Origin of the sequence: Pseudomonas sp. 2835 (genome assembly GCF_050435905.1) — a bacterium.
In the GTDB taxonomy this organism is placed as follows: domain Bacteria; phylum Pseudomonadota; class Gammaproteobacteria; order Pseudomonadales; family Pseudomonadaceae; genus Aquipseudomonas.
In genome coordinates this window covers 225964-281781 of record NZ_JBNDLE010000005.1, presented here as the reverse complement: position 1 = coordinate 281781, position 55818 = coordinate 225964, and the positions used below count along the sequence as shown (strand labels likewise).

The 55818-nt window shown below is 62.2% G+C and carries 52 protein-coding genes and 2 tRNA genes (2 of these 54 cut by a window edge); 19 read left to right on the top strand and 35 right to left on the bottom strand.

Annotated elements, in window-relative coordinates:
* The 3 genes from rnd to ABIE20_RS09625 form a co-directional block, all read right to left on the bottom strand.
* Positions 1 to 633, bottom strand: partial view of a ribonuclease D gene (gene rnd / locus ABIE20_RS09635; protein ID WP_429504673.1) — the 5' portion only. The gene continues 501 nt to the left of window position 1, outside the view; the window shows 633 of its 1134 coding nt (coding positions 1-633); it begins with the start codon at positions 631 to 633; its stop codon lies beyond the left edge, outside the window.
* 99 nt (positions 634 to 732) lie between these two features.
* Positions 733 to 2367, bottom strand: a complete 1635-nt coding sequence (locus tag ABIE20_RS09630) for a phosphoethanolamine transferase (protein ID WP_429504671.1) — start codon at positions 2365 to 2367, stop codon at positions 733 to 735.
* A 169-nt stretch (positions 2368 to 2536) separates the two neighbouring features.
* A complete protein-coding gene (locus ABIE20_RS09625) occupies positions 2537 to 2902 on the bottom strand; it encodes a 5-carboxymethyl-2-hydroxymuconate Delta-isomerase (protein ID WP_429504669.1) in 366 nt (121 codons plus the stop codon).
* Positions 2903 to 3022: 120 nt separating this feature from the next.
* On the opposite strand from ABIE20_RS09625, the gene ABIE20_RS09620 reads away from it, so the two are divergent.
* Positions 3023 to 3247 (top strand): YdcH family protein, encoded by a 225-nt coding sequence (locus tag ABIE20_RS09620; RefSeq protein ID WP_429504667.1) that lies wholly within the window; start codon positions 3023 to 3025, stop codon positions 3245 to 3247.
* A 90-nt stretch (positions 3248 to 3337) separates the two neighbouring features.
* Here ABIE20_RS09620 and ABIE20_RS09615 read toward each other — a convergent pair whose 3' ends face one another.
* Positions 3338 to 4141, bottom strand: coding sequence for a phytanoyl-CoA dioxygenase family protein (locus ABIE20_RS09615; RefSeq protein WP_093386256.1), 804 nt, complete (start codon positions 4139 to 4141; stop codon positions 3338 to 3340).
* A gap of 203 nt (positions 4142 to 4344) precedes the next feature.
* Here ABIE20_RS09615 and ABIE20_RS09610 point away from each other — a divergent pair, with 203 nt between their 5' ends.
* Positions 4345 to 5742, top strand: coding sequence for an amino acid permease (locus ABIE20_RS09610; protein WP_429504665.1), 1398 nt, complete (start codon positions 4345 to 4347; stop codon positions 5740 to 5742).
* Here ABIE20_RS09610 and ABIE20_RS09605 read toward each other — a convergent pair whose 3' ends face one another.
* From ABIE20_RS09605 to ABIE20_RS09580, 6 genes are all read right to left on the bottom strand, one after another.
* Positions 5743 to 6639 (bottom strand): LysR substrate-binding domain-containing protein, encoded by an 897-nt coding sequence (locus ABIE20_RS09605; protein WP_093386266.1) that lies wholly within the window; start codon positions 6637 to 6639, stop codon positions 5743 to 5745.
* Between the two features lie 40 nt (positions 6640 to 6679).
* Complete coding sequence (locus ABIE20_RS09600) at positions 6680 to 7333, bottom strand: DUF1266 domain-containing protein (protein ID WP_429504664.1); 654 nt, start codon at positions 7331 to 7333, stop codon at positions 6680 to 6682.
* Positions 7334 to 7343: 10 nt separating this feature from the next.
* Positions 7344 to 8564 (bottom strand): hypothetical protein, encoded by a 1221-nt coding sequence (locus ABIE20_RS09595; protein ID WP_429504662.1) that lies wholly within the window; start codon positions 8562 to 8564, stop codon positions 7344 to 7346.
* On the bottom strand, positions 8555 to 10882 hold the full coding sequence (locus ABIE20_RS09590; protein WP_429504660.1) for a hypothetical protein: 2328 nt from the start codon (positions 10880 to 10882) through the stop codon (positions 8555 to 8557). Before ABIE20_RS09590 ends, ABIE20_RS09595 begins: the two co-directional genes overlap by 10 nt.
* A gap of 198 nt (positions 10883 to 11080) precedes the next feature.
* Entirely contained in the window at positions 11081 to 11404 is a 324-nt protein-coding gene (locus tag ABIE20_RS09585; RefSeq protein ID WP_429504658.1) for a chemotaxis protein CheY, read from the bottom strand.
* Positions 11405 to 11602: 198 nt separating this feature from the next.
* The gene (locus tag ABIE20_RS09580; RefSeq protein ID WP_429504656.1) at positions 11603 to 11980 is read right to left on the bottom strand and encodes a type 1 fimbrial protein; all 378 of its coding nucleotides are present in this window, start codon (positions 11978 to 11980) and stop codon (positions 11603 to 11605) included.
* Between the two features lie 210 nt (positions 11981 to 12190).
* Here ABIE20_RS09580 and ABIE20_RS09575 point away from each other — a divergent pair, with 210 nt between their 5' ends.
* From ABIE20_RS09575 to ABIE20_RS09545, 7 genes are all read left to right on the top strand, one after another.
* On the top strand, positions 12191 to 15019 hold the full coding sequence (locus ABIE20_RS09575) for an ATP-binding protein (protein ID WP_429504654.1): 2829 nt from the start codon (positions 12191 to 12193) through the stop codon (positions 15017 to 15019).
* Positions 15006 to 16199 carry an EAL domain-containing response regulator gene (locus ABIE20_RS09570; RefSeq protein ID WP_429504652.1) on the top strand — a complete coding sequence of 398 codons (1194 nt, stop codon included), beginning with the start codon at positions 15006 to 15008 and terminating at the stop codon, positions 16197 to 16199. The genes ABIE20_RS09575 and ABIE20_RS09570 overlap by 14 nt, the downstream gene beginning before the upstream one ends.
* An 80-nt stretch (positions 16200 to 16279) precedes the next feature.
* Positions 16280 to 19510 (top strand): response regulator, encoded by a 3231-nt coding sequence (locus ABIE20_RS09565; protein WP_429504650.1) that lies wholly within the window; start codon positions 16280 to 16282, stop codon positions 19508 to 19510.
* A 71-nt stretch (positions 19511 to 19581) separates the two neighbouring features.
* A complete protein-coding gene (locus ABIE20_RS09560) occupies positions 19582 to 20229 on the top strand; it encodes a response regulator (RefSeq protein ID WP_045193500.1) in 648 nt (215 codons plus the stop codon).
* A gap of 170 nt (positions 20230 to 20399) precedes the next feature.
* Positions 20400 to 20996 carry a fimbrial protein gene (locus tag ABIE20_RS09555; protein WP_429504647.1) on the top strand — a complete coding sequence of 199 codons (597 nt, stop codon included), beginning with the start codon at positions 20400 to 20402 and terminating at the stop codon, positions 20994 to 20996.
* 86 nt (positions 20997 to 21082) lie between these two features.
* Positions 21083 to 21826 carry a fimbrial biogenesis chaperone gene (locus ABIE20_RS09550; protein ID WP_429504645.1) on the top strand — a complete coding sequence of 248 codons (744 nt, stop codon included), beginning with the start codon at positions 21083 to 21085 and terminating at the stop codon, positions 21824 to 21826.
* Between the two features lie 84 nt (positions 21827 to 21910).
* Positions 21911 to 24475: a fimbria/pilus outer membrane usher protein gene (locus ABIE20_RS09545; RefSeq protein WP_429504643.1), complete on the top strand. Its 2565-nt coding sequence runs from the start codon at positions 21911 to 21913 to the stop codon at positions 24473 to 24475.
* Between the two features lie 125 nt (positions 24476 to 24600).
* Here the strand turns inward: ABIE20_RS09545 and ABIE20_RS09540 are convergent.
* From ABIE20_RS09540 to dapA, 5 genes are all read right to left on the bottom strand, one after another.
* A tRNA-Ser gene (locus ABIE20_RS09540) sits at positions 24601 to 24690 on the bottom strand.
* Positions 24691 to 24783: 93 nt separating this feature from the next.
* A complete protein-coding gene (gene purC / locus ABIE20_RS09535; RefSeq protein WP_045193505.1) occupies positions 24784 to 25494 on the bottom strand; it encodes a phosphoribosylaminoimidazolesuccinocarboxamide synthase in 711 nt (236 codons plus the stop codon).
* A gap of 27 nt (positions 25495 to 25521) precedes the next feature.
* Positions 25522 to 26280, bottom strand: a complete 759-nt coding sequence (locus ABIE20_RS09530; protein WP_429504641.1) for an MBL fold metallo-hydrolase — start codon at positions 26278 to 26280, stop codon at positions 25522 to 25524.
* Complete coding sequence (bamC, locus tag ABIE20_RS09525) at positions 26281 to 27393, bottom strand: outer membrane protein assembly factor BamC (RefSeq protein WP_429504639.1); 1113 nt, start codon at positions 27391 to 27393, stop codon at positions 26281 to 26283.
* Positions 27394 to 27410: 17 nt separating this feature from the next.
* The gene (dapA, locus tag ABIE20_RS09520) at positions 27411 to 28289 is read right to left on the bottom strand and encodes a 4-hydroxy-tetrahydrodipicolinate synthase (protein ID WP_429504637.1); all 879 of its coding nucleotides are present in this window, start codon (positions 28287 to 28289) and stop codon (positions 27411 to 27413) included.
* Between the two features lie 260 nt (positions 28290 to 28549).
* Here dapA and ABIE20_RS09515 point away from each other — a divergent pair, with 260 nt between their 5' ends.
* Together ABIE20_RS09515 and ABIE20_RS09510 are read left to right on the top strand one after the other, a co-directional pair.
* Entirely contained in the window at positions 28550 to 29110 is a 561-nt protein-coding gene (locus ABIE20_RS09515; protein ID WP_429504635.1) for a glycine cleavage system protein R, read from the top strand.
* An 11-nt stretch (positions 29111 to 29121) separates the two neighbouring features.
* Positions 29122 to 29595 (top strand): peroxiredoxin, encoded by a 474-nt coding sequence (locus tag ABIE20_RS09510; RefSeq protein WP_429504633.1) that lies wholly within the window; start codon positions 29122 to 29124, stop codon positions 29593 to 29595.
* Between the two features lie 73 nt (positions 29596 to 29668).
* Here the strand turns inward: ABIE20_RS09510 and ABIE20_RS09505 are convergent, their stop codons facing one another.
* Both ABIE20_RS09505 and ABIE20_RS09500 read right to left on the bottom strand, forming a co-directional pair.
* Positions 29669 to 30739, bottom strand: a complete 1071-nt coding sequence (locus ABIE20_RS09505; protein ID WP_045193511.1) for an AI-2E family transporter — start codon at positions 30737 to 30739, stop codon at positions 29669 to 29671.
* A 24-nt stretch (positions 30740 to 30763) separates the two neighbouring features.
* Complete coding sequence (locus tag ABIE20_RS09500; protein WP_429504631.1) at positions 30764 to 31003, bottom strand: sulfurtransferase TusA family protein; 240 nt, start codon at positions 31001 to 31003, stop codon at positions 30764 to 30766.
* Positions 31004 to 31127: 124 nt separating this feature from the next.
* Between ABIE20_RS09500 and ABIE20_RS09495 the strand changes: the two genes are divergently transcribed.
* Entirely contained in the window at positions 31128 to 32561 is a 1434-nt protein-coding gene (locus ABIE20_RS09495; protein WP_429504629.1) for a M48 family metalloprotease, read from the top strand.
* Between the two features lie 73 nt (positions 32562 to 32634).
* On the opposite strand, the gene nadA is transcribed toward ABIE20_RS09495, so the two are convergent.
* From nadA to ABIE20_RS09475, 4 genes are all read right to left on the bottom strand, one after another.
* Positions 32635 to 33693 (bottom strand): quinolinate synthase NadA, encoded by a 1059-nt coding sequence (gene nadA, locus ABIE20_RS09490; RefSeq protein ID WP_429504627.1) that lies wholly within the window; start codon positions 33691 to 33693, stop codon positions 32635 to 32637.
* A 226-nt stretch (positions 33694 to 33919) separates the two neighbouring features.
* Positions 33920 to 35416, bottom strand: a complete 1497-nt coding sequence (locus tag ABIE20_RS09485; RefSeq protein ID WP_429504625.1) for a YdgA family protein — start codon at positions 35414 to 35416, stop codon at positions 33920 to 33922.
* 54 nt (positions 35417 to 35470) lie between these two features.
* The gene (locus ABIE20_RS09480) at positions 35471 to 36340 is read right to left on the bottom strand and encodes an isocitrate lyase/PEP mutase family protein (RefSeq protein ID WP_093386357.1); all 870 of its coding nucleotides are present in this window, start codon (positions 36338 to 36340) and stop codon (positions 35471 to 35473) included.
* Between the two features lie 53 nt (positions 36341 to 36393).
* A complete protein-coding gene (locus ABIE20_RS09475) occupies positions 36394 to 37308 on the bottom strand; it encodes a helix-turn-helix domain-containing protein (RefSeq protein ID WP_429504623.1) in 915 nt (304 codons plus the stop codon).
* 174 nt (positions 37309 to 37482) lie between these two features.
* Between ABIE20_RS09475 and ABIE20_RS09470 the strand changes: the two genes are divergently transcribed.
* The 5 genes from ABIE20_RS09470 to ABIE20_RS09450 all read left to right on the top strand — a co-directional run bounded on the left by ABIE20_RS09470 (position 37483) and on the right by ABIE20_RS09450 (position 42196).
* On the top strand, positions 37483 to 38841 hold the full coding sequence (locus ABIE20_RS09470) for a glutamine synthetase family protein (protein ID WP_045193707.1): 1359 nt from the start codon (positions 37483 to 37485) through the stop codon (positions 38839 to 38841).
* 59 nt (positions 38842 to 38900) lie between these two features.
* A complete protein-coding gene (locus ABIE20_RS09465) occupies positions 38901 to 39980 on the top strand; it encodes a polyamine ABC transporter substrate-binding protein (RefSeq protein ID WP_429504620.1) in 1080 nt (359 codons plus the stop codon).
* Positions 39977 to 41275 carry an NAD(P)/FAD-dependent oxidoreductase gene (locus tag ABIE20_RS09460; RefSeq protein ID WP_429504618.1) on the top strand — a complete coding sequence of 433 codons (1299 nt, stop codon included), beginning with the start codon at positions 39977 to 39979 and terminating at the stop codon, positions 41273 to 41275. The genes ABIE20_RS09465 and ABIE20_RS09460 overlap by 4 nt, the downstream gene beginning before the upstream one ends.
* A 114-nt stretch (positions 41276 to 41389) precedes the next feature.
* Positions 41390 to 41800 (top strand): hypothetical protein, encoded by a 411-nt coding sequence (locus ABIE20_RS09455; protein ID WP_429504616.1) that lies wholly within the window; start codon positions 41390 to 41392, stop codon positions 41798 to 41800.
* Between the two features lie 57 nt (positions 41801 to 41857).
* Entirely contained in the window at positions 41858 to 42196 is a 339-nt protein-coding gene (locus ABIE20_RS09450) for a tetratricopeptide repeat protein (RefSeq protein ID WP_429504614.1), read from the top strand.
* Positions 42197 to 42200: 4 nt separating this feature from the next.
* Here ABIE20_RS09450 and ABIE20_RS09445 read toward each other — a convergent pair whose 3' ends face one another.
* Positions 42201 to 42884 carry a peptidoglycan DD-metalloendopeptidase family protein gene (locus ABIE20_RS09445; protein WP_429504613.1) on the bottom strand — a complete coding sequence of 228 codons (684 nt, stop codon included), beginning with the start codon at positions 42882 to 42884 and terminating at the stop codon, positions 42201 to 42203.
* Between the two features lie 147 nt (positions 42885 to 43031).
* Positions 43032 to 43490 (bottom strand): carboxypeptidase regulatory-like domain-containing protein, encoded by a 459-nt coding sequence (locus ABIE20_RS09440; protein ID WP_429504611.1) that lies wholly within the window; start codon positions 43488 to 43490, stop codon positions 43032 to 43034.
* Positions 43491 to 43639: 149 nt separating this feature from the next.
* Between ABIE20_RS09440 and ABIE20_RS09435 the strand changes: the two genes are divergently transcribed.
* The gene (locus tag ABIE20_RS09435) at positions 43640 to 44893 is read left to right on the top strand and encodes an SMI1/KNR4 family protein (RefSeq protein WP_429504609.1); all 1254 of its coding nucleotides are present in this window, start codon (positions 43640 to 43642) and stop codon (positions 44891 to 44893) included.
* Positions 44894 to 44896: 3 nt separating this feature from the next.
* Here the strand turns inward: ABIE20_RS09435 and ABIE20_RS09430 are convergent, their stop codons facing one another.
* Positions 44897 to 45517 carry a CatB-related O-acetyltransferase gene (locus ABIE20_RS09430; protein WP_429504607.1) on the bottom strand — a complete coding sequence of 207 codons (621 nt, stop codon included), beginning with the start codon at positions 45515 to 45517 and terminating at the stop codon, positions 44897 to 44899.
* Between the two features lie 16 nt (positions 45518 to 45533).
* Positions 45534 to 46418, bottom strand: a complete 885-nt coding sequence (locus ABIE20_RS09425) for a glycosyltransferase family 2 protein (RefSeq protein ID WP_429504605.1) — start codon at positions 46416 to 46418, stop codon at positions 45534 to 45536.
* A 226-nt stretch (positions 46419 to 46644) separates the two neighbouring features.
* Here ABIE20_RS09425 and ABIE20_RS09420 point away from each other — a divergent pair, with 226 nt between their 5' ends.
* Positions 46645 to 48858 carry a TonB-dependent receptor gene (locus ABIE20_RS09420; protein ID WP_429504603.1) on the top strand — a complete coding sequence of 738 codons (2214 nt, stop codon included), beginning with the start codon at positions 46645 to 46647 and terminating at the stop codon, positions 48856 to 48858.
* A gap of 60 nt (positions 48859 to 48918) precedes the next feature.
* Here the strand turns inward: ABIE20_RS09420 and ABIE20_RS09415 are convergent.
* The 10 genes from ABIE20_RS09415 to ybgC all read right to left on the bottom strand — a co-directional run.
* A tRNA-Lys gene (locus ABIE20_RS09415) sits at positions 48919 to 48994 on the bottom strand.
* A gap of 61 nt (positions 48995 to 49055) precedes the next feature.
* Positions 49056 to 49730, bottom strand: a complete 675-nt coding sequence (gene queC / locus ABIE20_RS09410; protein ID WP_429504601.1) for a 7-cyano-7-deazaguanine synthase QueC — start codon at positions 49728 to 49730, stop codon at positions 49056 to 49058.
* A 13-nt stretch (positions 49731 to 49743) separates the two neighbouring features.
* Positions 49744 to 50391 carry a 7-carboxy-7-deazaguanine synthase QueE gene (gene queE, locus ABIE20_RS09405; protein WP_429504599.1) on the bottom strand — a complete coding sequence of 216 codons (648 nt, stop codon included), beginning with the start codon at positions 50389 to 50391 and terminating at the stop codon, positions 49744 to 49746.
* A gap of 158 nt (positions 50392 to 50549) precedes the next feature.
* The gene (ybgF, locus tag ABIE20_RS09400; protein ID WP_123565823.1) at positions 50550 to 51377 is read right to left on the bottom strand and encodes a tol-pal system protein YbgF; all 828 of its coding nucleotides are present in this window, start codon (positions 51375 to 51377) and stop codon (positions 50550 to 50552) included.
* Between the two features lie 6 nt (positions 51378 to 51383).
* Positions 51384 to 51881 carry a peptidoglycan-associated lipoprotein Pal gene (pal, locus tag ABIE20_RS09395; RefSeq protein ID WP_010223188.1) on the bottom strand — a complete coding sequence of 166 codons (498 nt, stop codon included), beginning with the start codon at positions 51879 to 51881 and terminating at the stop codon, positions 51384 to 51386.
* 52 nt (positions 51882 to 51933) lie between these two features.
* Complete coding sequence (tolB, locus tag ABIE20_RS09390; RefSeq protein ID WP_045193535.1) at positions 51934 to 53235, bottom strand: Tol-Pal system beta propeller repeat protein TolB; 1302 nt, start codon at positions 53233 to 53235, stop codon at positions 51934 to 51936.
* The gene (tolA, locus tag ABIE20_RS09385) at positions 53232 to 54308 is read right to left on the bottom strand and encodes a cell envelope integrity protein TolA (protein WP_093386479.1); all 1077 of its coding nucleotides are present in this window, start codon (positions 54306 to 54308) and stop codon (positions 53232 to 53234) included. Before tolA ends, tolB begins: the two co-directional genes overlap by 4 nt.
* The gene (gene tolR / locus ABIE20_RS09380) at positions 54308 to 54760 is read right to left on the bottom strand and encodes a protein TolR (RefSeq protein WP_045193537.1); all 453 of its coding nucleotides are present in this window, start codon (positions 54758 to 54760) and stop codon (positions 54308 to 54310) included. The genes tolA and tolR overlap by 1 nt, the downstream gene beginning before the upstream one ends.
* A 14-nt stretch (positions 54761 to 54774) precedes the next feature.
* Positions 54775 to 55470 (bottom strand): protein TolQ, encoded by a 696-nt coding sequence (tolQ, locus tag ABIE20_RS09375; RefSeq protein WP_010223192.1) that lies wholly within the window; start codon positions 55468 to 55470, stop codon positions 54775 to 54777.
* 2 nt (positions 55471 to 55472) lie between these two features.
* Positions 55473 to 55818: the 3' portion of a tol-pal system-associated acyl-CoA thioesterase gene (gene ybgC, locus ABIE20_RS09370; RefSeq protein ID WP_045193538.1), read on the bottom strand. 110 nt of this gene lie beyond the right edge of the window; only the last 346 of its 456 coding nucleotides appear in the window; the start codon falls outside the window, past its right edge; its stop codon occupies positions 55473 to 55475.

Here is a 55818-nt window from a genome sequence, read left to right as displayed (position 1 = left end):
CGACAGCTTCCAGGCCAGCTTGGCCTCGCGGTACAGCTCGTAGGGGTCGGTTTCGCGGCGCAGCTGGGCAACCAGTTCGGCGCCGTCTTCAAGCACCCAGGCGTTCTTGTCATCCGACAATTGCGGGCGCAGGCGCTCGTACAGTTCGGCCAGGTGCACGGCGTCTTCGGCGGCGTAGCTGACCTGGGTTTCCGACAGCGGGCGTTGCAGCCAGTCGGAGCGGGTTTCACCCTTGGGCAAGTCGATGCCGAGCACCTCCTGAACCAGGCGCGAATAGCCCATGGAGAAACCCAGGTTGAGGTAACCGGCGGCCAGCTGGGTGTCGAACAGCGGCGCCGGCAGGCTGCCGGTCAGGCGCGACAGCACTTCGAGGTCTTCGCTGCAGGCATGCAGGACCTTGATCACCTGCGCATCTTCGAGCAGGCCGGCCAGCGGCTGCCAGTCGCCGATGCGCAGCGGATCGATCAGGTAGGCCCGTGCCCCGTCGCCGACCTGGATCAAACCGGCTTTCGGATAAAAGGTATCGACCCGCATGAACTCGGTGTCGAGTGCCACGAAGGGCAGCGTGCGCCACTGCTGGCAATGCTCTGCCAGGCTGCGGTCATCGCAAATCCAGTGAATATCAATGGCCACAAGGCTCTCCCACAAACAATGGCGCGCAGTATATACGGCGCAGGCCATCGTCGGGAAACCACTCGACCGCTACCCCTGCCGCCGCTACCGCGCCTGTGATCAGTGCCGGGCCAACATCGGCCGGCAACTGGCGAACAGGTCCAGCTGCGGCTTGTACAGGGTGGTGTGCACCTGCAGCAGGCCAAGCATGGAATGGAACAGGTTGTCCTGGCTCAGCGGGCGGTTGCGGGCCTTCTGCAGGCAGTCGCCATCGACACCGAAGCTGGCCTTGTAGCTGTCGGAGAACCACGCCAGCAGCGGCACGTGTTTCTGCTGCTCCGGCGCCAGCATGTACGGCGTGCCGTGCAGGTACAGGTTGTACTCACCGAGCGATTCGCCATGATCGGACAGGTACAGCATGGCAGTGTCGACCTTGTCCTGCTTGCTGCGCAGCAGGTCGATCAGCGAGGCCAGGACATGATCGGTGTAGACCAGGGTGTTGTCATAGGCATTGACGATGCTGTCCTGGCTGCACTGGTTCAGGGCGTTGCTGCGGCACACCGGGGTGAAGCGCTCGTAGGCTCTGGGGTAACGCTTGTAGTAGTCCGGCCCGTGGCTGCCCATCTGGTGCAGGACCAGCACGGTGTCTTGTTGCAGGTTGTCGATGAAGCTGTCCAGGCCCTTGAGCAGGATCTCGTCGCGGCATTCGTTGTCGGCGCACAACGCCGGGTCCTTGAGGTTGCTGACATCCTCGAAGGTCACGCGGTCGCACGTGCCCTTGCAGCCAGACTGGTTGTCGCGCCAGCGCACCGCCAGCCCGGCCCGCTGCAGCACATCGAGCAGGCCTTCCTGGTTTTTCGCGGTGCTGGCGTCGTAATCCTTGCGGGTGAAACCGGAGAACATGCAGGGCACCGACACGGCGGTTTCGGTGCCACAGGAGTGCACGTCGGTGAAGGCGATCAGGCCCTGTTCCTGGCTCAGTTGCGGCGTGGTATCACGGCCATAGCCGAGCACCCCGAAGTTCGGCGCCCGGGCGCTCTCGCCGACCACCAGCACGGTCAGCGACTTGCGCGTATGTTGCTGCCAGGCGACATCGAGCCTGGCGTCCTCGCCGATGGCGCGAAACGGTTTGGCGGCGCTGCCGACCCGCTCGCCGACATAGCCCAGGGAGGCACCGACAACATTGCTCGGCACCAGCATCAGGCGGATTTCATGGTGATTGCGAAACAGCGAAGCCAGGCCCTGGTAATTGATCAACGCAACGGCGCCCAGCACCACAACACAGGCGACACTGGCAAGCAACTTGCCGAACAACTCGCGGGCCCAGTTGCGGTATAAAACCGGTGTCTTGCACAATAATAAAGACGGCAAAACACCTAACCCAACGATATATAAAAAAAGTTTAATCGAGAGCAGGTCACGTACTTCCGTGGCATTGGTCTCCATGGCATTGCGCAGCATGCCGACATCAATCATTACGCCATACTGGCTCATGAAGTAAGCCACCCCGGCGCTGAGCATGAACAACGTGATCAGCAGCGGCTTGAGCAGCGGCCTGAAGGCCAGCAGGGTCAGTACCAGGTTGAACGCACAGAGGATCATCACGCCAAAGGCCGCGCGCAACAGCAGGCCATGGCCATCGGTGGAGAGCACCGAGGCCAGGTGTTGCCACAACAACGAGTTGAAGCCGATCAACAGGTACAGGCTGGCAATCAACGTGACCCATTCGGCCCGCAGGGGTTTGACCTTGAACATGACGGTTCGCTTATTTAAACGACGGGAACAGTGCCGTTGCGGCACTACCTGGAAACTGCCCGAACTTTAAGTAGCGAGTCATCAATTTTTTGTGAAAAAGACGCCAACAAATAGTTGCCTGGCGTCTATTCAAGCACGTTGTTCAGCCTTTATTCAGCACAGTGCTAATTCACGCCGGCACGTGCACTTTTGAATAGGAATCACGATCAATATCGATCACTTCGACGCACAACTGGATGTCCAGCCCCGGCGTGCCCGGCACGGCTTCCTTGAGTACCTCCAGCAGGCTGGCTGACAGTTGGCGTTTGATCTCGGCCGAACGCCCGCTGAGGATCGCCAGCTTGATGTGGGCGAACGCGCGCTCCACCGGCGCCACGCCAACGCGAAAGCTTGCCAGGGCCACGGCACGGCTCTTGATGTCCAGCTCTTCGGCGAACTGGCCGCTGCCGACCAGGGCATGGTTCAGACGCAGCAGCAGGCGGTCGACCTCGAGGTTTTTCAGGTTGTCGCTGTATTCCACATGAAGATGAGGCATTGCACGGAGTCCTGGGCGGGGCAAATGTTGCAACAGACTACCCCAGCCCCGAAACCCGGCAAAGACGACTATCCTCTAAGTTCATGACTTCCACCCCACAAACCCCGGAGAGGTGAAGAAATGCCGGTCAAGCACGATTTGCTCGCAGACTTGAATCTGACCAAGGAGCAGTTCATCGAGAAGAAACAACACGACCCGCGGCTGAGTCAGCTGCATGAAGACTACAACCGCAAAGACGCCGAAGTCGTCGATGCCGAGAACGATAGCGCCGCCGATGACACCGTCACCCGGCTGCGCAAGGAACGCCTGAAGATCAAGGACGAGATCGTCGCCCATCTGAAGTAGCCCGCAATACCTGTGGGAGCGGGCTTGACCCGCGATAGCGATCTACCTGCCACATCGCATCGCCAGGCAAGCTCGCTCCTGCCAGCCCCCTTAAGACCGCGCCCACACCACCGGAAACCAGTCCTCGCGCATGCGATCGCCGCTCTTCAGGTCAATCCCCGGAAACGGCGGCGAAGTCCGCCCGGGCCGCTGGATATAGCGCACATCGTCGCCCATGAAGCGGGTCGAGAAGGCCCGGCGGCGGTTGCTGCCGTTGTTGCCGGCAGCACCATGCACGGTGCGAAAATCGAACACCACCGCATCACCTGGCTCAAGCTCCGGCGAGAGGATCTGGTACTCGCCGTTCTCCACGTCCGGCATGTCCATGAACAGGCTTTCACCGGAGCCTGCATCGGTGGCGCCATAGAAATCCTTGTTGCTGGCCCAGCTCTTGGGCCGTACCGGCTTGGGCCAGCGATGGGAGCCGAGCACTACGCTCAGGGTGTTGTGGCGGGTGACCGGGTCCAGCGGTATCCAGTAGCTGGCGGTTTGCAGGCCGTCGACGCAGTAGTACGGCAGGTCCTGGTGCCAGGGCGTGGGCTTGGAGGTGCCCGGCTCCTTGACCAGAATGTGTTCATGGAACACCTGCACTTGCCGCGACTGCATCAGCGCCCCGGCAAGCGCCGCAGCGGGCGAGTTGAGCACGAAGTCCTTGAATGCCGGGATGCGTTGCCAGTTGCAGTAATCCTCGAAGAAGCGCCCGCCTTCGCCACTGCCGACGTTCTCGATGGCAAAGGCGCTGGGCGCGGCCAGGTTCTGTTCAAAACCTTCGCGCAGCGGTTCGATCCAGTCGCGGAACACGCCACGCAAGACCACTGCACCGTCACGCTGGAACTGTTCGATATCGGCATTCATCGCAGACCACCTCTCTTGTTGTAATGACAAAAGTATTGGGCGCCCGCGCGCAGCCGGTAAACCACAGATTACCTATGCGCCACTATAGGCAATCTGTATGGCACGGCGGTTGTCAGCCCCCTGCCTTTGGCCGGTTAATGGCCCTGCCTGTGTCCTACGGCGCCTTGCTATCCAAGAATAAGAACAACGAGGAGTTACCTGGGATGAACGAAAACAGCACCGCCTTGCGGCGCGGTCTGAGTACCCGCCACATTCGCTTCATGGCGCTCGGTTCTGCCATCGGCACCGGGCTTTTCTATGGCTCTGCAGCGGCCATCAAACTGGCTGGTCCTTCGGTGTTGCTCGCCTACCTGATCGGTGGCGCGGCGATCTACATGATGATGCGCGCCCTCGGCGAGATGGCCGTGCGCAACCCGGTGTCCGGCTCTTTCGGGCAATACGCCAGCCAGTACCTGGGGCGCTTTGCCGGTTTTCTCACCGGCTGGAGCTACGCCTTCTCGATGCTGGTGGTGTGCCTGGCGGATGTCACCGCCTTCGGTGTTTACATGAGCTTCTGGTTCCCCGACACGCCGCGCTGGATCTGGGTGCTGGGCATCGTCTTCTTCATCGGTGCGCTGAACCTGTGCAGCGTGCGGGTGTTTGGCGAGCTGGAGTTCTGGCTGTCGCTGCTGAAAGTCACCGCCATCGTCTCGATGATCCTTGCCGGTGCCGCTGTGCTGATGTTCGGCATCCAGCTGGGCGGCGCCGGTGAGCCCCTGGCGGCGGTGAGCAACCTGTGGAGCCATGGCGGCTTCTTCCCCAATGGTGTAGGCGGCATGATCGCCTCGTTCACCGTGGTGATGTTCGCCTTCGGCGGCGTCGAGATGATCGGCATCACCGCCGGCGAAGCCAAGGACCCGCAGCGGGTGATCCCCCGGGCGATCAACTCGGTGCCACTGCGCATCCTGCTGTTCTACGTGTTCACCCTGTTTGTGCTGATGTCGATCTACCCCTGGTCGAAGATCGGCAGCGAAGGCAGCCCCTTCGTGCAGATCTTCAGCGGCCTGGGCATCGGCTCGGCAGCAACGCTGCTGAACATCGTGGTGATCTCGGCGGCGGTGTCGGCGATCAACAGCGACATCTTCAGTGCCGGGCGGATGATGTACGGCATGGCCCACAACGGCCAGGCGCCGGCCAGCTTCGCGCAGCTGTCGCGCTTCGGCGTGCCGTGGATGACCGTGGTAGTGATGGCCGTGGCCCTGCTGCTGGGGGTGGTGCTCAACTACCTGGCGCCGGACAACCTGTTCCTGATCCTCGCGGCGGTGGTGACCTTTTCGATTGTCTGGGTGTGGCTGATGATCCTGCTGTCGCAGATCGTCATGCGCCGCGGCATGAGCGCCGACGAGGTGGCCCGGCTGCACTTCCCGGTACCGCTCTGGCCGGTCGGCCCGGCCTGCGCGGTGGTGTTCATGCTGTTCATCTTCGGCGTGCTGGCCTGGTTCCCGGACACGCGCATGGCCCTGTACGTGGGTATCGGCTGGCTGGCCCTGCTGTCGCTGGGCTACTGGCTGTTCGTCGCCCGCCAAGCGCAGGTCAGGCTGGCCGGGTCGCCGGGTAACTGATCAGGTCGCCAACTGCTCGCTGGCCCAGTCGAGGAAGGCCTGCGCCGCCGGTGACGGGCGCATGGCGCTGGACTGGGCCAGCACCACCGGCTGCGGGCTGACCGTTTCGAGTAAGGGCCTGCACGCCAATGGCTGGCCGTCGTAACTGCAATCGGCCACCGGGCGGGTGCAAGACAGCGCCACGCCGTAGCCATGGGCAACCAGCCCGCGCTGCATCTCGAACGTCTGGGTCAGTTGCAGGCTGGCCGGTTGCAGGTCATGGGCCCAGAACAGTGAAAGAAAGTACTCGCGGGTCCGGGCGATGTCTTCAAGGATCAGGCATTCAGTGGCCAGGTCCACCAGCGATACCCGCTCCTGCAAAGCCAGCGGGTGATCGGCCGGCAGCAGGGCGTAAGGTGTCAATTGCGCCAGCACGCGCTTTTCGATCGGCGCATCGAGCCCCACGTCATAGGTCAGCGCCAGCTCTGCCTTGCCATCGGCCAGGCGCCTGTTGACCTCGGCAAGATCGGCCTCGAACAAGGTGATGGTGACTTCCGGATGGCGCCGGCGAAAGCCGCTCAGCAAGCGCGGGGCGTAATACGGCCCCAGGTCCTGGAAGCAGATCAGGCTCAGGCTCCCGCGCACTACCTGTTGCTGCTCACCCTTGCCACTGATGGCCGAGGCCAGGTTGAGCATGTCGCGCGCTTGCTCAAGCAACTTGCGCCCCGCCGGGGTCAGTTCCAGGCCGCGGCTGACCTGGCGATGAAAGAGCTTTTCGCCCAGGCTCGCCTCCAGTTGCGACAGCGCCAGCGACACCGACGGCTGGGAAATGTGCTTGGTGCGCGCCGCCGCACTGACGCTGCCCTGCTCGGCGGCGGCGACGAAGTACTCCAGCTGGCGGAAGGTGAAGCCGATCATCGCAATGCCCTCTCGGATGCTTGAACCAGCAGTTGCGCCGTTACCTCGCAAGCTCCGGGCTCAACGCCGCGGGCGTATGCCAGGGGATATCGGCCCAGGCGCCGCTGCCGGGCGCCAGCAACTGACGCAAATGCTGCTCGTGAAACGCTTCGCCCAGCGAGTCGACGCGAAACGCCGCAACCCACTGCTCGCGCCCCAGCTTATAGGCTTTGCCGAAGTCTTCCCAACTGTCGAAACAGTCCTGGGCCCGCTGCGCATTGAGCAGCAGCACACGCCAGGCAAGATCAGGCTCGAGCCAGCGCATCAGCAGCGCGCAACGGGCCACAAACGCCACCCGCGCACAGGCAAAGGCCATGGCCGCACGCGGCTCATCGCTGGCCGTCAGCGCCTGCAGGTCGAGGCTGTACCATTGCTGTTCGAGGGTTGCACTGAAGTGCGCCCGCACCGCCTCGTCATCGCAGTTGCTGCGAACCCCGGCCTGGTGCAGCAACGCTGCCCGCACGATCTTCTGCGCTTGCTCGTTGAAGTGATCGCAGGCCGGCGAGTAGAAGCCCTCGACGCCCATTGCATCGGCCATGGGCCTGGCCAGCAACAACGACCAGTGCTTGCGCTGGCTGAACAACGACGCGGCGCGCGGTCGCAATGCCCGCCACAACAACCAGGCTGAAACAACCGCCGCGATCAGTAAAAACATGCGCTTCTCCTTACCTTGCCCGAGCCTGCCAGGCCTGGATTTCCTCGGCCTGGGCCGGCGTCATGTCCGGCCACGGCTCGCCTTCGGTCTGGTACAGCGGATCATTGAGCTGACGCTCAGCGCGCTTGCTGAAGATATGCCGGGTGGCGTACTTGACCGACACCGCCTGCGGGGCAGCCTGCAGGAACTGCTGCGGCTGACGCCCGGCCACCAGCCACTCGACCATGGCCGACGGCGCATCGAGGCGCTCGTACAGCTGCGGGTAGCGCGCCACCAGGCGCGTCTGCGCGGTCGGGTCGCTGACCTCTTCGATACGCAGCCAGCCAGCTTCAGTGCGTACGATGCCGATGGCGATGCAGTCGGCGGGTGTTTGCTGGTCGGTGCCCAGGGCATTCAGGCACTGCAGCAGGTCCTGGTAATAGCGCTCGACCGGTGGCCGGTTCTGCTTGCCCTTGACCTGCTCGACGGTCAAGGTGCCGTCAGCCTGAACGATCAGGCTGATGGTGATGTGTGGCTGACCCTGGCCGTCGCGAAAACTCAATACGCGCATGCGCCGCTGCTCGACCGCTTCGGCATAGCGCTCGCCGTAGCCGCCAGTCAGGGCGCGGCGATCGGCGAACTGGCCCAGGCAGTGGCGCATCACGTAGCTTTCAAAGGCCATTTCGGCGCGCAACAAAGGGCTCTCGGGGCGCAGTTCCTGCAACACGTGCTCCGCAGTGGTGACCCGCGTGAGCAACGCCTCCGGCTGGCTCTGGCGCCAGCCCTGCTCGACCCGCGCGGCCATCTGCGCGTGTTCCTTGTGCCACAGCGCCAGCGCCTGCGGGCAATTGATGCGGTCGAGCTTGCCGGCCAGCGCGGTGCCCTGGCGCGAGGTCAGAAACTCCACCAGCAAGGCCTCCTCGGCCAGCAGTGGTGCCTGCTGCGGATCGACCCAGACCAGCGGCGCCGGCGCCTGCTGCGACTCTTTGCCGGCGTCGGCCAAATGCCTGGCCACCCACGACGGCGGTTCGGCACCCAGCACCTCGACAGCCTGCTCCAGGGTCAGAATCCGCCGTGCAGGCTCGAAGTTGCCGACCAGGTGCCGGTAGAAATGGTTGAGCAACCATTTACCCACCTCTGGCGCATCACCGCGGGCCTTGCTGCGCTCGGCAATGCCGCGCTTGAGTTGATCGGCATTGAGTGCGTTGCGCGGGGCGTAACCGGACTGCCGCAGCTGCGGTGTCACTTCCATATCTGCCACCAGGCCTTGCCTGCCGGTTTTTCAACGGCCTGCAGCTCGGCGATGCTCTGGCTGAAGATTTCATTGTTGCTCTGGTCGATAGCGTTGTCCGGATCACTGCGCAGGATCGAGCGCTGGTAGTAGGCGATGGCCTCTTCCTTGCGCCCCAGGCCCTTGAGCACATCGCCGGAACAGCCCAGCAGGCTGGCAATGTCACCTTCGTTGATATACGGCGCGTAGCGCAGCCACAGGCTGGTGGCGGCCTCCGGCAGGTTGTACGACAGGTACGTGGCCACTTTTATCCGCGCGAACAGTTGCGAGATTTCCAGGTCCTTGTCGGCGACTCCGCGCTCTTCCTGCCATTTGAGCACGCGCTCCAGCCAGATCAGGATTTCGCGTTCGCGGTCCAGGCGGTACAGGGCCCGGCTGACTTCGAACAGGTACTCTTCGGGGTCGTGGCGGCTGTAGCCGTAATCGGCTGCGAAGTGCCAGAGCTGTTCGGCGGCTTCGGCAATACCCGGGTCATCCCCCAGCTCAATGCGGTTTTGCAGGGTGCCATGATAGTGCTCTGCGAACGGGCTGGCGGCAATGCCACGGGCATGCAGCTCCAGGGCCTGCTCATACATGCGCTGGTCGTTGTAGCAGCGGTAGTTGATCGCCAGGTTGTTGCAGAGCATCGAGTACGTGTGCGCACAGGCATCGTAACGATGCCCGCGACCGGTGGCGAAGCATTGCTCCATGCGAGCCTGGCCGTGTTCGTAGGCCACCTTCTGTACTTCGCGCAACAACGACCAGGCCTGATCTGCCTCCTCGCTCGAGAGCTTCTCGACTTCCACCTCGACCAGGTCGTCGATGGTGCAAGCGAAACTGTAATAGTTCATGCCAGCGGCCATTGTCGGCAGCGGTTGACGCAAGGCATCGACAATGCCGAACACACTGGCATGGGCGCTGAACAGGCTGTAGGCGCTGCGGTGGTCTTGCATATTGCCGGCCGTAACGGCCTCGCGCAGCATCGTAAGTTCAGTGTTGGCGTCAATGCGCCCGGCCTGACGTTCACGCACTGCCAGCAGGCGGTTGATCCAAGGGTGATTCGGCGCGCGGCGTCGGGCCTCTTCCAAAGCCTGGGCGAAAACGTTGTCGATCTGCTCAAGGTCATCGCGGGCAGCATGCAGCGCATCGAGCAGCGGGCCCATGGACGGCGTCGATTCATCGCGCCATGGCAGCCCGGAGGTAAAGCGCTCCAGCACCTGTTGATCATCACAGGCGCGCATCACGCACAGCGGCCACCATGGCGATTGGTCCTCGGCATCGAGCAGGCGATCGTGGACCCAGTAGGCAATACCCGGCCACATCTGCGTGCGAACGCCATAGATTTCCATGAATGCACGCTGCCCGGCGTCGTCGATCTGACCGTTTTCAAGCAACCAGGGCAAGTGGAATTCGACAAAGTTGTCACTGCCGCTGGAGTCCAGTTCCAGGGTCGCCACTTCACAGATTTTCAAGGCACCGGGCAGGTCGCCCTGAGCCTTCAATGAGCGCGCAGCCAGGCGCGCCAGGCGCACTTCCCACTCGCGGCGCTGGGGCAACGACAGCTCGGCGATCAACTGCACCACAGGTTGCTCGAACATCGCCAGGCGCAGCGGCACGATTTCGATCAGCGCATCGCCCAGCCAGAGCCAGTCGTTGCCGTCGACGTCCTGACCTTCGCCAGCGGTGCGCAACGCGGTAATCGCCGCCAGCGCCGCTTCGCGCGCCTCTTCGTCACGTTCGTGGGCAGCCAGCACCCGGGCCCGGCGCCGATGCTGGTCGGCATCGTCCCAGGCCCGCAGGGCGTGACGGCCGGGGTTGATCAACGCCAGGGTGTGACGCACCTCGATGGCCTTGAGGGCGACGTCTAGGGTGGTGTGCTGCAGATCGTCGAAAATGCGGTAGCGCCGGTACTGCTCGATATCGAACGCCAGCGCTTCGTTGCTCAGTTGCTGCAGGGTGTCGAGGGCCAGCAGCAGGCCTTGCTCGTCTTTGAGGTAGTTGCACAGGCGCAGTTGGTAGATCAGCAGGTTGACCTTCAGCTCGTTGCGCGCCTCTTCTGCCGTCGCCTCGATCAGCGCCTGGCCGTCGTCGACCAGCACCGCCCTGGAGGCGTCAGCGTCACCGGCGTTGACCCACAGTACGTGCAGGCGGTCGATCGATTCCAGCGAAGCCGCCTTGAGCGGTTGGGCGCGCAGCTGGCCCAGCACGTAGTCGTCACCGTGTTCCTGATGCTCGACCTCAAGACGGTCGATGAATTGATCCAGTTCAATACCGGACAGCACGGTGCTGTTTTGCGTCATTGTGAACTCCATTTGCGAATGACTGTGCATCACCCGATGCGTCCTGCGCCGCTGCCCTTGAGTAGGGCAGCGGGTACTCGCGTACGTCTGCCATTGACAGGCAACGAATTACGAAGGGATCGGGCAATACAGCGAGGTGCTGCACGCTACCAGTTGGCGTTTGAAAAACCAAGAGCGCGCGGAGGGCGGATTCAGTGTTTAACGTGCCAACAGCGGGTCGACACTGTGCATGCAGCGTTTGATTGAGTCGAAGTCGGGGGCGCGCGAAAGGCACAGTTGAATCCTGCCATTGACCGGCACCGAGACCCGCGTGCAATCGGCGCGTTGCCCTTCATAGATCAACGCATGGCGGATGCGCGGATTGTCGTGGCAGAACTTCAACAGGTTGAACTGGCGGGAAGGCACCAGCACCGTATTGACGATCAACAGGTCAAAGGGCGAGCCCTGCGCCCGGGTCGCCGCCTGCAACGCTTGAAAGCTACTCAAGTGGGCGACGCGGCTATAACCCAGACGGTTGAGCATGTTTTCTATCTTGCTTCGCTGATCCTGCTGCCGATCAGCGATCACTATGCGCAGTGCTATGTTTGACATTCGGTAAACCTGACAGATGGGCTTCGCGAGCCTTTATAGAAGCTGCGACTCGCTGAAGTACTGGCAAGGTTACCGTTGGTCGTGTTCCCAGACTCTAAGACAATTCTCAAACACCCTTACGCCCAAGCCTTAAGGCAGGGTCAGGGTAATCAGGTAAGCACCGGAGCTCAGCGCCTTGCCGGAGGCATCCACCAGCGCGTATTGCTGGTTGTAGTAGCGCCCGGCCTTGCCGCTGTCGGCCACCAGCCTGACGTTGACCGGCGCATGATCGGGAGCGCTGACTGAGGCTTGCGGCTCCACCCGCCGCGTATCGATGTGGGTACCCCGGGCCTGGGCCGGGCAATCGCTGAGGTGCAAGCTACCGGCCCGGGCCGAAGGCGTGCACGGCGACTCGACAATGCTACCGACGAAATGGATCACGCCTTGCGCAACCGGCGTGGCGGCCATGCAGGCCCCGCTCAGACCGAACAGCAACCCTGCAGCGATAGCAACATATTTACCATTCATGCCGACACTCCTGCGATAACGGTTGATACCTTGAGTGTCGGCCGGGCGGCGCAATGTTTAAGGATTGTCTGATAGGCAATGTTGCGCTTTGCCAAGCAGGTCGCAGAACGGAACAAATAAGCCCCTGCGGGCTGGCCAATACATCCGCCAAGGCCTATGTTTAAGGATTGTCTGATGTCTGCAGCATTCGCGACTCACTAGAGTCGGCGAATGAGATTAAAAAGCTACCTGCTGCAAATCAGCCCTCTTCTTTCCAGCCCCGAAGCCGCCCGCCGCTTGCTGCGGTTGTTCGCCGTGGTTTTGCTGATCGGCATCCTCAGCGGCGTGTACAACTTCCTGTTGTTCACCTTCAACAACGATATCTCCCAGCGTCGCGGCTACATGAGCAGCGCGATCGCCGAGGCGCACACCTTCTTCACCAACCGCGAGGCCTTGCTCGAAAGCCTGAGCCTGTCGGCGGTGCGCAAGTCGAAACAGGCCAAGCCCCTGGTCTACCTGCCGTCGAGCGAAGAAGTACACCTGCAACTGGGCAGCACCACCGATAACCGCTGGAGCATCTGGCTGACCCGGCGCATGCGCGACTACATGAAGGACAAGCAGGTCAGCCTGCTGTATGTCGACACCGGGCCGAACGCGCAAGTCAGGCGCCTGTACAACTCCGCCCCCGGGGTGCCGGGGTTCTCGCCGCGCATGCTCGAACAGTTGCAGACGCTCAAGGACAACAACCCCTCCCCCGCCGCCGAGCTGTGGCTGACCGACCAGACCGAGCAGCGCTCGTACCTGTACATCTTCATCCGCCTGGATGAGCGTGACGTCGAGTCGGGCTGGCTGGGCCTGGAAATGGACAGCCGCGAGGTATCGGCGGCGCTCAGTGACCAGAGCGCCGGCGAGTTCATGATGCTCAACTCCGAAGGCATGCTGGTCTTCACCAACAGCCACGACGCGCACCTTGGGCAGATGCTGCTCAACTCCCAGGGGGAAAATTTCTTCGGTTTTGTCGGCGATGGCTGGATTCCTGATCACCTGGTGATCCGCAAACACCTGAAGTCCTCGGACTGGCAACTGGTGTACTCGATCGACCTGCTGGCGGTGCTGGCCGGGTTGTGGAAACAGCTGATCGGCTCGCTGCTGTTCTGCCTGTTCACCGTGACCCTGATCCTGCTGCTGATGCGCCGCATCGAGCATCGGTTCATTGCCCCTGCGATCAACCGCATCCAGGCCTTGATCGAGAGCGAGGCGTTCAGCCGTGACGTCATCCAGACCGCGCCGGTGGCCTTGTGCGTACTGCGCCGCACCGACGGCAAGGTGGTGCTGGAAAACACCCTGGCGCAACAGTGGCTGGGCGACGGCCTGGAGCGCGACGTGCTGTGTGCCGGCTGGATCAACCAGGCCTTCGACAGCCAGCAACCTGAGCGCAGCGACTATTTCGCCACCGCCGATGGCCGCCATCTGTACCTGAGCAGCGCGCCAACCCGCTACAACGGTGAAGACGTGCTGTTCTGCGCCTTCAGCGACATCAGTGCGCGCAAGCAGGTGGAAGCCGCGCTGGAAGAAGCGCGGCAATCGGCCGATGCCGCCAACGAGGCCAAGACGCTGTTTCTGGCGACCATGAGCCATGAAATCCGCACCCCGCTGTATGGCGTGCTGGGCACCCTGGAACTGCTGGCACGCACCCAGCTCGATGCCCAGCAGCGCGACTACCTGCACGCGATCGAAGGCTCCTCGGCAACCCTGTTGCAGTTGATCTGCGACGTGCTTGATGTGTCGAAGATCGAAGCCGGGCAACTGGCCCTGGAGCTGAGCGAGTTCTCGCCCGCGGAGCTGGTCCACGAGGTCATCCAGGGCTACAGCGCCGCGGCCCAGGGCAAGAACCTGCAGTTGTACGCCTGCTTCGATCCGCAACTGCCGGAGCGGCTGATTGGCGATGTGACGCGCATCCGCCAGATCCTCAACAACCTGCTGAGCAATGCGGTGAAGTTCACCGACAGCGGCCGGGTGGTGCTACGGGTCAAGCTGATCAACCGCGATGGCGAGCGTTCAAGCCTGATGTGGCAGGTGTCGGACACCGGCAAGGGCATCGCCGAGGAAGACCACCCGTACATTTTCGAGCCGTTCTACCAGACTGAAGGCAACACCAACGTGGTGGCCGGCACCGGCCTGGGCCTGCCGATCTGCCAGCGCCTGACCCAGTTGATGAACGGCCAGTTGCGTATGGTCAGCGAGCTGGGCCTGGGCAGCAGCTTCACCCTGACCCTGCCGCTGGAAGAAGCCTCGGCCAGCAGCGACCTGCCCGCCCAGGGCGGGCTGTTGCCCGAGACCATCTATGTGGTCTCGCCGATTCGCGAACTGGCGCAATCGATCAGCGGCTGGCTGCGCCGCTGGGGCGCTCGGGCCCAGATCGGGCGGCCGACCCTGGCGGATGCCGCCAGCGGCCACCTGCTGCTGGAGCTACACCCCGGCAGCGCCGAGCAAGCGTTGGTGGCCGACTGGAGCGGACCGCTGATCCTGGCCAGCGCCCATGGCTGCTGCGAACCGCAACTGGAAGACGGCCGCTGGCAGGTCAACCTCAACCACCTCAGCGCCCTGCACCAGGCCGTCCGCCAGGCCCAGGGGCTGTGGATCGCCCGCACCGACGACCGGCAAAAGCGCGAAATGCAGAAACTCGAGCTGCACATTCTGGTGGCCGAAGACAACATCATCAACCAGCTGATCCTGCGTGATCAGCTCGAGGAACTCGGCTGCACCGTCGAGCTGGCGGGGGACGGCTCCGAGGCCCTGCAACTGTGGAAAAGCGGGCACTTCGATGTGGTCCTGACCGATGTGAACATGCCCAAACTCAATGGCTATGAACTGGCCAGAGAACTGCGCCGCCAAGGCTGCTCGATCCCGATCATCGGAGCGACGGCCAATGCCATGCGCGGCGAAGCAGAACTATGCCTTGCAGCCGGAATGAATCATTGCCTGGTCAAGCCTTTCGCGTTGCGGGCCCTGTTCAACTATCTGGCGCCTTATCAAGAGACCTCTCATGAAGCCCTATAACATCTTGATCGTCGAGGACCACCCGTTCCAGCACATGTACTTGCAGCACCTGTTCAGCGAACTGGGCGATTTCCATTTCGAAGCGGCCCAGGACGGCAAGGAAGCACTGGAACACCTGCAGCGGCGTGACTTCGACCTGGTGCTGACCGACCTGCTGATGCCGGGCATGGACGGCGTGCAATTTATCCAGGGCCTGGCCAGGCTGCGCAGCAAACCGGACCTGGCGATCATGAGCGCCGCCTCCAAGCGCATGCTGATGGCCGCAAGCCTGGTGGCCAAGAACCTCGGGGTCGAAGTGATCGGGCTGATCTCCAAGCCGGTCAAGCCCGATGCCCTGCGCAACCTCACCGATCAGCTCAACGGCAAAAACCGCAGCGCACCGCCGGTGCCGCCAGCAGTGGCGCAGTTCGATTACCAGGCGCTCATTCACGGGCTGAGCAATGGCCAGTTCCAGGCCTGGTTCCAGCCGAAAAAATCCCTCAGCAATGGTCGCATCGTCGCCGCCGAAGCCCTGGTGCGCTGGATGCACCCGGAGCAAGGCGTACTGCTGCCCGGCTCGTTCCTGCCGGCATTCAAGACCTTCGAACTGGAGGAGCGCCTGCTCTGGCTGATGCTCAAGCAGGCCATCCACGCTCAGGCACGCTGGCGCCAGCAGGGGTATGACATTCCGGTATCGATCAACCTGCCGACCCACCTGCTCAACAGCCATGACCTGGCCGACCGCCTGCTGGAGTTCGTCCTGCACCACCAGGGCATCCCCGGCAAGATCTGCTTCGAGCTGATGGAATGCTCGGTACCCCAGGACATCAGCAATTTCTACGCCGGTGCCTGCCGCCTGCGCATCAAGGGCTTCGGCTTGTCTCAGGACGATTTCGGCAAGGGCTACAGCTCGTACATGAACCTGGTCTCGACGCCGTTCACCGAGCTCAAGATCGACCGAGCCCTGGTGCAGGGCTGCCATGAAAACGAAAGCATGACTTCGGCGCTGACCAGCATTGTCGCCCTGGGCCGCAAGCTGGGGCTGACGGTGGTCGCCGAAGGGGTAGAGACTCCCCAGGAGCTGGCCCTGTTGCGCAAGATCGACTGTAACCAGGCCCAGGGTTTTCTGATTTCCCATGCGGTGTCGTCCGAGCAGTTCCAGCAGTTGCTCAACAATGACGGGCCGGCCACTTTCTATTGATTGGCCGCGCCGCCCATTACTGGCCAGCAGAGGTAAACTCCATCCAGCCACCACCCTTACCGAGACTGCGGAAGATCCTGATGAAGCACGACAACGCCCTGCTGGAAAAACTCACCCGCAGTTCGTTGCGTCTGAACAAAGGGTTGATGGTGCTGATGGGCCTGGCGTTGTTGTTGGTCGGTACCAGCTATTGGTCGTTTCAGCGCCTGATTGAAGAGCAGCACGATAACGTGCGCTTTCATTTTGCCCGGCTGATGGAAAACATCCGCGAGCAGGAAGTGTTCTTGCGCAGCCTGGCCCAGCGCAGCCACCAGGGCGAACTGCTCAAGGACGAGCATACCCAGGTGCGCTTGCTCAAAGCCTTGCCGGAAGAAGGTCCGAATATCTATCAGGGCCAGGAGTTTTCCTACTCCATGCCCTTCAGCGCCAAAATCGACCCGGAAAAAATTGCCGCCAGCGAACACGCCAAGATCTTCTCCCTGGGCGCACACCTGGCGAGCTTCTACAGTGCCTTCTGGTCGACCTCGCACTACCAGTCGCCGCACGTATTCCTGTTCAACCAGCAGGGCAACTTCGACATCACTGTGCCGGCCGCAGGCCATTCAGGGGGCAAGACTGTCCCGCACAACGAAACCTTCGTCGACATTGTCAGGACCGTGATCGATCGCCTGCCACGCGACCATCAGCTGCTGCGCGAAGGTGAAGTCTGCTGGCAACACTATGGCCCGAGCGCCACCAGCCCCGGCCCGGCGCGCATGCTGGCGTACATCGGCATCCAGCTGGCGGAAGACGAGATACGCATCAAGGGCGCCGATACCCGGGTGATGATCGCCAGCATCCTCGACCTGTCCCTGGCCAATGACTACGAACGCATCATGGAATGGTCAATCTATGACCACTTCACCCTGGTGGCGCCTTCCGGCCAGGTACTGATCGGCGCGCTGTGGCCAGAATCGCCGTTGCATGAAGGGATCAACTTCAAGCCCGAAGGCCTGGTGTTCAAGCTGGTCAACCACAATGGCCCGGAGTGGACAGCGGTCTATGCCCTCAACTACCGCAGCTTCTTCGGCTATGCGCTATGGCCGCTGGCAAGCCTTGGCGCCTTGCTGCTCGGCGCTATCGCCATGGGCTGGGGCGCCAATCGCTGGTACCGCCGCCAGGTGATCCTGCCGGCCCGTGAGGCACATGCCAGCATCGCCGAGAGCGAGGCCTTCAGCCGCGTGGTGATCGATACCGCGCCCACCGGCCTGTGCGTGGTGCGCCGCGCCGACAACCAGGTGTTGATGGAAAACCAGCGGGCCCAGCAATCGCCGGGCAGCGCCAAGCTGATCAGCGCCCTGGAGCGGCGCACCGACCAGGGCGAGGTGGGTGAAACCTACCTGGAAATCGACGGCCGGCACCTGCAGGTGGGTTTTGTCTCGACCCGCTACCAGGGCCAGGATGTGCGCCTGTATGCCTTCAACGACGTCACCCGGCATATCGAGGACGCCACAGCCCTGGAAGAAGCGCGGCGCGCCGCCGATGCCGCCAACGAAGCCAAGACCTTGTTTTTGGCGACCATGAGCCATGAAATCCGCACCCCGCTGTACGGCGTGCTCGGCACCCTCGAGCTGCTCGGCCTGACCCGCCTGGAGCCGCGCCAGCAGGAGTACCTGCAGACTATCCAGCGCTCGTCGGCCACTTTGTTCCAGCTGATCAGCGACGTGCTTGATGTGTCGAAGATCGAGTCCGGGCAGATGGCCATCGAGTCCATCGAGTTCTGCCCCCTGGACCTGATCGAAGACACCCTGCACACCTATGCCGCCTTCGCCCAGCGCAAAGGCCTGCAACTCTATGCCTGCACCGACGCCGCCCTGCCCGAGCGCCTGCTCGGCGACCCGATGCGCATTCGCCAGATCCTCAATAACCTGTTGAGCAATGCCATCAAGTTCACCGATACCGGGCGCGTGGTCCTGCGCACCCGGGTGCTGGCGCGCGAGGATGACAAGGTCAGCCTGGAGTGGCAGGTCACCGACACCGGCATCGGCATTTCGGCGGCGCAGCAGGCAAAACTGTTCGAACTGTTCTACCAGGTGCAGGACGCCTGCAGCGAAGGCGGTGCCGGCCTGGGCCTGCCGATCTGCTGGTGGCTCAGCGAGATGATGGGCGGGCAGTTGAAAGTGGTCAGCGAGCCCGGGCTGGGCAGCAGTTTTGCCCTGCGCATGAGCTTGCCGGTGCTGCCAGGCCAAGCCATCAGCAGCACGCCAGGTACAACCGCCGCGATACCGGTCTACGTGCGCGCCCCGGTGCAGGAACTGGCGCAATCGCTGGTCGACTGGCTCATGCGCCTGGGCGTCCACGCAGCGCTCGCGCCGCAGCCACTGGAAGCCAAGCATGCCCCGGCGGTGCTGGTTGACGCACTGCCGGCGGCCAGCGCCCCGGCCTGGCCTGGGCCACGGGTGCTGTGCACGGCCGGTGGGCGCAACCCGCCGGAATACAGCGCCCAGGGCTGGAACGTCGACCTGCACAACGTACGCGCTATCGCCGAGGCGGTCGGCATGGCTCGCCTGGGCAAGCCGCAGGCATCGCAGCAGGTGACGCAACAACAAGCCGACAACCTGCAACTGCGCATCCTGGTGGCTGAAGACAACCCGATCAACCAGGCCATCATCAAGGAGCAGCTCGAGGCCCTGGGCTGCACCGCGGTGGTCGCCAGCAACGGCGAGCAAGCGCTGCACCTGTGGCAGCCCGAGGTCTTCGACCTGGTGCTGACCGACGTCAACATGCCGGTCATGAATGGCTACGAGCTGGCCCGCACCCTGCGCGAGCATGACCCGCAGTTGCCAATCATCGGCGTCACTGCCAACGCCATGCGCGAGGAAGGCATGCGCTGCATTGCCGTGGGCATGAACGCCTGGATCGTCAAACCGCTGAGCCTGCAGACCCTGCGCGGCCATCTGCTCAAGCTCTGCCGCCCGGCCTTGCAGAGTGCCCCGGCGCGGGTCGAGCCAGACACCCTCACCGCTCCCGCAGCCGTCCAGGCCAGCGACAGCCTGCAGTTGTCAGAAAGGATGCGTCCGCTGTTCATCAGCACCATGCGCGATGACCTGCAGTTGATCCGCTGCGCGCTGGAGCAAAGTGACGGTAGAATCGTCGCCCAAAGGCTGCACAGCATTGCCGGCGCCCTGGGCGCGGTACAGGCCACCGACCTGGCCGAGCACTGTACGGCGCTTGAGTGCCGTCTGGCAGGCGCGGTTCTGGATGCTTCACTGCACCTTGAAGTGCAGCAGATACTAAACCGCCTTGCCGCTGTTGTGGATGCGCTCGAGTAACAACAATCAGGCTTACCTGCGGCCGTATGGATACACCCTAACCCTCTATACCGGTACTACGGACAGCCACTATGGACAAACTCAAAGTCATCATCGCGGACGATCACCCCATCGTGCTTCTCGGTGTGCGCGAACTGGTAGAACGTGACGAACGTTTTTGCGTGGTCGGCGAGGCCGTGTGCTCGAAAGGCCTGATCGAGCTGCTGGAGCAACAACCGGTGGACCTGGTGATCACCGACTACAACATGCCGGCCGACTCGCCTTATGGCGACGGGCTGAAACTGGTCGATTACCTGAAACGGCACTTTCCGCACCTGCAGGTGCTGATCCTGACGATGATCTCCAATCACCTGATCCTCACCCGCCTGCATGAACTGGGCGTGGTCGGGGTAATCCAGAAGAGCCAGCTGCACACCGAAATCCAGCTGGCGCTCAAGGCCGTGGCCCAGCAGAGCCAGTACCGCAGCCTGGAACCTGCAAAAACCTCGGTCATCGAAACCACGGCGGCGATCGAGGACCGCTTCGCCACCCTGTCACCCAAGGAGTTTGAAATACTGCGACTGTTTGTCGCCGGTAAAAGTGTCAGTGATATTGCCCGCAGCCAGAACCGAAGTGCCAAGACCATCAGCGCACAAAAAATTTCAGCCATGCGCAAACTTGATGTTAATAGCGACCAGGACTTACTCGCTTATTGTCTGGCGCGCAGTATCTTCAACTAAGTTACAAGGCAACAAGGTCAGGGTCCGATAAAGACTTTGTTGCCAGAATGCCCGTCCCACCTGGGCTCAGGCCTTATAAGAATCGTCTGATGTTCGGCAAACACCCCCCGCTCTATTGTGTATTGGCATTTTCATGCAGCACTTTCCAACCAATACAAATGGACATCCCCATGAAGAAGTTCTCACTGGCCCTTATCACCCTGTCCGTACTTGCAGCGTCTGGCGCTGCCCTGGCTGCCGATCCGACCCCGGTTCAAGGTGGCAGCGGCAAGATCACCTTCACCGGCGTCATCAACAACGACGCCTGCTCGGTTGACGGCGCCAACGCTGATCGCGTGATCTCCGTGGACATGGGCACTGTATCGATCAAGGACATGGGCACCGCTGAAAGCCCAGCCTCGGGCCGTGTAACCGGTAAAGACTTCAACCTTAACGTCAACTGCAACCTGGGCACCAAAGTCTCGATGATCTTTGACGCCGCCAGCGGCGGTTCGGGCCTGGTCACCGGCAAGAAAGTCCTGGCCCTGACCAAAGGCACCGGCACCGCAGCCAACGTCGGTATCGCCCTGCTCGACAGCAACGGCGCGCTGATCGACCTGAGCTCGAAAACCACCGCCAAGATCCAGAGCGACATGCACGGTACCGGCGCTGCCGGTGGCGACGCGATCCTGAACTTCTCCGCCGCCTACGTCACCACTGGCGCAGCGGGCACTGCCACCGCCGGTCGCGGTGACGCCACCCTGCCGTTCATCCTGCAATACGAATAAGTCGTAGCGCCTGAACTGCTTTGTGCGAGGCCGCCCGGCCTCGCCATTGGCCCTGAAGCAAAACCCTGAATCAAACGGTACACACCATGTTGCGTCGTTCTATTCCCGCATGCCTGGGGTTGCTCGGCATGCTCATGGCCGGCCAGGCCATGGCCAGTATTTCGCTGAGTGCCACGCGGATTGTCTTTGATGGCAACCACAAGGAAGCCAACGTCACCGTGCGCAATGGCAACCAGGACGTGCTGATTCAATCCTGGGTCGACGACAGCGATGCCCAGCGCAGCGTGCCCTTTGCCGTGACCCCGCCACTGGCACGGGTGTTCGCCCGTGAACAGCAGTTGCTGCGAGTGCTGTACGAAGGTGCCGGAATGCCTGCGGACAAAGAGTCGGTGGTCTGGCTCAACGTCCAGGAAATCCCCCAGGCCGCGGCCGCCGCCAACACCCTGCAACTGGCCGTGCGCCAGCGCATCAAGATTTTCTTCCGCCCCGCAGGCTTGCCAGGCAATGCGCTGATGGCGCCGACAGAACTGCAATGGCAACTGCTGCGCCAAAGCGGCAAGACCCTGTTGCGGGTCAATAACCCGAGCCTTTATCACGTCTCGATGGCGGATATAAAACTTGAGGCGGGCAAACAAAGCGAACTGGCAGCGGACTCGACCATGGTCGCGCCGGGTGAAGTAAAGACATTCCCGGTTAAAACCCTGAGCCCTGATAACAACGTGCGCCTGAGTTTTTCCAGCATTAATGATTACGGTGCGCAAAATCAGTACACCACGACACTGTCCAGCGGCCAGGCAAGTACCGCTGCCGAAGCGCCGAGCAAACAATAACGGTTAATGCCCAGGCGTTAGTCCTGCGCGTAATTACGCCCCTCGCCGCGCCCAGTCGTTATTCGGGAATACAGGTTCCTTCGCATGTCTTTTTCTTCCGGTAACAGGCCAACTCATTGCGCCGGCCAAGCTGCGCGCGCTCACACTGCAACTGCCAGCCTGTTGAAGTTGAGCGCCCTGTCGCTGGCCGTGCTTGGCGCGATGCCGGTGCTGGCCGCGCAGGACGCCAGCGACGCACAACAACTGGAAGCCTTCAACACCACCTTCCTGCAGGGCGCGCCCTCCTCGGTCGACCTGCAACTGCTGCTGTCGGCCAACAGCGTGTTGCCGGGCAACTACCGGGTCGACCTGTACAGCAACGAAGTGCTGGTGGGCCGGCGTGATATCGATTTCAACCGCAACCCGGCCACCGGCCGCGTCGAACCGTGCCTGACCCTGGAGCTGCTGCAACAGCTGGGCATCGACCTGAACAAACTGCAGGCCCAGGGCAAGTTCGACCCGAACACCCCGCAAAGCTGCTATGACCTGCCCGCGCTGATCGACCAGGCCAGCCTGCGCTATGACGCCGCGCGCCTGCAGCTGGCGGCCAGCGTGCCGCAAGTGGCAATGCAGCGCGGTATCCGTGGCTACGTCGACCCTGCTTTGTGGGATGACGGCGTACCGGCGGCGTTCATCAACTACCAGTTCAACAGCAGCCGCAGCGCCGGCGATGCCGACACGCGCATCGCCAATAACCTGGGCCTGCGCAACGGCATCAACCTCGGTGCCTGGCGCTTTCGCAACGAGTCGAACTTCACCAGCAGCACCGGTCGCCCGAGCACCTTCAAGAGCAACCGCAGCTACCTGCAACATGACGTCACGGCCATCAAGGGCCAGTTCAGCGCCGGGGATATCTTCAGTGACACCGACCTGTTCGACAGCGTGCGCTATCGCGGCGTCAAACTGGCCTCCGACGAAGGCATGCGCGCCGACAGCGAACGCGGCTACGCGCCGATCATCCGTGGCGTGGCGCAGACCAACGCCACCGTCGAGATCCGCCAGAACAACTACATCCTGTATACCGCCAGCGTGCCGCCAGGGCCGTTCGAGATCAGCGACATCTACCCGTCCGGCTCCAACGGCGACCTGGAAATCACTATCGTCGAGGCGGACGGCCGCCGCCGGGTGACCACCCAGGCGTTCTCCAGCCTGCCGATCATGGTGCGTGAAGGCCAGGTCAAATACAGCGTCTCGGCCGGCCAGTTCAACAGCAACACCGACGGCATGGCCACGCCGAACATTCTCAGCAGCACCCTGGCCTACGGCATCAGCAGCAGCCTCACCGGGATCATCGGCGTACAGGCCAGCGACAACTACAAGGCGTTGTCGCTGGGCGCCGGCAAGAACACTTCGCTGGGCGCGGTGTCGTTCGACGTCACCCATTCGAGCAGCCGCGCACTGGGGCAGACCACCCAGGGTAATAGTGTGCGCGCCCTCTACGCCAAGACCTTCACTGGCACCGATACCAACTTCACCCTGGCCGCGTACCGCTACTCAACTGAAGGCTTCCGCACCCTGACCGACCACGTCCAGGATTTGAGCAGCGACCTGGAGCGGCGCCCGGGCAACTCCAAGACCCGCACCGACCTGACCATCAACCAGAGCATGGGCCGCAACCGCGAGTTCGGCAGCCTGTACGTCAACGCCAGCGACCAGCGCTACTGGAACCGTGGCGGCTCGCAGAGCTTTTCGGCCGGCTACAGCAACAACTGGGGCGAAGCCAGCTACAACTTAGGCGTTACCCGCACCAAGGACCTGGGCGATGGCTACGGCGGTTCCAGCAGCGATACCCAGCTCAACCTGTCGGTGTCCTTCCCGCTGGGCAGCCGCGCCCGGGCGCCGCGTGCGTTCATCACCACCAGCACACAAAAAGGCGGCGACAGCACCCAGGTTGGCGTCAACGGCTACCTGTCCGAGACCAGCGACACCTTCTACTCGGTCCAGGGCGGCAACAGCAGCTCCGGCGGCAACTCTGCCTCAGCCAACCTCAACACCCGCACCTCGGTGGCCGACATCACCCTGGGCTACAGCCAGGGCCGCGGCTACGACTCACAGAACCTCAACGTATCGGGCTCGGTGGTCGCCCACGAAGGCGGCATCAACCTTGGCCAGACCGTCAGCGAAACCTTCGCCCTGGCCCAGGTGCCAGGCGTCAAAGGCGCCAAGATCAGCAGCTACAGCGGCGTCGAAACCGGGCGCAACGGCTACGCGATTATCCCCAACGCGCAACCTTACCGGGTCAACTGGATCAGCCTGGACACCCGTGAGCTGGGCGGCGACATCGAAATCGACAACGCCACCCAGCAACTGGTGCCGCGCCGCGGCGCCGTGGTGGTGGCCCGCTACACCGGCAAGAGCGGGCGGCGAGTGCAGTTCGAGCTGTTCGACGAACAGGGTGGGATGATTCCGTTCGGCGCCTCGCTGGAAGATGCCAGCGGCAAGCAACTGGCGATTTCCGACCCCAACGGCAAGGCGCTGGTGCTGCTTGAAGAAGACCAGGGCAGCCTGACCATCAAGTGGGGCGAGCGCCAGTGCAATGCGCCGTATAGCCTGCCGGAGCGGGACAAGGCGTTGAACTATGAGCGTCAGCGCTTGGTGTGCCGGCCCTGATGCGGCCTCATGTGGCCAAAAGCCCCGCAATGCGGGGCTTTTTGTTATCTGTGTGATCTGGAACTTATTAATCAGCACAAACGAAAAAACCCCTGAATCTTGCGATTCAGGGGCTTTCTCTTGTATGGCGGAGAGATAGGGATTTGAACCCTAGGTACTGTTGCCAGTACAACGGATTTCGAATCCGTCCCGTTCGGCCACTCCGGCATCTCTCCAGTGGCGCGCATGATACCAGCAGTTTGCCGAAAGGCAAAGCCTGTTTGCGAAAAAAATTCGCGTGGTATCAGGCGCTTGCGTGAACTTGCCGGTTACAGCGGCACGCCCAGGCGTTTGGCAACTTCTTCGTAGGCTTCGATAACGTCGCCCAGACCCTGGCGGAAGCGGTCCTTGTCCATCTTCTTGCGGGTCTCTTTGTCCCACAGGCGGCAGCCGTCCGGGCTGAACTCGTCACCAAGGACGATCTCGCCGTGGAATACGCCGAACTCAAGCTTGAAGTCGACCAGCAGCAGGCCGGCGTCGTCGAACAGCTTGTTCAGCACGTCGTTGACCTTGAGCGACAGCTCTTTCATCTTCGCCAGTTGCTCGGCGGTGCCCCAACCGAAGGCCACGACGTGGGATTCGTTGATGAACGGGTCGCCCTTGGCGTCGTCCTTGAGGAACAGCTCGAAGGTGTGCGGGGTGAGCTTCATGCCCTCTTCGACGCCCAGGCGCTTGACCAGGCTGCCGGCAGCGTAGTTACGCACGACGCATTCGACCGGGATCATGTCGAGCTTCTTGACCAGGCATTCGTTGTCGCCCAGCAGCTTGTCGAACTGGGTCGGAATGCCGGCTTCTTCAAGCTTTTGCATGATGAAGGCGTTGAACTTGTTGTTCACCATGCCCTTGCGGTCGAGTTGTTCGATGCGCTTGCCGTCGAACGCCGAGGTGTCGTTGCGAAACAGCAGGATCAAGCGGTCAGCGTCGTCGGTCTTGTAAACCGACTTGGCTTTGCCGCGGTAGAGTTCTTCACGTTTTTCCATGATGGGCTCCGCTTGCTAAATGATGGGCTAGGCGATTTCACGCCAGTCGAGCCCGGAATCCTGATTGGCCACTTGCAGCCAGTCCGGGTCGCAGCCGAGGGTATCGACGAAGCATTGCCGGGCCAGCTGTGGCTGGTTGTTCTTGCTGCTGAGATGGGCCAGCACCAGGTGTTGCAGGTTCTGCCAGTCCAGCTCCGACACCAGGCGCGCGGCCTGATGGTTGTTCAAATGTCCGTAGTCGCCACCCACCCGCTGCTTCAAAAACATCGGGTAAGGCCCGCGTCCGAGCAGGTCGCGACAGTGGTTGGCCTCGATCAGCAGGGCGTCCAGGCCCTGGTAGCTGCTGAGCAGGGACGCATCATACGAGCCCAGGTCGGTCAGCACACCAAAGCGCCGGCTGCCATCGCCAAATACGTACTGCAGCGGCTCCAGCGCGTCGTGAGTGACACCGACGGCGGTAACGCTCAGGTCGCCCAGCTGCAAGGTGTCGTTGGCGGCCAGGAAGCCTGCGGCCTCGACCGGCTTGCGCATGCCGCGCAATGTGCCGCGGCTGAGGTAGACCGGTACATTGTAGCGCCGCGACAGCAACCCCACCCCATGCACGTGGTCGGCATGTTCGTGGGTAACCAGCACCGCGCTCAATTGCGCCGCAGAAACGCCGAGCAGCGCCAGGCGCCGCTCGGTTTCACGCAGGGAAAAGCCGCAGTCGACCAGTAGCAAGGTGTTGCCACTGGCGATCAGCGTGCCATTTCCCTGGCTTCCACTTCCCAGTACGGCGAAGCGCACTTAACCCAGGTTGTCCTGAATCACGCCCAGCACGCGGCGGGCAACGTCTGCCGGAGCCACGGTGTTGATGTTCTTCTCGACGGTGACCTGGACGCTTTCGCCCACCTTGCTCAGGCGAACCTGATAGCGCTCGGCACGGGCTTCACGCTCTTCCTTGCTCGGCGCACTGCCGAACAGGCGGCTGAAGAAGCCTGGCTGCTCTTTGGTCTCGGCTTTCTCGGCAAGGTTGATGTAGTACAGGCCCAGGCTGCGGTTGATGTCTTCAACACGCCATTCGCCCTGCTCCAGGGCACGGCCAACGCTGGACCAGGCGCGATCGAGGTCGGCGCCCAGGTTCAGTACCGGGTTGCCGCTGCCGTCTTCGCTCAGGCTGACGCGGCTCGGGGCATCGAAGTCGCGGGCGGCGAGCAACGACACCGAACCGCCCTTCTCGGCGCTGCGGGTCATGCTGGCAAGCATTTCGTCGACCAGGATGGCGTCGACACCGGTGTTGGCAGAGCGCGCCGGGAATTCCTGCTCGGCAGTGCTGCCGGCCGAACGCTCGACGGTAACGACGTAAACCTCACTGGTGTTGCGCTGCACGCCCGGCTCGATGCGGATGCGTGCACGGACTTCGTTGTCGCTGCTGCTCGAGGCACTGCCCAGGCGCTTGGCCATGGACGCCGAGAGCTCGTCGAAACGCTGCCAGGTGGTGTTGAATTCGCCGGTTTGCGGACGCTCTTCGGCAATCCGGAAGCCGTTGTCTTCAAAGAACTGACGGGCCACCGGCCAGACTTCGGCAGGTGAACGCTGGGCCAGGACCCAACGCGCGCTGCCGCTCTTCTGCAGGCTGAAATCGCTGATGTCGGCAGCGGCGTTCAACGGCTGTGGACGCGGTACTTCGAACTCGCCCTTGACGTTGTCGTCGGCGACGTTGCGCGGAATCGGCAGCAGCGGGTCGAGCCGCTTGGCGCTGCTGACGTCCGGTGGCAGCTGCATCGGCGGCTTCTGGGTGGCCTCCAGATAATCGCTGCCACGGTCACGGAAGTAACCCTCTTCGCCCCAGAGCCAGCCGCAACCGCTGGTACTGGAGATGATCAAGGCAAGGGCGGAAAGACCAGCCAATCGCTTCATGCGGTGTACGTCCTCAATTAAAACTTCAGGCCGCACTGGCGCATCGCCTGGCGTACCGTATCGTGACAGGATTCGCTCAGCCAGGTCAGTGGCAGGCGGATGCCCTTGTGCATCAGGCCCATTTCAACCAGAGCCCACTTCACCGGAATCGGGTTGGCTTCGATGAACAGGTCCTTGTGCAGCGGCATCAGTTGTTCGTTGATTGCGCGAGCCTTCTGGGCATTGCCCTCAAGGGCGGCTTCGCACAGATCGGCCATTTCTCGCGGGGCGACGTTGGCGGTCACGGAAATGTTGCCCTTGCCGCCCAGCAGAATCAGCTCGACAGCGGTCGGATCGTCGCCGGACAGGACGATGAAGTCCTTGCTGACGCCGTCAAGGATGGCCTTGGCGCGCTTGAGGTCGCCGGTGGCCTCTTTGATGCCGATGATGTTCGGCACAGTCGACAAACGGATCACGGTCTCGGCCTGCATGTCGCAGGAGGTGCGGCCAGGGACGTTATAGAGGATCTGCGGGATGTCGACGGCTTCGGCAATGTGCTTGAAGTGCTGGTACAGGCCTTCCTGGGTCGGCTTGTTGTAGTACGGCACCACCAGCAGGCAGGCATCGGCGCCGGCGTTTTTGGCGTTGCGGGTCAGGTGCACCGCTTCGCTGGTGGAGTTGGCGCCGGTACCGGCGATCACCGGGATGCGGCCGGCAACGCGCTTGACCACGAACTCGATGACCTTGATGTGTTCATCGACGTCCAGGGTCGCGGACTCGCCGGTAGTACCGACGGCGACGATGGCATGGGTGCCCTTCTCCAGGTGGAAGTCCACGAGCTTGCCGAGGCTGTCCCAATCAAGACGCCCTTGTGCATCCATGGGTGTGACCAATGCCACCATACTGCCCGCAATCATGAAACTGCTCCTGCCGGAAAAAGAGAGCGGTAATGGTACTGGCGCCATCGGCCTTGCACAAGCGAAGCAGGCGGGCGGAGCATTCCCCTCGGCGGCCATTTTCGCTACCCTTCTGTCTTTGATCGGTACATAGTGGCCCGCCGGGCTGCCGACAATGCGCGTAGCCAGCGCCGCAAGGCTCGATCCTGAGCCCCGGGCGCCTGCCTACCGGCCTTTTTGCCACGTCAGGTACCGACCGCTCATCGCTTTAGGAATGCTGCATGTCCACCCCCACCGTTCGCGAACAATTCCTTGTCATCAGCGCCCTGGGTTCCAATCCCATGGAACTGACCAACATCCTGTGCCGGGCCAGCAACGACAATCGTTGCTCGGTCGTCACCTCGCGCCTGACCCGCCACGGCGAGTGCAGCGCACTGGTTTTGCAGGTCGCCGGCAGCTGGGACGCCCTGGCGCGCTTCGAAGGCGCCCTGCCGGGCCTGGCCAAGAAGCACACCTTCACCGTCAACGTGGTGCGCAGCGCTGAGCTTGAAGTGCGCCCGCTGTCGCTGCCGTACGTGGCCTATGTCAGCGCCGCCTATCGCCCGGACATCATCAACGAGCTGTGCCAGTTCTTCATCGACCACCATGTGGAGCTGGAGAACCTCACCTGCGACACCTACCAGGCCCCGCAGACTGGCGGCACCATGCTCAACGCCACCTTTACCGTGACCCTGCCGGCCGGTACCCAGATCAGCTGGCTGCGTGACCAGTTCCTGGACTTCTCCGATGCGCTGAACCTGGATGCACTGATCGAACCGTGGCGCCCACAGAACCCGATGTAAGGAAGCTTTTCATGGCCGTTGAACTCGACCAACCCGTCGCCGATTTTGAGGCCCAGGCCACCAGTGGCCAGACCGTCAGCCTGGCCGGGCTTAAAGGCCAGCAGGTGGTGCTGTACTTCTACCCCAAGGACAGCACCCCGGGCTGCACCACCGAAGGCCAGGGTTTCCGTGACCAGCATGCAGCCTTCGCGGCGGCCAACACCCAGGTGTTCGGCGTATCGCGCGATGGCATCAAGTCCCACGAGAACTTCAAGGCCAAACAGGCCTTCCCCTTCGAGCTGATCAGCGACAAGGACGAGGCCCTCTGCCAGCTCTTCGACGTGATCAAGCTGAAGAAGCTCTACGGCAAGGAATACCTGGGCGTGGACCGCAGCACCTTCCTGATCGACAAGGACGGCGTGCTGCGCAAGGCCTGGCGTGGGGTGAAAGTGCCAGGGCACGTGGACGCCGTGCTGGCTGAAGCGCAGGCGCTGAACGCAAGATAAGCCAATCGCGGGGCAAGCCCGCTCCCACAGGTTCTTTCACTCACTGTGGGAGCGGGCTTGCCCCGCGATGCTTTCAAAGCAGCGGCGCCACCACCGGCTCACGCCGCGGCCAGGCATCCAGCACGGCCTTGAACAAGGTCGCCAGCGGGATGGCAAAGAAGATCCCCCAGAACCCCCACAGCCCGCCAAACAGCAGCACCGCACAGATGATCGCCACCGGGTGCAGGCTCACCGCCTCGGAGAACAGTAGCGGCACCAGCACGTTGCCATCCAGGGCCTGGATGATTGCGTACACCGCCATCAGGTAGATGAACTGATCGCCCCAACCCCACTGGAACAGCGCAATCAGGGTTACCGGCACCGTCACCACCACCGCGCCGACATAGGGCACCACCACCGACAGGCCGACCAGCAGTGCCAGCAACGCCGCATAGTTGAGCCCCAGGCTGATGAAGGCGATGTAGGTGGCCACGCCACAGATCAGAATCTCGATGCCCTTGCCGCGAATGTAGTTGGCGATCTGCCGGTTCATCTCTTCAGCCACCCGGGTCATCAGCGCCCGTTCCTTGGGCAGGTAGCCGCTGACCCAATCGGCGATCTGCTCGCGGTCCTTGAGGAAGAAGAACACCAGGATCGGCACCAGCACCAGGTAGATCATGATGTTGACCAGCAGCGGCAGGCTCGACAGCGAGAAAGTCAGCGCCCACTGGCCGAACTTGCCGATCTCGCCGCGCATCACCTCGATGGCTTGCAGTACCTGCTCGTCGGAGACCAGGTGCGGGTAACGCTCGGGCAACAGCAGCAACAGCGACTGCCACTTGCCGAGCATGCCCGGCAGTTCGTTGAACAGGGTAATCAGCTGATGCCAGAGCAGCGGCACCAGCACCAGCAGGAACACCGCCAGGGCGCCCATGAACAGCATGAACACCAGCCCGACCGCGTAGCGCGTGGGCACCCGCAGGCGCTCCAGGGCATTGACCAGGCCCTGCATCAGGAACGCCAGAACCATTCCCGCCAGCACCGGTGCGAGCATGCCACCGAGGGTCAGGACGGCGGTGAACGCCAGAAACAGCAAGACCGCCAGCACCACCGCTTCTTCATCGGAGAAGTAGCGCTGCATCCAGTCGCGAAGCACCTTGAACATTGACGATCCTTTAACAGAAAAAACTCAGGCTTTCTTCAACCAGTAGCGGTACACACCGGCATCGGCCTCTTCGAGCAGCAGCGTATGACCGGCCAATCGGGCAAAAGTGCGAAAGTCGCGCTGGGAGCCGGCGTCGGTGGCGATCACCTTGAGCACCGCGCCACTGGCCAGGCGGTTGAGCTCCATCTTCGCCTTGAGCAGCGGCAGCGGGCAGTTCAGCCCGCTGGCGTCAAGTTCGGCGTCATGGGTCGGGGTCTCGCTCATGGGGGTCTCCAGGCAGGAATGCGGGCACAGGTAGCATTTTGAACAGGCCCGGTAGGATACCGCCACTGGTCGCCAACGTGTGAGCGGGCTACAGTAAGGTTCTTTGTCGACCAGAGCTTCGTGCATGAATTTTCTGCGCCCTACCCTGCTGACGCTGGCCTGTTTGATGGCGCTCCCCAGCCATGCCGATGACCTGCCGTCACTGGGCGACGCCAGTTCTGCCATTGTCTCCCCGCAACAGGAACACCAGCTGGGCCGCGCCTGGCTCAGTCTGCTGCGGGGCAATGTCAACCAACTGAACGATCCCCAGCTCAAGGATTACGTCGAAACCAGCGTCTACCGCCTGGCCGAAACCAGCCAGCTGCAGGATCGGCGCCTGGAGTTCATCCTCATCGACAGCCGCGAACTCAACGCCTTTGCCGCCCCCGGCGGGATCGTCGGGGTCAACGGCGGGCTGTTCCTCAATGCCCAGACCGAAGGCGAGTACGCCTCGGTACTGGCCCACGAGCTGGCGCACTTGTCGCAGCGCCACTTCGCCCGCGGCGTCGAGGCCCAGCAGCGCATGCAGTTGCCGATGATGGGCGCGCTGCTGATCGGTATCGTCGCTGCCGCGGCAGGTGCCGGCGATGCCGGTATTGCCGCGATTGCCGGCACCCAGGCGGCGGCGATCCAGGAGCAGCGGCGCTTCTCCCGGCAGAACGAACAGGAAGCCGACCGTATCGGTATCCTCAACCTGGAAAAGGCCGGCTACGATCCGCGCAACATGCCGACCATGTTCGAGCGCCTGATGCGCCAGTATCGCTATGACGCCAAGCCACCGGAATTCCTCCTGACTCACCCGGTGACCGAATCGCGCATCGCCGACACCCGCAACCGCGCCGAACAGGCGCCAAAGGGCGGCACCGAAGACAGCCAGCGCTACCAGCTTATTCGCGCCCGGGTGGCGCTGATCTACGAAGGCACCCCAGGACTTGCCGCCAAGCGCTTCCAGGCCCAGCTCGACGAAAACCCGCAGATGGACGCCGCCCGCTACGGCCTGGCGCTGGCGCAGATCAAGGGCGGGCGCCTGAACGAGGCGCGCGAAAACCTCAAGCCGCTGCTGGCCAAGGCGCCCAACGACATCACCTACAACCTGGCGCAGATCGACCTGGACATCACCAACAACCGCCTGCCCGATGCCCAGCAACGGGTCGAGCGGATGCGCAGCCTGTACCCGGCCAACTACCCGCTGCAACAGGCGCGCATCGACCTGCTGCTCAAGCAGAACCGCCCTGCCGAGGCAGAGAAGGCGCTGGATGCGCTGCTCAAGAACCGTCCTGAAGACCCGGACGTCTGGTATGACGTGGCGGAAGTGCGGGGCTTGTCGGGCAACACCATCGGCCTGCACCAGGCCCGCGCCGAATACTTTGCCCTGGTGGGCGACTTCGACCAGGCCTTGCAGCAGCTTGACTACGCCAAGCAGCGCGCCGGCAACAACTTTGTCCTGGCGTCGAAGATCGATGCGCGTCAGCGCGAGTTGATGGAACAGCAGCGGATGGTCAAGGACATGATGCGATAAGGAGGCTGCTTCGCAGCCTATCGCCGGCAAGGCCGGCTCCCACAGGGGAGCTGGCTTGCCATCAATGGCGGCCTCAGGCGTTACCGGACAACTTCATCCGCGCCGCCTGGGTAAAGTCGAGCATGCGCTTGAGCGGCTTGATCGCCTGAGGGATCAGTGCCGGCTCGACGAAGATCTCGTTGGTGCCTTCACGCAGGCACTGCAAGGTGCGCTCCAGGGTATTCATCGCCATCCACGGGCAATGCGCGCAGCTGCGGCAGGCCGCGCCGTTACCGGCGGTGGGCGCTTCGATGAAGATCTTGTCGGGGCACAGTTGCTGCATCTTGTAGAAGATGCCGCGGTCGGTGGCGACGATGAAGGTCTTGTTCGGCAAAGTCTGCGCCGCAGCAATCAGCTGGCTGGTGGAACCCACCGCGTCGGCCAGGTCGATTACCGCCTCGGGCGACTCCGGGTGTACCAGAATCGCGGCATCCGGGTACAGCGCCTTCATGTCGGCCAGCTGGCGCGACTTGAACTCTTCGTGAACGATGCAGGCACCGTCCCACAGCAGCATGTCGGCGCCGGTCTGTTTCTGGATGTAGCGACCCAGGTGCTGGTCCGGCCCCCAGATGATGGTCTCGCCGTTATCCATCAGGCTTTCGACGATTTCCAGCGCGCAGCTTGAGGTCACTACCCAGTCAGCCCGGGCCTTGACCGCCGCCGAGGTGTTGGCATACACCACCACGGTGCGCTCGGGGTGCTTGTCGCAGAACGCCGAGAACTCTTCAACCGGGCAGCCGAGATCGAGCGAGCAAGTCGCCTCGAGGGTCGGCATCAGCACGCGCTTTTCCGGGGTGAGGATCTTGGCCGTCTCGCCCATGAAGCGCACACCGGCCACCACCACGGTGGTAGCCGCGTGGTTCTTGCCAAAGCGGGCCATTTCCAGCGAGTCGGACACGCAGCCGCCGGTTTCCTCGGCCAGGGCCTGAATCACCGGGTCGCAATAGTAGTGGGCAACCAGCACCGCATTTTGCGCCTTGAGCTCGGCGGCAATGGCGGCGCGGTAGTCGGCCTCTTGCTCGGGCGAAAGCGGCTTGGGCTGCTTGGCATCGAGGTGAGCCTGGACGAGAAGGCGTTCGGAAATCTGGGTCATGATCGCTGGACCTGCAGGCGCTTGAGCGCGTAAGTCGAGTGTATCACCGAGCCCTGGCAAATCGGCTACAGGCTCCGCAGGCAGGGCAAAACAGCCTTGCGCACAGAACCACGGACCAGCTGCGGCCTCGGGTTTTTATAGGATGCCGAAGGCTACAGATAATCGGATGAATTCAAAAGGTTTTTTTAGTGAAACAAGCCCGGGGCGGGCGCCCCGGGCCTGAACATCAACCGCCGGTCGCCTGCATTGCGCTGGCGTTGGCCATGATCACGCTGGCGAACTGCTCAACGGTCATCTTCTGGCCGTTGAAGTCGACCATGCCATCGGCATAGTGCAGCGAGGTGACAATGTCATTGCCCTCGACCTTGGCCATCTGGCTCTGCACCGCCATCATGCTGACCATTTCCCCGGCCTGGGCCGCTTGCTGTGCAACAATGGCAGCATCGGTCTGGCCTTCGAACTGAGCCTGCAGGATTGCCAGGTCGCCGATCATCGGCTTGGACAGCGACATCTTGCTCTGCAGTTGAGTGATCAACTGCTTGGACAGCTCCTCGGGCGGCAGCTCCAGGGAGGTCGGGTTAGCCAGGTCGACGCTGAAGCTGAAGCGGCTTTCGCCATTGGCAGTCTTGAACGACAGGTTCTCCAGGGCAATCTGTGGCTTGGCCGCCAGCAGACGCTGCACATCGCTGCGCACCTGGGCCGTTTCGGCCTCGGTCATTGCCAGGTCCGGCATGCCTGCACCTTCGGCAGCGGCCTGCTGGAACTCCGGCAGGCGGCTCTGGTACCAGCCGATCAGTGCCTGCATGGCCGGGATGTCGAGACGCTTGAGGCTCCAGACCATCTCGCCGGCACCGATGGCCTTGCCGTCAAAGTTGATGTCGCCAACCTTATACTCCATGCGCGCCGAGAGCTTGTCGCCGTCGTTCTTGTACTCGTTGTTCTGCGCCAGGCCCTTGAGCTTCAGGACCTTTTGCTCGTCACCGAAGGTTGCGACAGTATCAGCCACGGCCATGTCCATCTTGCCGACATAGAAGCCGAACGGCGTCTTGGTCATGTCGCCGGTCAGGCTCAGGCCCTTGATATCGACTTTCAGCACTTTGCTGTCGGGGTCGACCAGGTTCAGGCTCAGGCCGGCCGACTGGCCGGTGAGCTGCACGTGTTCGGCGCCTTCGTTGCCGTGGCCACTGACTTCAAACCCGGAGAACTTCAGCGACGAGCCGTCCTTGCTCCACTCGATCGGCGCCACCTGGAAAGCACTGTCCATCGAGCGATCGTAGCCGTAGGCAACCTGGCCTTGCAGCGGCGAAACGTCTTTGGTCAGGGCGAACCAATCGGCGGTGGCAGCGTCTTTTTCCAGGCTGTAATGACTGGCAGCCATGACCGGCATCAGCTTCAGCGCCTTGACCCGCGACAGCGGCAACGGCCCGTGTTCGATCTGGTCGACAAAATTCAGCTCGAAGCTTTTGCTGTCTTCGCCAACCTGCAGGTTCTTTACCTTGAGGCGGTATTTGGCGGTACTGCTGAACAGATGGCTGTCCAGCGATACCAGCTCAAGCTCCACGAGGGTGTCCATCCCCACCAGCGCCTGCTTGGTCTGGGCGTTGGATTCGGCGATGGTGGTTTCCAGCACGCCGGGCAGTTGCTTGCCGGTGTACCAGGCACCCGCGGTGCACACCGCTGCCACTGCCACTGCGAGGCCGAGTACGCCTGTAGATTTCTTCATGAATTGTTTCGCTTCCATTTGTAGAGAGTTGTTGCGTTGACTAAGCCTTGCGGCCTATTCGTTGACGTCCATGTACTCGCGGGCCCAGACGATGTAGTCGTCCGGTTGCGTGTAGGTATGGGTGAGTTCGGTGGCGCTCAGGTCCGAGGTGCTGCAGGTGATGCCGCGCTGCTCACGCAGGCAGTCGTAGGTGGCCTTGATCGCGGCAAAGTAGGCGCCATGGCCATCGACGGCAATGCGCACGCCCAGTTCGGCCAGGCGCGCATCATCATGCAGCTGCGGGTTGCCGTAGGTGACCAGCATCAGCGGCACGCTCAGGTGCGCGGCAATCTGTTCCAGGTGTTCGAAGTCGCGGATACCGACAATGCACAAGGCGTCAGCACCGGCGTTCTGGTAGGCCACGGTGCGGGCGATGACTTCTTCGGTAGCAATCAGCGCTGCGTTGGTGCGGGCAATGATCGAAAGCTCCGGGTCAACCCGCGCCTCCAGCGCCGCGCGGATCTTGCCGACGCCTTCGGCGATGCTGATCAGGTCGGTGGACTTGCGCCCGAACTGGGCCGGCAGCAGGGTGTCCTCGATGGTCAGCGCGGCAATCCCGGCACGCTCAAGCTCGGTCACCGTCCGCATCACGTTGAGCGCGTTGCCATAGCCGTGGTCAGCGTCGGCAATTACCGGCAACTGCGCCACCCGGCCGATCCGCGTCGCCTGCTCGGCGAATTCGCTGAGGCTGATCAGGGCAAAGTCAGGGGCGGCCAGCACCTGCAGGGAGGCCACCGAACCGCCGAGGATCCCCACCTCGAAGCCCAGGTCAGCGGCAATACGCGCCGACATCGGGTCGAAAACAGAGGCGGTGTGGTAGCAGGCAGGTGAGGCAAGCAGTTGGCGGAACGCGCGACGCAGGTCTTGGTGGGAGGCTCTTGGCATGGTCTTTCCAGGCTATCGACTTCATTTAGTAGGTCGAACATTACCACTGCTGGCTATCTGACTGACAGCGCCGCGCGTTTAAGCGTCTCGCTGGGTAGCTCCTTGAACAGCTTGCGGTAGCTGTCGGAAAACCGCCCCAGGTGCCAGAACGACCAGTGCATGGCCACCTCGGCCACGGTGGTGTCGCTGGGTTTGCAACTGAGCAGTTCACGCCGTGCACTGTTGAGCCTGCGCAGGCGCAGCCACTGCGCCGGGGCCATGCCGGTGAAGGTCTTGAAGGCGTGCTGCAACTGGCGCAGGGACACCCCGGCAACCTGCGAAAGCTCAAGCAGATTGAGGGTTTCTTCCGGGCAGTCGGCGGCCCATTCACCGACCTTGCGCATGATTGCGCGCTCTTCGGTACGCCGCCACAACGCCCCGCGATCGAGGCAGATGCACGCGTTATCGAGGATAAACAGGCAGTCTTCCAGCAACTGCGCGGCCAGCGCATCCTGGCTTGGCGGGTCGATGGTCTGAGAGATGCGCGTGAGGGTGCCGCTCAGCCAGCGGCTGAACAGCTCGTTCTGCATCGAGTTCAGCGGCGCCATGAACAACCCGTCGAGGCGAGCGATGTCCAGGCTGTGGCGCTGGACGAATTCCGGGCCGAACACCACGGCCACTTCCTGGTAGTTCTCAGGGGTGATCCAGATGTTGCGGCTTTCGCCATTGAGCACATAGAGGCTGTGGTCGCTGCGGTCGAAACAGAACGCCAGGGAGCCTGCCGGCGCACTGAAATTCTGCTCGACCCGGGTGTTCATGCACTCTTCGTAGATCTCCACGCCCTGCAAGTCGAGGCAGCGCAGCTGGCCGGCGAAATGCCCGGGGGACATCTGTTGGTAATGCTGGGTCCAGCCCGGGGTGGCGCGGACCTGTTCGGTGACATCGGCGGTGTTGAAAGCTTGAACCCGCAAAGGCGTTGACGCTGTCATGAGCTGCTCTTTATGCACTCTTTTGGTGCATTTTAGTCTTGCTGAAAGTGGATAGATCGAATGCGCAAGCGTCACCCAAGATAGACCTCAACGCGCTACAGGGGAAGCCGCTTGGGTGGCAAGCCGGTCGCAACTGCCGGTCCTGGCGTGGATAAAACCAACAATGAGGTCTTTATGAATGCCCCTTTCGATCAGCTGTCTGCGTGGCTGAAAGAACACAAGATTACCGAAGTCGAGTGCGTGGTCAGTGATCTGACCGGTATCGCCCGCGGCAAGATCGCACCGACCAACAAGTTCCTGCATGAACGAGGCATGCGCCTGCCGGAAAGTGTGCTTCTGCAAACGGTAACCGGGGACTTTGTCGACGACGACATCTACTACGACCTGCTCGATCCGGCCGACATCGACATGGTCTGCCGCCCGGATTCGGCGGCGGTGTACGTGGTGCCATGGGCCATCGAGCCGACCGCCGTGGTGATCCACGACACCTTCGACAAACAGGGCAACCCGATCGAGCTGTCGCCGCGCAACGTGCTCAAGAAAGTCCTCAAGCTCTACACCGACAAGGGCTGGCAGCCGATTGTCGCCCCGGAGATGGAGTTCTACCTGACCCAGCGCTGCGAAGACCCGGACTTGCCGCTGCAGGCGCCACTAGGCCGTTCGGGCCGGGCCGAAAGCGGCCGCCAGTCGTTCTCGATCGATGCCGCCAACGAATTCGACCCGCTGTTCGAAGACGTCTACGACTGGTGCGAAGCCCAGGGCCTGGACCTTGACACGCTGATCCACGAAGACGGCCCGGCGCAGATGGAGATCAACTTCCGTCACGGCGACGCCCTTGACCTTGCCGACCAGATCACCGTGTTCAAGCGCACCATGCGCGAGGCGGCGCTCAAGCACAACGTCACCGCCACCTTCATGGCCAAGCCGGTGGGCGATGAGCCGGGCAGCGCCATGCACCTGCACCAGAGCGTGGTCGACATCGCCACCGGCAAGCCGATCTTCGTCGACGACAACGGGCAGATGAGCGAGCTGTTCCTGCATCACATCGGCGGCTTGCAGAAGTACATCCCCAAAGTGCTGCCGATGTTCGCCCCCAACGTCAACTCGTTCCGCCGCTTCCTGCCCGACACCTCGGCGCCGGTGAACGTCGAATGGGGTGAAGAGAACCGCACCGTGGGCCTGCGCGTACCGACCTCGAGCCCCGAGGCGATGCGCGTGGAAAACCGCCTGCCCGGTGCCGATGCCAACCCCTACCTGGCAATTGCCGCCAGCCTGCTGTGCGGCTACCTGGGCATGGTCGAGAAGATCAACCCCAGCGCCCCGGTACAGGGCCGCGCCTACGAGCGGCGCAACCTGCGCCTGCCGATCACCATCGAAGACGCCCTGGCGCACATGGAAGACTGCCCGACCATCGAGCAGTACCTGGGCAGCAAGTTCGTCCGCGGCTACGTGGCGGTCAAACGTGCCGAGCACGAGAACTTCAAACGGGTGATCAGTTCCTGGGAGCGCGAGTTCCTGCTGCTCAGCGTCTGAGCCCGACCTTGTAACAAGTATCGAAAACAACAATTCGAAAAGGTGTCGATATGCGTCCCATGAAAACAGTCGTAACTGCAACCCTGGCGCTGCTGGTCAGCGCCGCGGCCCAGGCCCAGCCCAGTGTCAGCGTGTACAACTGGACCGACTACATCGGTGAAACCACCCTGGCGGACTTTCAGGGCAGTACCGGTATCAAGGTCATCTACGACGTGTTCGACTCCAACGAAACCCTGGAAGGCAAGTTGCTCGCCGGGCGCACCGGCTACGACGTGGTCGTGCCTTCCAACCACTTTCTGGCCCGCCAGGTCAAAGCCGGGGCCTTTCTGAAACTGGACCGCGAGCAGTTGCCGAACTGGAAGAACCTTGACCCGGTGCTGCTCAAGTTCCTCCAGGAGAACGACGCCGACAACCTGCACTCGGTGCCCTACCTGTGGGGCACCAACGGCATCGGCTACAACGTCGACAAGGTCAAGCAGGTGCTGGGCGTCGACCACATCGATTCCTGGGCGGTGATGTTCGAGCCCGAGAACCTGAAAAAGCTCAGCCAGTGCGGCGTGTCATTCATGGATTCGGCCGATGAACTGTTTCCGGCCATCCTCAACTACATGGGCAAGGACCCACGCAGCAACAAGCCTGAAGACTATAAGGAGGCCGAGGCCAAACTGCTGACCTTGCGCCCCTACATCACCTATTTCCACTCGTCCAAATATGTCTCGGACCTGGCCAACGGCGATATCTGCGTGGCCTTCGGCTATTCGGGCGACGTGTTCCAGGCCGCCAACCGCGCCAAGGAAGCCAACAACGGCGTGAACATCGCCTACGCCATTCCCAAGGAAGGCAGTAACCTGTGGTTCGACCTGCTGGCAATTCCCTCCGACGCCAGCAACCCGAAAGAGGCCTACGCCTTCATCAACTACCTGCTCGACCCGAAAGTGATCGCCAAGGTCAGCGGCGTGGTCGGCTACGCCAACGCCAACCCGCCAGCCAAGCAGTACATGGACGCCGAGCTGGTCAACAACCCCGAGGTGTACCCGCCGCAAGCGGTGCTGGACAAGCTGTATGTGTCCAACACCCCGACGCCGGCGATCATGCGCCTGATGACCCGCTCCTGGAGCAAAGTGAAGTCGAACAAATGAACCAGTACAGCCCTGAACACGCCCGCTCCTACTACAGCGCCACGGCCCATGACCTGGCGCCCTACCCTGCTCTGGGCGCCGACCTGCAGGCCGATGTCTGCGTGATCGGCGGCGGCTTTACCGGGGTCAACTGCGCCATCGAACTGGCCGAGCGCGGGCTTTCGGTGATCCTCCTCGAAGCCCGGCGCATCGGCTGGGGCGCCAGCGGTCGCAACGGTGGCCAGCTGATTCGCGGCATCGGCCATGAAGTCGATGGCTTTGCCCGCTACGTTGGCCAGGACGGGGTGAAGTACCTGCAACGCGCCGGCATCGAATCGGTCGAGGTGGTGGCCGAGCGTATCCGCACACATGGCATCGATTGCGACCTGCGCTGGGGCTTTTGCGAACTGGCCAACACCCCCGCGCAGTTCGCCGCCTTCCGGGCCGAGCAGCAAAGCCTGGCCGAACAAGGCTACCGGCATGAAACCCAATTGATCGGGCCCGAGCAGATGCATCAGGTGGTCGCCTCCAACGTGTATGCCGGCGGCCTGATCGACCGCGGCTCGGGCCACCTGCATCCGCTCAACCTGGTGCTGGGCGAGGCACGCGTGGCCGCGTCCCTGGGCGTGCGCATCTTCGAACAGAGCCCGGTGCTGGAAATCAGCCATGGCCAAACCGCGCAGGTACGCACCCGTCACGGCACAGTGCGCGCCGGCAGCCTGGTGCTGGCCTGCAACGCCCACCTGGATGAACTGGAACCGCGCCTGAGCGGCAAAGTATTGCCCGCCGGCAGCTACATCATCGCCACCGAACCGCTGTCCCAGGCGCAGGCCGAGCAACTGATTCCGCAGAACCTGTCGCTGTGCGACCAGAAGGTTGGCCTGGACTACTATCGGCTGTCGGCCGACCGCCGCCTGCTGTTCGGTGGTGCCTGCCACTACTCCGGGCGCGACCCTGCAGATATCGCCGCCTACATGAAGCCGAAGATGCTCAAGGTGTTCCCGCAACTGGCCAACACCCGCATCGACTTTCAGTGGGGCGGCAAGATCGGCATCACCGCCAATCGCTTCCCCCAGGTCGGCCGCCTGCAACAGCACCCGAACGTGTTCTATGCCCAGGGCTACAGCGGCCATGGCCTGAACGTCACCCACTGGACCGCGCGGCTGCTGGCCGAGGCCATACACGCCGGGCACAGCCAGGGCCTGGATGTGTTCAGCGCGGTGCCGCACCTGACCTTCCCGGGTGGCAAAGCCCTGCGCTCGCCGCTGCTGGCCCTGGGGATGTTCTGGTACCGGCTGCGCGAGGTGCTGGGCTAAGGACGTTTAGCTGTCCGACAAACATCCTTCTTTTCCTTGCGACTGACCCAATTGCAGCTACTTTCAGTTAAGTCTTTGTTTCAGCGCATGACAGGCTTCGGAGGGAATCGAAGGATGATCGCAGGTCTCAAGCTCTACCCGCGCCAGCACTGGTTACTCGGCGCACTGCTGCTGGCCCTCGCCGGTTGCAGCAATATCGACGCGCGCACCACCGAATATGTCGGTGCCCCCCACGCAGCTCCCACCAGCGCTGCCAATGTCCAGGTGCTGCGCAGCGAGCCGACCCGGCCGCATACCCGCCTGGGGGAAATCGTCGTCGACGCCAGTGTCGAGCCGCCACCACCAATCACCGATGTCGAGCAAAAACTGCGCGAGCAGGCCGCCAGCATTGGTGGCGATGCCGTGGTGGTGGTCTACGACCGCATCCAGCCGGTGTCGGCTTACGTCAGCGGCCCGCTGTGGGACCGCGACATCCGTACGATCGAAGGGCGCAGGCTCAAAGGCATCGTCATCAAGTATCAGTAATCCATGCGGGCTTCCCGTAACAGCATTTAACTGCGTCACTGATCAGGCGTTTACGCTATGCAAAGGATTCATACCGTTTGCTTCGCGCTGCCTTGCGGCAAACGCGAGGCGGCGCTCAAGGCCTTTCAGCACGCCGTGAAGCTGGAGCCGGACAATGCCGGCTTTGGCTATGTGCTGGCGGTGGCGTTGCATGACCAGGGGCAGACGACCGAGGCTCGCGAGCAACTGTGGCGCAGCCTGCAACAGCACCCCTTTAACCGTGACCTGCGCCTGGCGCTGATTCATTACCTGCAGCAAGCGCAGAAGCCGGCAGAGGCCGCGCAACTGCTCAACGCCCTGCGCCAGATCAACCCCCATGACCCGCTGCTGCAGGCGGGGCCGGTGAGCGGCGGCTGAGGGTTCAGCCGGCCGCCGGCAACACGCTCAGCGGATCGATCGGCTTGCCGTTCTGGCGGATTTCGAAGTACAGCTGCACGCGGTCGGTATCCAGGTCGCCGGCTTCGGCGATCTTCTGGCCCTTGCTGACGGTCTGGCCTTCCTTGACCAGCAACTTGCTGTTGTGGCCGTAGACGCTGGCATGGGCAGTGCCATGCTGGAGGATGATCAGGTTGCCGTAGCCGCGGATGTTGGTCGCGAACGCCACTTTGCCGCCGAGGCTGGCGTACACCGGCTGGCCCGGGGTGGCGGCGATGCGGATGCCTTTGTTGAGCTTGTCGGCGGACGAATAGCGGCGGATTACCGTACCCTGCAGCGGCCACGCCCAGCCGCGCAGGGTGACCTTGGTGGTCGGCGTCACGGGCCTGGCCTTGCTGGCAGTGCTGACTGTGCGCGTGGTGGTTTTCGAGCCGCCGAAGCGAATGGTCTGGCCGACATTCACCGCGTAGGGCGCACTGATGCCGTTGTAGCGCGCCAGCTCCTTGAAGTTCCAGCCATGGCGCGAGGCAATCGAATACAGGGTATCGCCGCGCTTGACCTTGTAGGTGCCGGCCACGACTTTGTTGGCGGAGCTACCGGGGCTTGGGGAATGCGAACTGCATGCAGACATCGCCAGCATTACGGCGATCAGAACAAACCTGAAAAACACACCACTTCCTTTTCCCGGAGACGCCGTTGACGAGGGCGCTACTATAAATCAGTCCGCAGCGTTACGCGGCAAACTCCGTGCAAGTTCAATGAAGGCACGGGTCGCGGGCAAGATGATTCGCTGATCGTCAATCGCGGCCGGCAGCGCTCAGTTGTCCTGCTTCCAGTGCAAATTCACCTTGCCAGTCTGGCCGGGAACCAGGTTGACAGCACCCAGTTGCTGCACGCCATTGCGCGAGGCGACCAGGTTGTAATGACCCGGCGGCAGCTTGACGTAGACCATCGGCCCGACCTGGCTCAGTTGCAGCAAGGTTTGCCCCTGCCCGCCCTGGATCGCCAGGTCGACATCCGGCACGTACTTGTTTTCCGGGCCGGTCGAGAAAGTCAGATGCAGGTTGTAGCCCTGGACCTGCTGGATGGCCCGCGACTCATCGATACCGATACCGCCGGTGACATAACTGATGCCATTCTGCTCCTGGGGCTGCAGCTTGACCCCGGACGCATCGACAGGCTCCTGGTACTCCGAAGCCTGCAAGTGCTGCGCCGGCCAGGCCAGCAGTAGAGCGGCCAAAGCAGTGGTTAACGCAAGTGAGCTGAAGGATTTCATTGCCATGACTCCTGCGCGACAGCGTCCAGACCATTTTACCCCCCTCGTTCCCACGGCTTAGATCGATTCGGCGCAGGGAGGCGCGGTCGATACAATGAGGGTTTCGCCGCGTGCTAGAGTCTGCGGCCCAATCTGAAGGTGGACCACGAATGGAACTCTCCCCCGCCGAACAACAGCTGTTGCAGGACCACCACCTGGCCCTGTTCGAAGGCTGCGTGATCTTCGATACCCAACCTGCAATCGACGCCGCCACCCTGGCGCGGATCGAAGCCCAACTGAGCGGCCCGCTACCCGCAGGGCTGTTGCAGCTGTGGCAGACCTGCCTGGGCGGTCGCGTCGGCTATGACCTGGAGGTGGTTTACGACGGCCACCGCCACCCGTTCTCCTTCAGCGAGCTGTTCTACCCGGACAGCGACGGCTACCGCGACCTCTGGGGCTGGATCGAGCACGAACAGGAGCAGGCCGAAGAAGCCGCCCGGGAACACGGCCGCCCCTGGAACGGCAAGCTGGACTACCTGCCGTTCGGCGGCTTCGAGTACCTGGAGCGCCTGTACGTGTGCGTCACCCCGGGCCCCAACCATGGCGCGGTGATCGCCTGGAGCCGCGGGCTGCCGCCAGCCTGGGCCGGCAGCCTGCACCAGGACAGCCTGGCACGCATCGCCGACGACGTCGCCGGGCTGTTTCGCCTGCTGGCCTATGAACAAGACCCGTTCGACCCACAGGTCGAGTACAGCAGCGCCAGCGAACTGCTCGAAGCGCTGGATGAACTGCAAGCAGCCGGTGAGCCTGGGCTGGCGCTCAAGGCGCGGCTGGAAGCGATGCTGCGTCAACGGCTATTGGACTGGCGCCCGGCCCTGGCCGACGGCAGCCTCGCCGAACAACCACGCCTGCGCCAACTGGCGTTGCTCGATGCGGCCAGCCAGGGTGATATCGAACGCCTGGCAGCCCTGCGCAAAGCGGGCTGCGACCTTAGCGAAGCGTTACGCGGACACGGCGCCAGCCTGGAATGTTGCCTGCAGCATGGACACCTTGATGCTGCCAGCTGGTTGCTCGACCAGGGCATGCCGGTGCAAGCCGACACGCTGCTGGTGGGCGCTGCGCAGGTAACGCCTGCGCTGGCCAAGCGTTTGCTAAGCCTGGGGGCGATAACTGAGCCCAGTGCGGTGCTCAGCGCGATCGCCCAGGACCACCTGGACAGCGCCGAGGCCATGGCCCGGCCGCTGCTTGAAGCCTCGCCGGACAGTGCCAGCGCCTTGCAAAAGGCGTTGCTCGAACGCGCCGAACAGCAGCGGCGCGACGCCAAGCGGATCAAGGCCGGCAAGCTGTACAGCAACCGCAGCGCCGCCGACTACCTGGCCGAGGCCGAACGCATCGACGCGCTGCGCCAGCGCCTGTTCAGCTGACTGTCAGCCGTTACGGGCCTTGATGTAGGCAAGAAAGCTATCAAGGTCCGAACTACTGAGTATGCGCGAGACAGCTTTGACTTCATCCATGGGCCAGTCCCACCAGGCCGCTTCGAGCAAAATGTTGCGCACCTCTTCGTCAAACCGCCACCTGATGTGTTTGCACGGGTTGCCGCCGACTACCGCAAACGGCGGTACATCGCGGGTCACCAGCGCACCGGCGGCGACTATCGCGCCGTGGCCGATGGTCACGCCCGAGAGGATCACCGCGTTGGTGCAGATCCAGCAGTCGCTGCCGATCACCACATCGCCCTTGCTCGGCGCATAGTCCTTGATGTCCTTGACGGCATCGACCATGGCCGGGAACGGATAAGTGGTCAGCCAGTCGGTACGGTGCTCACCGCCAAGTAGTATCTGCACGCCTGCTGCGATCGAGGTGTAGGAACCGATCTTCAGCAGCGTATCGTCACCGAACTCGACGACTTCCGGAATCCCGTAGGTGCCCACCCCGACGCTGTAACGTGGGTAACGCAGCCTGATCTTTTCTGCCGCGCGCTCGAGCTTGTCCATCGAGCGCAAGCGCTTGCGCTCGCGACGTTGCTTCAAGAGGTCGAATAACTTCACAAAGGGTCCTTGCCGATCAACGGTGCAGTACGAGGCGTTTCAAGCGTTTGAATGTGGTGCGGTTGTAATGGCGTAGCGGGATCGAGCGCAACAGCTGCCAGGCAAATTTCTTGTCGGCGACCACCGCATATTTCAATGCCTTGTTGATCAGCACCGTCCTGCCCTTCTGATACTCGGGATGCGTTTTGAAAGGCGCCATCGCCAGCATATCGGCATCCAGCAGGACCTTGAACTTTCGCGAAAGATTATTGGGGTGGCGGCGATAGCGGGTGACGCACACCGGCAACTCGTGAATCTCGTAGCCCTTGCTGGCGATCCTTAGGGTGATCTGAAAGTCCTGGACCTTGATCGCCGGATCGTAGAACTGCGCCGCGCGCATCGCCTCCATGCGGTACAACGCACCCGGCGCACCGATGACCACTGCCTCGCGGACGATCTGGTCGAAACTGAAGGTTTTCACTTCAGTGCGCTGCTGGGTCTTGGTCTCGGCGCCATCGCTGTCCATGTAGGCGATCAGGGCCCCGACGCAGCCGACCTGCGGGTGCTCATCAAGGTACCTGGCCCTGACGCTGAGCGAATGCGCCAGCATGATGTCGTCCAGGTCCGGGGTGGAGACATACACGCCCCGGGCATGCTTGAGGCCATTGTTGAGCGTGGCACTGACGCCCTGATTGTGCTGGGTCAGCAAGGTGAAATCGTAGGTATCCTGCAGCGCCCGGAGCATGGCCAGGCTGTTGTCCGTTGAGCCATCGTCAACAATGATCACCTCGAAGTTGGGGTAATCCTGGGCAAAGATGCTCTGCAGCGCGGCCTCAAGGTACTTCTCGGCGTTGTAGCAAGGAGCAACGATTGATACCAGTGGCGGCGACTGGGTGGGCTGCTGGGCGTGTTCTGGCGTCATTGCGCGTAAAGCCTTATGTCTGCCTCGCTGGGAGGCGGATCATCATTGAGTTCGAAAATGCCACCATGATGCTGGAACTCGGCCGTGTTGTCATGGTTCGCTCTGGAAACATATAGAAACACCTACAGTTGCAGGAAATGTGAGCGAGGCGATTATTATCGGCAGCGTAACTGCTAATAATTATCATAAACACTTACATTTAATTTTCACTGGGGTGAAATTTTACATGTCTTGCGAACTTGCTCGTGGTCGTTCATCACATTCCTTCATGGCCTCTGCATTGGGCCTTGCCGTCGCTTCGACATCAGGCTATTCCCTCGCCGAGAAGGCGTCCAGCCCGCCCCTGGAGCTGGGCAATATCAACATCGATGCCCAGGCCAGCGGCGACTACAAGACCGAACGCTCGGCGTCGGGCAAGTACACCACAACGCTGCTCGACACCCCACAGACCATCACCGTGGTGCCCTCCCAGGTGATCAAGGAGCAGCAGGCCCTGAGCCTGCGCCAGGTCCTGTCCAACGTCTCCGGCATTACCTTCAACGCCGGCGAAGGCGGTGGCGGCTCGGGCGACAGCATCAACATTCGTGGCTTCTCGGCCAACAGCAATATCCAGATCGACGGCTTGCGCGACAGTGCCCAGACCAACCGCACCGACACCTTCAATGTCGAGCAGGTCGAAGTCATCAAGGGCCCCAACTCGGTGTTCGGCGGTGCCGGTACCACCGGCGGCAGCATCAACATCATCAGCAAGCAGCCCCAGGACCAGGCCTTCACCCGCCTGGGCGGCAGTGTCGGCACCGACAGCTACTACCGCATGACCCTGGACAGCAACCAGCCACTGGAGGGCGTGGGCCAGGACAGCGCGTTTCGCATCAACCTCATGGGCCACCAGAACGATGTTGCCGGCCGCGAACAGATCGAACGTGAACGCTGGGGGCTCGCCCCATCGCTGCGCCTGGGCCTGAGCGAATCCACGCGCCTGACCCTGAGCGCCTTCCACCAGGTCGATGACAACCTGCCCGACTACGGCGTACCGGCCCTGGACGGCAAACGCCTGGCCGGCGTCAGCCGCGAGGACTACTTCGGCTGGAAGAACCTCGACAAGGAAGAGATCGAGCAAAGCTCGTTCACCGCCAACTTCGAGCACGACTTCAACGACAACCTGCGCCTGCAGAACCTCACGCGCTACAGCCACATTGCCCGCGATACCACGGTGTCTGCTTCGCACGTCAACACCACCGGCCTGCCCCCAGGCCGCTATCGCCCAGCCGGCCCCCAGGGCTACGGGCGCGATGCGACCACCGAAATGTGGATCAACCAGACCAACCTGATCAGCAACTTCAAGCTGCTGGGCATGCGCCATGACCTGGTCACCGGCATGGAAGTGTCACGCGAAACCATGGACCTGAAGACCTACGGCTACGGCTTGAGCAACGCCCTGTATCCCGCTGATGGTTATGATCTGAGCAACCCGCCGGGGCACTGGTCGGGGCCGGCCAACAAGGCCACCAGCAGCTATACCGACACCGAGCTGAGCAACCAGGCGCTGTACCTCTTCGACACCATTGCCCTGCATGAGCAATGGGACCTGAACCTGGGCCTGCGCTACGACAAGTTCAAAGGCCAGGCCAAGGGCTATGACGCCGGGCATGTGCGTACCTCCGACTTCGACTCCACCGACGAGAAGCTCAGTGGCCGTGCCGGGCTGGTCTACAAACCGACCGATAACGGTCGTATCTACCTGGCCTGGGGTAACTCCTTCAACCCTTCGGCAGAGAGCCTGGCTTCCACCGGCGCCGGCCTGAGCGCGGCCACCGAAAACCTCGCCCCGGAAAAGAACGAAACCTGGGAACTGGGGACCAAATGGGAGTTGTTCGACAAGCGCCTGGAACTGGACGCAGCGCTGTTTCGGGTAGAAAAGACCAACGCCCGCGAAACCATGGCCGACGGCTCTACCCAACTGGCCGGCAAGCAACGCGTACAGGGCGTGGAAGTCGGGGTCACCGGGCATATCACCGAGCAGTGGGATGTGTTCGCCAACTACACCTTCCTCGACAGTGAAACCCTCAAGGCCGCCAACACTGCGGCCGGTATCGCCCGTGAAGGCCAGGCCCTGGGCAACACCCCGCCGCGCTCGCTCAACCTGTGGACCACTTACGAGCTGCCGGCCGGCTGGACCCTGGGCTATGGCGCGCGTTATGTCAGCGAACGCAACGTCACCTCCAGCACCAGCGCCAAGCTTGACGCCTACTGGCTGCACAACGCCATGGTGGCGTACCGGGTCAACGAAGACCTCGACCTGCAGTTGAACGTCAACAACCTGTTCGACAAGGATTACGTTGAGCGTGTGCGCCAGCAGAACGGTACTGATGCGCGCTCTTCGGCTATTGAGTACGGCGATGCGCGTTCGGCGATTCTCTCGGCGACCTACGCGTTCTGATAGGTAGGAAACGAAAAAGCCCGCGACCTTTGCAGGACGCGGGCTTTTTCTTACAGCGTATGGTGGGTCGTGTAGGATTCGAACCTACGACCAATTGGTTAAAAGCCAACTGCTCTACCAACTGAGCTAACGACCCGTTGGATGGCGCGTATAATACTGATTTCTAACAGGAAATCAACACCCCATCGCAAAATAATTTAAAAATATCTCGTCGGGTCCTCTACACCGGCGGCTTTGAAGCCGTCAGCGCGCAGGCGGCAGCTGTCACATTTGCCGCAAGCACGGCCTTCATCGTCGGCCTGATAGCAGGAAACGGTCAGGCTGTAATCGACGCCGCGGGCCATGCCGGCCTGGACGATCTGCGCCTTGCTGAGGTTCTGCAGCGGTGCCTGGATGCGAAAGCCGTTGCCTTCGACACCGGCTTTGGTAGCCAGGTTGGCCATGCGCTCGAACGCCTCGACGAACTCCGGGCGGCAATCCGGGTACCCGGAATAGTCCACGGCATTGACGCCGATGAAGATGTCGCGGGCTTCCAGCACCTCTGCCCAGCCCAGGGCCAGGGACAGGAATACCGTGTTGCGTGCCGGCACATAGGTGACCGGGATGCCTTCGCTCGGCGCTTCAGGCACATCGATGCTGCTGTCGGTCAGGGCCGAGCCGCCAATGCCGTCCAGGCTCAGGCCGATGACCTTGTGCTCGACCACGCCCAGGTCACGGGCAACCCGCGCTGCGGCATTGAGCTCGGCGCGGTGGCGCTGGCCATAGTCAAAGCTCATGGTGTAGCAGCTGTAGCCTTCGGCCTTGGCCATGGCGACCACGGTGGCCGAGTCCAGGCCGCCGGAAAGCAGAATTACCGCACGTTTCTCAGTCATTGCATCGCTCCTGTCAGCGTCCCGGTTCATCGTTCCACAGCAGCTTGTGCAACTGCATCTGGAAGCGAACCGGCAAATTATCGGCCACGATCCAGTCGGCCAGGTCCGTGGCACTCACTTGGTGGTGGCTGGGCGAGAAGAGTACGTCGCCAGCGCGTTTTTCCAGGCCGTATTGAATGAGCTTGGACACCGCCCAGTCGTAGTCTTCACGGGAACAGATGACGAACTTGACCTGGTCATTCGGGGTCAGCAGCTCGATGTTCTCATACCGGTTGCGGTGTACTTCCTCGGAGCCCGGGGTTTTCAGGTCGACCACGCGAGTGACCCGGGTATCGACCCTGGAAATATCCAGGGCGCCACTGGTCTCCAGCGAAACCTCGTAGCCGGCGTCGCACAGCTGCGTGAGCAAAGGAATGGCATTGGGCTGGGCCAGCGGCTCGCCGCCGGTAACGCAGACGTAGCGCGGCTTGAAGCCGGCGACCTGGTCGAGGATCGAGTCGAGGGTGCGGATGCTGCCGCCACTGAATGCGTACTCGCTGTCGCAATATTGGCAACGCAGCGGGCAGCCGGTGAGGCGGACGAATACCGTGGGCAGCCCAGCGGTACGCGTTTCACCCTGCAAAGAGTAAAAAACTTCGGTGATGCGTAATGTGTCTTGCATAGTCGCCACGGGCGTAACAGCTAAACAGGCTGTCCGCCTCCGTCAGGCACTGCTGAGAACCCGTCATCGCGTAGTTCTTAGCAGCGTGTTTCATAAAAGGGCAGTGATTCTAACGAAAAAACCCGCGACTAGCGCGGGTTTCTTTTAAAACGGCTGGTTCAGAGCTTTTGCAGATCGCGCTGGGCCAGTTGTGCAGCCGAGGTACCCGGGTACTGGGTAACTACCTGCTGGAGAATGCCCTTGACCCGGTCGGTGTGACCCAGGCGGCGCTCCACGTCGGCCAGCTTGTACAGCGAATCCGGCACCTTGTTGTGCTTGGGATACAGCTGGCTCACTTTGGCAAAGGCTTGCCCTGCGCCTTGCAGGTCACCCTTGGCCAGGTTTACTTCACCGAGCCAGTACTGGGCGTTGCCGGCGTACTGGCTGTTCGGGTACTTGCGCAGGAAGGCGTTGAACGCCTGGCTGGCCTTGTCGAAATCCTTGGCTTTGATCAGGTCGAAAGCAGCGTCGTAATAGAGCTTCTCTTTCGCCGGATCGCCAGGTTCGCTGCTGGCAGCAGGCTGCTGGCCGGTGGCAGCACCGGCGGCAGCGCCTGCAGCAGCACCGGCGGCTTCGCCACCGGCTGGGGAATTTGGCGGAGTGGCGGCAGGTGCAACACCGCTTCCGATACGCCGATCCAGGTCCTGGTAACGCTCCAGGCTCTCCTGTTTCATGCGTGACACGTCATTTTGCAGCTCTTCAATGACGCCTTGTTGACGCGCTATCTGCTCCTGCATTTGCTGCAGTTGCATGAACAGCTGGCCCTGTGCCGAGGCAGGGGCCGTAACCCCTCCCCCGGCATAGGCGCCGTTCGTACCATAACCCGCAGGCGGATAGCTGCTTGCGCCGCTATAGCCTGCGTTGTCATCAACAACAGGAACCTCAGCCCAGGCCATGAGAGGCAGGGTGAGAGCCAGGACGGTTACAGCACGACGGCACGTTCGCATATCGAATTACTTACGCAGTTCGACGCGACGGTTCTGAGCCCAGGACTGCTCGTCGTTACCGGTAGCAACTGGACGCTCTTCGCCGTAGGAAACCAGTTCCAGCTGGGCAGGAGAAACGCCTTGCAGTACCAGGTAGCGTTGAACGGCTTTCGCACGACGCTCGCCCAGAGCCATGTTGTATTCGCGAGTACCACGCTCGTCGGTGTTACCTTCCAGAACGACGCGAGCGCCGTTGCCTTTCAGGTCCTTGGCATGAACGTCCAGAGCGCGCATGGCTTCTGGCTTCAGGTCCGAGCTGTCGTATTCGAAGTAGAAGGTGGTGATTGCGCGCAGAGCAGCTTCTTCGCTCAGGCTGCCGTCAACAGCGCCAGTGTTGGCACCGTAGCCAGCGTTAGGATCAACCTGGCCTTGACCAGCATCGTCGCCGCCTTTCGAGGAGCAACCTACAGCTACGGCCATGGCCAGAGCCAGCGCAGCAAACTTACCAAACTTCAGCATTTCCATCGTGAAACTCCTAATGAACCCCAGTGTGTTAAGTAAAACGTAAAGCGCCGCGTCAGTTCAGGTAAGGGGACCAGGACGGTTCTCTGACTTCGCCTTGAGCGGTAGGAAGCGGGAGCCTCACGCGTCCGTTGAGAGAGACGAGCATCAAGACTCCCCGGCCCTGCTGGCGGGTGGCGTAGATTAGCATGGTGCCGTTGGGCGCAACAGTGGGTGACTCATCAAGACTTGTCTCGGAGAGAATCTTTACACTGCCGCGTTGCAAATCTTGTGCAGCCACTTTGAAGTTGGTGAAACCTTGTTGGCGATGAATCATCACCAGGGTCTTTTCATCCGCCGACAGTTTAGGGTTGGCGTTGTAGTTACCCACGAAAGTTACACGCTCTGCACCACCACCGGAAACATTGGTTTTGTAGATCTGTGGTTTACCACCGCGGTCGGAGGTGAAGTAGATGGTCGAGCCATCTTTACCCCAGAACGGTTCGGTGTTGATACCCGGGCCTGCGGTCACGCGCGACAGCTGGCGCGAACCCATGTTCATCACGTAGATGTCCGGGTTGCCGTCCTTGGACAGCACGAACGCCAGGCGCGAACCGTCCGGCGACCAGGCTGGCGCACCGTTGAGGCCTTCGAAGTTGGTGATCTGCTCACGGCGACCGGTGTCGATGTGCTGGACGAAGATGCGCGGACGCTTCTGCTCGAACGACACATAGGCAATGCGCTTGCCGTCTGGTGCAAAGCGCGGCGACAGGATCGGCTCACGCGACTGCAGCAGGGTTACCGCCCGCGCACCGTCGTAGTCCGAACGCTGCAGGGTGTAACGGGTGTTGTTGGTCGAGAAACGCTCGGCAGTCACGTAGAGCATGCGGGTGGAGAACGCACCCTTGATGCCGGTGAGCTTCTCGAACGACTGGTCGGCGATGTAGTGCGACATGTCGCGCAACTGATCGACGCTGCCCGAGACGCTGCCGGTCAGCACTTGCTGCTCGGTGGCGACGTTGAACAGCGCGTACTGCACCTGCAGGCGGCCGCCGGACGGGACGATGCTGCCGACCATCACGTACTGGGCGCCCAGGGCTTTCCAGTCACGGAAGATCACTTCGCTGGCCTGGCTAGGCTGGCTGATCATGTTCTGGCGCGGGATCGGCGAGTAATAACCCGAGTTGCGCAGGTCATTACCGATGATGTCAGCCATGTCTTCAGGCAGCACGCTGCCGCCCTGCAGACCGAACGGCACGACCGCGATCGGCGTGGCGCGATCGCTGCCGCTGGTGACCAGAATGTTCTTTTCATCTGCTACGGCCAACCCTGCTGCACAGCAGAGAACGACCAGCAGTCCTCGAAGAAGGTTAATCACAAGGCTAGATCCTCAGGTGTGAATGTCATCTTGAATGAACGATAGGGATTGAATTCGCTCGGTTTCAAGCCCTGCATTTCGGTTAAACGACCAATGTTCTTGACCGCTGCCACAGCCGAGCTGTCAAACGGACCGTCACCACTGGAGCGGGCTACGCTCACCGAGGTAATGGTGCCGTCCGGCAACATGCCGATCTGCAGGACCACCGTCATGTTCTTGCGCGCAGAAGGCGGACGTGCCCAACCCTCGGCCGCACGTGCACGGATCAGGTCGTCGAAGTCGCCGGCTACCTGGTCACCCTGCTCGTCAGCCAGGGCCTGCTGCCGTTCGGTGGTGTCGGACAGAAGCTCGGCCAGGGCCTGGGCTTTCTTGTCTTCCGCCGCCTTGCGGGCTGCATCCTGTGCCTTCTTCTTGGCCGCATCAGCTGCGGCTTTCTTCTTGGCGTCTTCGGCGGCTTTTTTCTTCGCCTCTTCAGCCGTTGCTTTTTTCTTGGCGTCCTCGGCCGCCTTCTTCTTGGCGTCCTCGGCTGCTTTTTTCTTGGCCTCTTCAGCCGCCTGCTTCTTGGCCTCTTCGTCAGCCTTTTTCTTGGCTTCCTCTTCGGCCTTCTTCTTGGCGATGTCAGCCTGTTGCTTCTCGGCGGCCTTCTTCGCCTCTTCGGCTTTCTTGGCTTCGGCGGTTTTCTTCGCTTCCTCGGCCTTCTCGGCCTGTTCGGCTTTCTTCGCTTCAGCTTCGGCTCGCGCCTCTTCGGCCTTTTGAGCCGCTTCTTCTTTCTTTTGTTCCGCAGCCTTCACTGCCTGCTGCTCGACCTTCTTCTGTTCCATCTGTTCTTCTTCGGTTTGACGCGAAGCAGTCTTCTTGGCCTCACCGGCAATCTTCTGATTGGTCTGGGTGGTGGCCTGGCTCTTGGATTTGAGCTGGTACAGGGTTGCCTGGACAATAGGCTTGGCCGGCGGCAGCTCCGGGGTCATGGCAAAGCTGACGAACAGCATGCCGAACACCAGAACGTGCAGCGCAATGGCCCAGACACTGGGCCAGAAATAGCTTTCCGAGGCGGATGGCTCTCGCTGTTGCATCAGGGCGCCTCGGTAATCAGGCCAACGTTACCGACACCTGCCTTCTGCAACCCGCCCATGGCACCCATGACCGCGCCGTAGTCGACGGACTTGTCGCCACGGATGAAGACCTGGGTCTGCTTGCCCTGGTCACGGCCGGCGCTGATGATCTTGGTCACGGCGTCGGTCATTTGCGGCAAGGTCATGGCCTTGTCCATCTGCTTGTCGGTGTCGACTTCGCTGCCAAGGTTCCAGTAGTAGGTCTTGTCAGCCTTGATCGAAATGGTCAGGACCTGGGTGTTGTTGTCCTGCGGCAAGGCTTCACTGGAAACCTTGGGCAGGTCGACCTTCACGCCCTGGTTGAGCATCGGTGCGGTCACCATGAAAATCACCAGCAGTACCAGCATCACGTCGATGTATGGCACCACGTTCATTTCGGCGACCGGCTTGCGTTTGTGGCGAACTCGGGCCATGGGCTTTTACCTGATCACTCTTCGCTGGTGTGCACTTTACGGTGCAGGATGGCCTGGAACTCGTCGGCGAACGTGTAGTAACGGCCGATCAAGACTTCACTGCGGGCAGCGAAACGGTTGTAGGCAATAACTGCAGGGATCGCGGCGAACAGGCCGATCGCGGTGGCGATCAGGGCTTCGGCGATACCCGGGGCCACAGTGGCCAGGGTCGCTTGCTGCGCCGAGGCCAGGCCACGGAAGGAGTTCATGATGCCCCAGACGGTACCGAACAGGCCGATGTACGGGCTGGTGGAACCGACGGTGGCGAGGAACGGCAGGCTCTGCTCAAGCTTCTCTTCCTCGCGGGAGATCGCTACGCGCATGGCCCGGCCAACGCCTTCCATGACCGCGTCAGGGTCGACGCCCGGCTGCTGGCGCAGACGCGAGAACTCTTTGAAGCCGGCGCGGAACACCTGCTCTACGCCCGAATCCGGGTCCGGGTTGCTGCCAGCCTGACGATACAGCTTGGACAGGTCGATACCCGACCAGAAGCGCTCTTCAAAGCTGTCCAGCGCACGACGACCGGCGCGCAGCATGGTGCTGCGCTGGAAAATCATGATCCATGACGTTACCGATGCGGCCACCAGAATCAGCATGACCAGCTGTACCACGATGCTGGCATTGCTGACCAGGCTCCACATGGAGGTATGGTCGACGACGTTAGCTTCCACGCTTAATCTCCTGCATTTGAATGAGTACCCGGATCGCCCGCCTCGGCAAAGGCCGCGCGCAGCGCTTGGGGGATGGCCCGGGGTTTGAAAGTATCGGCGCGCACACAGGCCACCAGGAACTGCCCCTCACAGAGCAGCGTTGCATCTTTTTCGCGCCACACCTGCTGCACGAAGCGCAGGCTGGCGCGGTTCAATTCAAGCACTTGCGCGGTAACCCGCAACTCGTCGTCAAGCCGCGCTGGCGCGTGATAGCGCGCCTCGCTGGAGTGGACCACGAACAGCAGGTTGTCCTGCGCCAGTGCCGACTGGGCAAAGCCCAGGTCACGCAACCGCTCGGTGCGGGCACGT

What these genes read in the sequence shown, in the direction of transcription:
- ABIE20_RS09630 (WP_429504671.1), bottom strand. Translation starts at nt 2,367, where the DNA reads ATGTTCAAGGTCAAACCCCTGCGGGCCGAATGGGTCACGTTGATTGCC.
- ABIE20_RS09625 (WP_429504669.1), bottom strand. Translation starts at nt 2,902, where the DNA reads ATGCCTCATCTTCATGTGGAATACAGCGACAACCTGAAAAACCTCGAG.
- ABIE20_RS09620 (WP_429504667.1), top strand. Translation starts at nt 3,023, where the DNA reads ATGCCGGTCAAGCACGATTTGCTCGCAGACTTGAATCTGACCAAGGAG.
- ABIE20_RS09615 (WP_093386256.1), bottom strand. Translation starts at nt 4,141, where the DNA reads ATGAATGCCGATATCGAACAGTTCCAGCGTGACGGTGCAGTGGTCTTG.
- ABIE20_RS09610 (WP_429504665.1), top strand. Translation starts at nt 4,345, where the DNA reads ATGAACGAAAACAGCACCGCCTTGCGGCGCGGTCTGAGTACCCGCCAC.
- ABIE20_RS09605 (WP_093386266.1), bottom strand. Translation starts at nt 6,639, where the DNA reads ATGATCGGCTTCACCTTCCGCCAGCTGGAGTACTTCGTCGCCGCCGCC.
- ABIE20_RS09600 (WP_429504664.1), bottom strand. Translation starts at nt 7,333, where the DNA reads ATGTTTTTACTGATCGCGGCGGTTGTTTCAGCCTGGTTGTTGTGGCGG.
- ABIE20_RS09595 (WP_429504662.1), bottom strand. Translation starts at nt 8,564, where the DNA reads ATGGAAGTGACACCGCAGCTGCGGCAGTCCGGTTACGCCCCGCGCAAC.
- ABIE20_RS09590 (WP_429504660.1), bottom strand. Translation starts at nt 10,882, where the DNA reads ATGACGCAAAACAGCACCGTGCTGTCCGGTATTGAACTGGATCAATTC.
- ABIE20_RS09585 (WP_429504658.1), bottom strand. Translation starts at nt 11,404, where the DNA reads ATGCTCAACCGTCTGGGTTATAGCCGCGTCGCCCACTTGAGTAGCTTT.
- ABIE20_RS09580 (WP_429504656.1), bottom strand. Translation starts at nt 11,980, where the DNA reads ATGAATGGTAAATATGTTGCTATCGCTGCAGGGTTGCTGTTCGGTCTG.
- ABIE20_RS09575 (WP_429504654.1), top strand. Translation starts at nt 12,191, where the DNA reads ATGAGATTAAAAAGCTACCTGCTGCAAATCAGCCCTCTTCTTTCCAGC.
- ABIE20_RS09570 (WP_429504652.1), top strand. Translation starts at nt 15,006, where the DNA reads ATGAAGCCCTATAACATCTTGATCGTCGAGGACCACCCGTTCCAGCAC.
- ABIE20_RS09565 (WP_429504650.1), top strand. Translation starts at nt 16,280, where the DNA reads ATGAAGCACGACAACGCCCTGCTGGAAAAACTCACCCGCAGTTCGTTG.
- ABIE20_RS09560 (WP_045193500.1), top strand. Translation starts at nt 19,582, where the DNA reads ATGGACAAACTCAAAGTCATCATCGCGGACGATCACCCCATCGTGCTT.
- ABIE20_RS09555 (WP_429504647.1), top strand. Translation starts at nt 20,400, where the DNA reads ATGAAGAAGTTCTCACTGGCCCTTATCACCCTGTCCGTACTTGCAGCG.
- ABIE20_RS09550 (WP_429504645.1), top strand. Translation starts at nt 21,083, where the DNA reads ATGTTGCGTCGTTCTATTCCCGCATGCCTGGGGTTGCTCGGCATGCTC.
- ABIE20_RS09545 (WP_429504643.1), top strand. Translation starts at nt 21,911, where the DNA reads ATGTCTTTTTCTTCCGGTAACAGGCCAACTCATTGCGCCGGCCAAGCT.
- purC (WP_045193505.1), bottom strand. Translation starts at nt 25,494, where the DNA reads ATGGAAAAACGTGAAGAACTCTACCGCGGCAAAGCCAAGTCGGTTTAC.
- bamC (WP_429504639.1), bottom strand. Translation starts at nt 27,393, where the DNA reads ATGAAGCGATTGGCTGGTCTTTCCGCCCTTGCCTTGATCATCTCCAGT.
- dapA (WP_429504637.1), bottom strand. Translation starts at nt 28,289, where the DNA reads ATGATTGCGGGCAGTATGGTGGCATTGGTCACACCCATGGATGCACAA.
- ABIE20_RS09515 (WP_429504635.1), top strand. Translation starts at nt 28,550, where the DNA reads ATGTCCACCCCCACCGTTCGCGAACAATTCCTTGTCATCAGCGCCCTG.
- ABIE20_RS09510 (WP_429504633.1), top strand. Translation starts at nt 29,122, where the DNA reads ATGGCCGTTGAACTCGACCAACCCGTCGCCGATTTTGAGGCCCAGGCC.
- ABIE20_RS09505 (WP_045193511.1), bottom strand. Translation starts at nt 30,739, where the DNA reads ATGTTCAAGGTGCTTCGCGACTGGATGCAGCGCTACTTCTCCGATGAA.
- ABIE20_RS09500 (WP_429504631.1), bottom strand. Translation starts at nt 31,003, where the DNA reads ATGAGCGAGACCCCGACCCATGACGCCGAACTTGACGCCAGCGGGCTG.
- ABIE20_RS09495 (WP_429504629.1), top strand. Translation starts at nt 31,128, where the DNA reads ATGAATTTTCTGCGCCCTACCCTGCTGACGCTGGCCTGTTTGATGGCG.
- nadA (WP_429504627.1), bottom strand. Translation starts at nt 33,693, where the DNA reads ATGACCCAGATTTCCGAACGCCTTCTCGTCCAGGCTCACCTCGATGCC.
- ABIE20_RS09485 (WP_429504625.1), bottom strand. Translation starts at nt 35,416, where the DNA reads ATGAAGAAATCTACAGGCGTACTCGGCCTCGCAGTGGCAGTGGCAGCG.
- ABIE20_RS09480 (WP_093386357.1), bottom strand. Translation starts at nt 36,340, where the DNA reads ATGCCAAGAGCCTCCCACCAAGACCTGCGTCGCGCGTTCCGCCAACTG.
- ABIE20_RS09475 (WP_429504623.1), bottom strand. Translation starts at nt 37,308, where the DNA reads ATGACAGCGTCAACGCCTTTGCGGGTTCAAGCTTTCAACACCGCCGAT.
- ABIE20_RS09470 (WP_045193707.1), top strand. Translation starts at nt 37,483, where the DNA reads ATGAATGCCCCTTTCGATCAGCTGTCTGCGTGGCTGAAAGAACACAAG.
- ABIE20_RS09465 (WP_429504620.1), top strand. Translation starts at nt 38,901, where the DNA reads ATGAAAACAGTCGTAACTGCAACCCTGGCGCTGCTGGTCAGCGCCGCG.
- ABIE20_RS09460 (WP_429504618.1), top strand. Translation starts at nt 39,977, where the DNA reads ATGAACCAGTACAGCCCTGAACACGCCCGCTCCTACTACAGCGCCACG.
- ABIE20_RS09455 (WP_429504616.1), top strand. Translation starts at nt 41,390, where the DNA reads ATGATCGCAGGTCTCAAGCTCTACCCGCGCCAGCACTGGTTACTCGGC.
- ABIE20_RS09450 (WP_429504614.1), top strand. Translation starts at nt 41,858, where the DNA reads ATGCAAAGGATTCATACCGTTTGCTTCGCGCTGCCTTGCGGCAAACGC.
- ABIE20_RS09440 (WP_429504611.1), bottom strand. Translation starts at nt 43,490, where the DNA reads ATGAAATCCTTCAGCTCACTTGCGTTAACCACTGCTTTGGCCGCTCTA.
- ABIE20_RS09435 (WP_429504609.1), top strand. Translation starts at nt 43,640, where the DNA reads ATGGAACTCTCCCCCGCCGAACAACAGCTGTTGCAGGACCACCACCTG.
- ABIE20_RS09425 (WP_429504605.1), bottom strand. Translation starts at nt 46,418, where the DNA reads ATGACGCCAGAACACGCCCAGCAGCCCACCCAGTCGCCGCCACTGGTA.
- ABIE20_RS09420 (WP_429504603.1), top strand. Translation starts at nt 46,645, where the DNA reads ATGTCTTGCGAACTTGCTCGTGGTCGTTCATCACATTCCTTCATGGCC.
- queC (WP_429504601.1), bottom strand. Translation starts at nt 49,730, where the DNA reads ATGACTGAGAAACGTGCGGTAATTCTGCTTTCCGGCGGCCTGGACTCG.
- queE (WP_429504599.1), bottom strand. Translation starts at nt 50,391, where the DNA reads ATGCAAGACACATTACGCATCACCGAAGTTTTTTACTCTTTGCAGGGT.
- ybgF (WP_123565823.1), bottom strand. Translation starts at nt 51,377, where the DNA reads ATGCGAACGTGCCGTCGTGCTGTAACCGTCCTGGCTCTCACCCTGCCT.
- pal (WP_010223188.1), bottom strand. Translation starts at nt 51,881, where the DNA reads ATGGAAATGCTGAAGTTTGGTAAGTTTGCTGCGCTGGCTCTGGCCATG.
- tolA (WP_093386479.1), bottom strand. Translation starts at nt 54,308, where the DNA reads ATGCAACAGCGAGAGCCATCCGCCTCGGAAAGCTATTTCTGGCCCAGT.
- tolR (WP_045193537.1), bottom strand. Translation starts at nt 54,760, where the DNA reads ATGGCCCGAGTTCGCCACAAACGCAAGCCGGTCGCCGAAATGAACGTG.